The sequence below is a fragment of the Kitasatospora sp. NPDC059577 genome, from assembly GCF_042735475.1.
Classification (GTDB): domain Bacteria; phylum Actinomycetota; class Actinomycetes; order Streptomycetales; family Streptomycetaceae; genus Kitasatospora.
On the sequence record NZ_JBHWBZ010000026.1, the window covers coordinates 1 to 55,860 of the forward strand.

Consider the following 55,860-nt stretch of genomic DNA (forward strand, 5'->3'; position numbering starts at 1 on the left):
TTTGGCACGCTGTTGAGTTCTCAAGGAACGGACGCTTCCTTCGGACTGCCTTCCAGCAGGCCCTCCGGGCTTCGTTCTTTCGTGTTTCCAGCTTACCAGATGTTTTCCGCTCCGTTTTCCGGAGTTTCATTCATCCGATTCCCGCTGGCGGGATTTCCTGCAAACTTCGTCCCGAAGCCTATCAAAGCTTCAGTGCGCTGGTTTCGCAGGATTTGCTTCGTCGGAGGGCGCGCATTTCGTGAAACGCGCTCGCCTCGATTCGGCGGTGTCGTAGACACTAACGCCCGGGCCCGACCGTTGTCCAGTCAGTCCCAACCGTTCAAACCTACTAGTCCGCCCTCACCACGTCAATGGTTTGGCCGGGATGCGAGAAGACTAGCAGGTCAGAGGAGTGTCGATCGCATCGCCTCAGCCCGCGACGGGTTGCAGGTCAGCTCGGTCGGCCGCGTCCAGGTCACCGAACTCGCCGTCCTCCGCGGCCTTTCGGCCCAGCACCAGGGCGTAGAGGAGGAAGGCCACCTCGGCCGACACGCCGATGCCGATGCGCGCCCACGTGGGCAGTCCCGACGGGGTCACGAAGGCTTCGAGGACGCCGGAGACCGCCAGCACCGTCGCCAGGCCCATGGACATTCCGATGATCGAGCGTCCCTGTTCGGCCAGCGCGACGCCGCGCGTGCGCGGACCGGGGGCGATGACGGTCCAGCCGAGGCGCAGGCCGAGGCCGCCGGCCACGAAGACCGCGGTCAGCTCCAGCAGGCCGTGCGGGATGAGGAGGCCGAGGAAGACGTCGAGGCGGCCGGCGGAGGCCATCAGCCCGATGCCGACGCCGAGGTTCACCACGTTGGTCCACATCACATAGACCACGGGGATGCCCAGCGCGATCCCGTACAGCAGGCACTGCACCGCGATCCAGGCGTTGTTCGTCCAGACCTGCGCCGCGAAGGAGCTGGCCGGCCGGTCCGAGTAGTACGCCTCGTACTGTCCGCCGGGGCGGGTCATCTCCCGCAGTTGGTCGGGCGTGATGAGGCTGTTGCGGACCTCCGGGTGGGTGGCCATCCACCACGCGAGCAGCGTGGTGAGGATCAGCGAGAGGACGGCGACCGGCACCCACCAGTGGCGGGCACGGTAGAGCGCGGCCGGGAAGCTCACCGTGTAGTAGCGGGCGACGTCCTGCCAGCCGTTGGTGCGGGCTCCGGTCACGGCGCTGCGGGCGCGTGAGACCAGGCTGGTCAGGCGGCTCACCAGGGCCGGGTCGGGCGCGGCGGCCTGCACCTTGGCCAGGTGGCCGGTGGTCCGCTGGTAGAGGGTGACCAGTTCGTCCGCCTCCTCGCCGTTGAGCCGCCGCCGGCGGGCGAGGGCGTCCAGCCGGGCCCACTCCCCCTGGTGGGTGGCGACGAAGACGTCCAGGTCCATTCGGCGGCTCCATGATCGGCGGTGGGCGCGGACGGGCGTGCGCGGGCGGGCAGGTGCGTACGGGCACGTGCGGCCCAGCATGCCAGCAGGGGCCCTGGGCGCGGCCCCCGGGATCTCACTTCCCGTGCGCCCGCCGGGCCCCGTATGTTGGCGGCTGCGGATCAGACTGCGGAGAGCGGGGCACGGGGGGCCGATCCGGGCCGTTTCCCTCCCCGGCGCTGCCGCCCCCGGTGGTCCCGGATCCCATGGGCGAGCCGGACGGGCTCCAAGAGCGTGAACGGACAGGTGTCTTGAGCGACCTGGTGACGGGTGAGGCGGTCGTCCTCGGCCTGCAGACGGCGAAGCTTCCGAGCCGGGCACTGGCGATCGTGCTCGACCTGCTCGTGGAGTTCGCCGCCCTGCTGGTGGTCACGCTGCTGCTGAGCGTCGCGCTGGTCGGCCTCGACGGCGCGGCGCTGGCGGCCACCATGATCGGCCTGATGGTGTTCTTCCTGGTGGCGGTCCCGGTGATGGTCGAGACCTTCACCAACGGGCGTTCGCTCGGCAAGGCCGCGCTCGGTCTGCGGGTGGTGCGCACCGACGGTGGCCCGGTGCGGTTCCGGCATTCGCTGGTCCGCGGGCTCGTCGGGTTCTTCGAGCTGATCGCGTTGTCCGGCTCCCCCGCGATGATCACCTCGGCGGTGAATCCGGACGGCAAGCGGCTCGGCGACATCTTCGCCGGGACGGTGGTCGTCCGCGAGCGCACACCGGGTGCGAGTGGCTCCGCCGCCCCGCTGCCGCCGGTGCACCCGCATCTGCTGCAGTCGATGGGCCGCGAGCTGGTCGCGATGGACTTCTCCGCGGTGCCGGAGCCGCTCTGGCTCGCCATTCGCCAACTGCTCGGCAGGGTAGGGCAGTTGGACCCGGCGGTGATGAACCGGATGACCGCTCGGCTGGCCGAGGACCTGTCCGCCCGGATCAGCCACCCGATGCCCCCGGGGCTGCACCCGGCGGCTTACCTGGGCGCGGTGCTCACCGAACGCCAACGGCGGGAGTGGATCCGCGCCCAGGAGCGGCTGCGGGCGGCCGGCCCGGTGCCCGTACAGGTTCCCGCGCCCCGTCCGGCCTCCGGTCCGGTGCCCACCACGGCCGACGGCCGGCCCCTGCGGGTCCTCGGCGTCCCGGCCGATCCGGCACAGGTCGCACCGGTCGCACCCGTCGCACCTGTCCTGCCCGTCGCACCGCTCGCACCGCCCGCCGCCGTACCGGCCGCCCCGACCGCGCCACCGGCGCCGTCCTTCGACAAGCCCGCCGCCGGCACCGGCTTCGCCCCGCCGTCCTGACACCCGGGCGCCCCGACAACGCGGCGCCCCGACAACGCAGCGCCCTGGCGCCCCGACGCCTGGCGCCCCGACGCCCGGCGCCCTAGTCCTCGTCGTCTCCGCCGTCCCCCACCCGCCAGGCGTTCGGCGGTGACTCCAGCTCCTCCAGCTCGATCCCGCCCGCCGCCAGCACCACGTCCCCCGCCAGGTGCACGACCTGCTGCTCCCCCGTCTCCAGGTCCGCGACCTGGTACCGCTCGACCAGCAGCGGCCCCGAGTCCGTCTCGTGCGTCTCGACGCCCTCCAGCAGCCACCCCTGGTCGAGGGTGCGCGGCGCCAGCACCGGTTCGGTGAACGCCACCAGCCGCACCCGCGCGCTCGCCCCCTGCCGCAGTCGCAGCAGCCGGGCAGTGGCGACCAGGAAGCCCGGCGAGCTGCCGGTGAAGGCGTGTGCCCGGTCGTGTCCCTCCACCGCGTGTTCGCCACGGGGGTCGGCCGCGTCGGTCCGGACCCAGGCCACGCCGTCCACGGCCCCGCCGCGCACCTGCCAGCCTCCGGCCCGCAGTTCCATCCGCAGCGGCCGGGCCCGCGAGTCCAGCGTGAGGTCGACGCTGCCGATCACCCGGCCGTCGGGTGCGTAGGTCTTGGAGACGTACCGCCACCCGGCCGCCCCGGGGGCGCAGCTGAAGCGCTCCTCGCCGAGCAGGACGTGGTCGTGCGTGTCGTGGAGCGAGTAACGGCCATTGGGCATGCCCGGAAGCCTACGTGTGCGTTTCGCATGCAACGTTCTCCGGGCGCCCGCGCATTAGGGGTGTGGACGGCGCCGGACCGGTGCCGCCGCCACGACGAGAGGGGGTGCGGATGGCAAAGCAGACGCGCGACGAGGAGTTCACGGAGTACGTGGCCTCCAGGAGCGGCTGGCTGCGGAAGGTCGCCTATCTGCTGTGCGGGGACTGGCACCGGGCCGACGACCTGGTGCAGGAGACGATCACCAAGCTGTACGTGAACTGGGCGAGGGTGGCGCGGATGGAGAACCGGGACGGCTACGCCCGGCGGATCCTGGTGAACACCTTCCTGGCCGAGCAGCGCTCCCCGTGGTGGCGGCGCACCGTCCGTGCGGGGGCCGAGCCGGACACGGTGGCGGGCGGCGTCGACCTGGACGCCTCGCTCGACCTGCGCCGGGCCCTCTCCGCCCTCCCGCCCCGCCAGCGGGCCACGGTGGTGCTCCGCTACTACTGCGACCTGTCCATCGAGCAGGCCGCCGAGGCCCTGGGGTGTTCTTCAGGCAACGTCAAGAGCCAGAGCTCTCGCGCGCTGGACGCCCTGCGCGGCAGCCTCACCGCCCGTCCCGCCGTCGCCGAGAGGATGTCATGACCACCTCCGATTCCCACGACCTGGCCACCCGGCTGACGGACCTGGCCGACGAACCGGCGCCGCCTGCGGGCTTCGACGCCGGCCGCTCCATGGCCGAGGGCGCGGCCCGGCTGCGCCGTCGCAAGCTGGCCGTGATCGGCGCCGTCGCGGCCGCGACGGCCGCGGTGTTGACCGGCGGCACGCTCCTGCTCCCGGGCAACGGCACCGCCGCGCCCCTACAGCCGGCCGCGCCCGCGGTGGCCACCACCGCGGCCCCGACGGTCACGCCCACCCCGACCGCAGCACCGGACCGGACCGGGGCCGACCCGCTGACCCCCGAGCTCCGGTTCGGCCGGCTGCCGGAGTGGGCCGGCGGCGAGAACGGCGTCAGCTACCAGACCGGCTTCCACGGCGTCGACTCGCTGGCGAGCGGCCGGGGCGAGAACGCCCCGAGCCTGCGGCTCTCGCAGCTCCCGGCCGGGTCCCAGCCCCCGATGACCGGGCCACCCGGCAGCAACGTCCGCACGGAGGCGGCCGAGCCGGTCGGCGGCCGGACCGCCTACTGGGTGGTCTCCGACGCGCCGCCGTACGACAAGCCCACCCTGCGGTGGCTGACGCCCTCGGGCGGCTGGGCGGAGCTCTCGGGCTCCGGCGGCCGGCCGGCGGACATCTCGCGGGAGGTCCTGCACGACGTGGCCGCCGGGGTCGGGTACGGCGCGTGGGACGTCCCGCTGCCGGTCCGGTTCAGCGGACTGCCCGAGGCCTTCGAGGCCACCAACGTCCAGCTGAGCCGTCCGGGTTCGGACGGCAAGGGCGCGTGGAGCATGTGGCTGATGCTCCAGGCGGAGAGCAAGACCGTCTGGTTCACCGTGAAGCCGGCCGCCCCGGGAGCGCCGGCATCACCGACCGGCAAGGACGGGTCGCCGCTGACCGGCCCGAACGCGCCGCTGTGCTCCGTGGGCAACGGGGTGCAGGTGTGCGTCGGGGCCGGGGCCGACCTGCCGCCCTCGCTGGAGCGGCTCGGCGGACTGCCGTGGATGCTCGCCCACACCACGGCGCTCGGCGTGGACGCGAGCACCTGGACGACCGACGTCATGCGCTGACACCGGCCGGACGCGCCGGTGGCCGGCACCCCGAGCGGGGTGCCGGCCACCGGCGTCAGTACCTCAGCGGCACCGCATCAGTAGCGGTACTGCTCCGGCTTGTACGGGCCCTCGACCGGAACGCCGATGTAGTCGGCCTGGTCCTGGGTCAGGGTGGTCAGCTTCACGCCCAGCGCGTCGAGGTGCAGGCGCGCGACCTTCTCGTCCAGGTGCTTCGGCAGCACGTAGACGCCGATCGGGTACTGCTCGGTCTTCGTGAACAGCTCGATCTGGGCGATCGTCTGGTTGGCGAAGGAGTTGGACATCACGAAGGACGGGTGGCCGGTCGCGTTGCCCAGGTTCAGCAGGCGGCCCTCAGAGAGGACGATGATGGTGCGGCCGTCGGCCTTGCGCCACTCGTGGACCTGCGGCTTGACCTCGGTCTTCACGACGCCCGGCAGCTGCGCCAGGCCGGCCATGTCGATCTCGTTGTCGAAGTGGCCGATGTTGCCGACGATGGCCTGGTGCTTCATCCGCGCCATGTGGGAGGCCAGGATGATGTCCTTGTTGCCGGTGGTGGTGATGAAGATGTCGGCAGTCTCGACGACGTCCTCCAGGGTGGCGACCTGGTAGCCGTCCATCGCCGCCTGGAGCGCGCAGATCGGGTCGATCTCGGTGACGATGACGCGGGCGCCCTGGCCGCGCAGCGACTCGGCGCAGCCCTTGCCGACGTCGCCGTAGCCGCAGACGACCGCGACCTTGCCGCCGATCAGGACGTCGGTGGCGCGGTTGATGCCGTCGATGAGCGAGTGGCGGCAGCCGTACTTGTTGTCGAACTTCGACTTGGTGACCGAGTCGTTGACGTTGATGGCCGGGAACAGCAGCTGGCCGTCACGGTGCATCTCGTACAGGCGGTGGACACCGGTGGTGGTCTCCTCGGTCACGCCCTTGATGGTGGCGGCGACCTCGGTCCACTTGTTCGGGGTGTCCTTCAGGGTGCGGTTGAGCAGCTCCAGGATGATCCGGAACTCGTCGTTGTCCGCGGTGGACGGGTCCGGCGCGCTGCCGGCCTTCTCGAACTCGACACCCTTGTGGATCAGCAGGGTGGCGTCGCCGCCGTCGTCCAGGATCATGTTCGGGGTCTTGCCGTCAGGCCAGGTCAGCGCCTGCTCGGTGCACCACCAGTACTCCTCCAGGGTCTCGCCCTTCCAGGCGAAGACCGGGATGCCCTGCGGGTTCTCCGGGGTGCCCTCCGGGCCGACGGCGATGGCCGCGGCCGCGTGGTCCTGGGTGGAGAAGATGTTGCAGGAGCACCAGCGGACCTCGGCACCGAGCGCCGTCAGGGTCTCGATCAGCACGGCGGTCTGGATCGTCATGTGCAGCGAGCCGGTGATGCGGGCGCCGGCCAGCGGCTTCGACTCGGCGTACTCGGCGCGGATGGACATGAGGCCGGGCATCTCGTGCTCGGCCAGCTGGATCTCCTTGCGGCCGAACGGCGCCAGGGAAAGGTCGGCGACCTTGAAGTCACCGGTGGTGTCGCTGGACATGCGTCTGCTCCTCGCTGATGGGGTGGGGCCGAAGGTCCGGTCGTGTGTCGCGCGCGGCAGGCCGTACGGGTGCACGGCTACGCCCGGGCCGCCGGATCCCCGCGGTGGCGGACCGGCTCCCTGTTGCGCAGCACAAACCGTCGGAGGACCTCTCTCCCTCGACCGGCGCACACCCTACGGGCGCGGACCGCCGATCGACCGCCATCAGCAGCGACGTTCTGGCTCTGGTGACGAATCTACACCGACGGCCCCACCGGCCGTCTGCCGATGACCGATTTCGGCCCCCGGCCCGACCGGGGCTCCAGTGCGGCTCCGCCGCCCGCTCGGGGCGGGACGGAGGGGCGTCACTGCGCGGCTTCCGGGCCCGGCCCGCCGGGCGTGGCGGCCGGGTCCTCGCCCGCCGCGGCCTTCTCCGCGCTGTAGACGTCGGGCTCCAGGTAGATGGCCCGCGCGATCGGGACGGCGGCCCGGACCCGCTCCTCGGCCGCGTCGATGGCCTCCGCCACCAGGGCGGCACTGTCCTCGGCGTTGACGCCGATCTTGGCGGCGACCAGCAGCTCCTCCGGGCCGAGGTGCATGGTCCGCATGTGGATCACCCGGGTCACGGAGCGGCCGTCCACCAGCGCCTCGCGGATCCGGCGCACCGCGTCCTTGTCGGCGGACTCGCCGAGCAGCAGCGACTTGGTCTCCATGGCGAGCACCACGGCGATCACCACCAGCAGGACACCGATGCACAGGGTGCCGATGCCGTCCCAGACGCCGTCACCGGTGATCACGGTGAGCGAGACGCCGAACAGTGCGAGCAGCAGGCCGATCAGCGCACCGGTGTCCTCCAGCAGCACGACGGGCAGCTCCGGCGCCTTGGCGGTGCGGATGAACTGCACCCAGCCCCGGTTGCCCTTGAGCTTCGCCGACTCCCGCACGGCGGTGAGGAAGGACCAGCCCTCCATCGCGATGGCGAAGACCAGCACGCCGACCGCCCAGACCCAGGAGTCCAGCGCCTCGGGGTGGTTGACCTTGTGCCAGCCCTCGTAGATCGCGAACAGGCCACCGACGCTGAACAGCACGATGGCCACCAGGAAGGCGTACACGTAGCGCTCGCGGCCGTACCCGAACGGGTGCTCCTCGTCCGCCTCCCGGCGGGCCCGCTTGCCGCCGACCAGCAGCAGCACCTGGTTGCCGGAGTCGGCCACCGAGTGCACGCCCTCGGCCAGCATCGAGGACGAGCCGGTGAAGCCGAAGGCGGCGAACTTGGCCGCCGCGATCGCCAGGTTCGCGGACAGCGCCGCCACCAGTGCCTTGGTGCCGCCTTCGGTGCTCATGCCTGGGTGTCCTCACGGGGTCGGTCAGCGTCGTCGACCGCTTACCGTACCGGCCGCGCGGCCCGGCCCGTTCGACCGTCTCAGGACTGCGCGGCAGCGAGGCCCAGGTAGACGGCGGCGAAGTCGGTCAGCGCGACCAGGTCGACCAGGGCGTGCAGCACGTCCGGCCGGGCGCTCGCGTACTCGGTCAGCCGGACGTCGTGCGCGGCGGCCAGCCGGTGTGCCCGGGTCACCCCGAAGCTGCGCGGGCCCGTGTCCTCCTCCGGCACCTCGGCCGGCCCGTTCTGCTCGTCCGACGCTCCGCCGGCCGGGCCCGGGGCGTGCCTCAGCAGCAGGACCTGCAGGTGCAGCGGGTCCGGCTCCTCGACCCGGTCACGGAAGAAGTCGTCCGGGTCGGCGCCCGCGCCCAGCTGCCCGGTGAACATGCCGCGGTGGGCGGTGAGCACCTGCGGCAGTTCCCCGGCCAGCGCCGGCCGTCCGGCCCGGTCGGCCAGCTGGGCGGCGAAGCGGTCGGCGGCGGCGCCGGCGATCGGGCCCTCGGCCCACAGCAGCGGAACCGTCCCGGCCAGCCGAGCGGCCAGTCCCTTCGCCGGGTTGGTGTACGCGGCGGCGTCGGGGCGGCAACGCACGGCGGTGGCGTCCAGCAGGTCGGCGACGCCCGGCAGCGCGTCGTACGGCAGCTGGGTGAGGCCGATCTTCTGGGCGAGCGCCAGCAGCGGGGCGAGGTGGGACCAGAGCGCGGCCGGGTCCTCGGGCGGCAGGTCGGGCTCGGCGGCCGCGACGGCGGGCCGCCCGTCCTCGGGCAGCACCGAGGTCACGTACGGCAGGGGCAGCGCGCGCACCTGCAGGGCGGCCTCGGCCAGCGCGCTGCCCGCCGGGGCGGTGACGACGACCGCGCAGCCGCGCGCGTAGGCCTGCTCGGCGAGGCCGACCAGGCCCTGCTCGCCGCCGGCGGCGGAGCTGATCACCAGCAGGTCGAGCGGGCCGGCCCAGCCGGGCAGCTGCCAGCCGAGCCCGGTGGTGAAGGCGGGCGGGGCGCCGGCCCGGTCGGCGCGCGGGGCGGCCGCCTCGGCCGGCGGCAGCGGCACGACCAGGCTCGCGGTGCCGGCCAGCGCGGCCAGCATCCCGGCCGCGGTGAGCGCGCTGCCGTGTCCGGCGACCAGGACGGCGCGCGGGCGGCCGTCCGGGCGCAGCCGGTCGAGGCCGGCCGCGTCGGCCTGCCGCAGCGCGGTGCGGACCCGGGCACCGGCGCCGGCCAGGGCCAGCAGGGCACCGTCCCGGTCCGCGCGCTGGAGGGCGGCCGGGTCGTCGAGCAGGGTGTCGTCGAGCATGCGGCGGGCCTCCGGCTGCGGTCCTGGGCGGCTGGCGGGGTGGGGCTTCGCCCCAAGGATCAGGCCGGGCGGCGGGCCTCGTCCACCAGGAGGACCGGAATGCCGTCGCGGACGGGGTACGCGAGGCCGCAGTCCGCGCCGGTGCAGACCAGCTCGGGCTGCTCCTCGGTGCCGCCCTCGGCGAGAGCGGCCCGGCACTGCGGGCAGACCAGGATCTCCAGCAGGAAGGATTCGAGCTTCATGGGGCTCTCCATAGTTCGGTGGTGGCACGGAGGTGCCCCGGCCGATAGGCAACCCTACCGGCCGGGGCACGAGCGCCTCGGGTGAGGCGCGCTTCGCTCAGTCGCCGAGCTCAGGCTCGGAGCGCAGCTGCGGAGCTCAGCCGCGGACGAGGGCGAGCACGCCGTCGCGCAGTTCGGCCATCTTCGCCGGGTCCTTGGCCTCGACGTTCAGGCGCAGCAGCGGCTCGGTGTTGGAGGCGCGCAGGTTGAACCACCAGTCCGGGCCGGCCACGGTCAGGCCGTCCAGCTCGTCCACGGTGGTGCCCTCCGCGTTCGCGTAGGCGGCGCGGACGGCGGCGGTACTGGCGGCCTGGTCGTCGACGGTGCTGTTGATCTCGCCGGAGGCCGCGTAGCGGTCGTACTCGGCGGTGAGCTCGGACAGCGTGCCCGGCTGCCCGCCGAGCGCGGCCAGCACGTGCAGCGCGGCCAGCATGCCGGTGTCGGCGCGCCAGAAGTCGCGGAAGTAGTAGTGGGCGGAGTGCTCGCCGCCGAAGACGGCGTCGGTGACGGCCATCTCCTGCTTGATGAAGGAGTGGCCGACCCGGGTGCGCACGGGCTTGGCACCCAGCTCGCGGACCACCTCGGGGACGGTCCAGGAGGTGATCAGGTTGTGGATGATCGTCGGCTCGGCCTCGCCCGCGGCCTGGGCACGGGCGATCTCGCGGGCGGCGACCAGGGCGGTGATCGCGGACGGGGAGACCGGCTCGCCGCGCTCGTCCACGACGAAGCAGCGGTCGGCGTCGCCGTCGAAGGCCAGGCCCACGTCGGCGCCGACCTCGCGGACCTTGGCCTGCAGGTCGACCAGGTTCTTCGGGTCGAGCGGGTTGGCCTCGTGGTTGGGGAAGGTGCCGTCCAGCTCGAAGTACATCGGGACGAGGTCGATCGGCAGGCCGTCGAAGACGGTCGGCACGGTGTGGCCGCCCATGCCGTTGCCGGCGTCGACCGCGACCTTGAGCGGGCGGATCGCGGTGAGGTCGACCAGGCCCAGCAGGTGGTCGGCGTAGCCGCGCAGGGTCTCCTGCTCGGAGAGCGCGCCGGGCTTCACGTCCCTGGCCGGGACCGTGACGGTGTCGTCGGCGGCGGTCCAGGACTCGACCAGCTCGCGGATCTCGGCCAGGCCGGTGTCCTGACCGACCGGGGCGGCGCCGGCCCGGCACAGCTTGATGCCGTTGTACTGGGCCGGGTTGTGGCTGGCGGTGAACATCGCGCCGGGCAGGTCGAGCTTGCCGCTGGCGTAGTAGAGCTGGTCGGTCGAGCAGAGCCCGATCCGCACCACGTCGGCGCCGTAGGCCGCGGCGCCCTCGGCGAAGGCCAGGCTGAGCGACGGGGAGGAGGGGCGCATGTCGTGGCCGACCACGATCGCGGACGCGCCGGTGACCTGGACGAACGCGGCACCGAAGGCCCGGGACAGGCTCTCGTCCCACTGGTCCGGGACGACGCCTCGGACGTCGTACGCCTTCACGAGCTGCTTGAGGTCGCGCACTGCGGCTCCACCCTGGTCTCTGTACTGGTCGGTCGGGATACGTCGGGGCCCACCGCCCGTCCGGTCGACGGACGCAGTGGCGGTAGACGGGCAGCGTACCCGGGCCGGACGAACGCCCCGTGCGGGAGAGTCGTCAGTTGTCGGGCGAGCGCAGGACCCGGAGGTGGCCGCGGCGGCTGCCCTCGGTGGAATCGCCCTCGGGCGCGCGGCCCTGACGGGGGGTCTGCGGGCGGGCGGCCTCGCGCACGGCGTTGGCGAGGGCCTCCAGGTCGTCGCTGCTGCGGCGCAGCGGCCCGGCCTCGGCGGCGAGCCGGACGACCTCCCAGCCGCGCGGGGCGGTGAGGCGCTCGGCGTGCTCGGCGCACAGGTCGTAGCAGTGCGGCTCGGCGTAGGTCGCGAGGGGGCCCAGGACGGCGGTGGAATCCGCGTAGACGTACGTCAGCGTCGCGACGGCCGGCCGGCCGCACGCGGTCCGCGAACAACGACGTACAGAGCTCACGAGGGTGGACGGTACCGCACTCCCCGCCGGGGAGCGAAGACCGCCTGCCCGGAGGGTGTGCCGTGTCGCCCTCCGGGCGCCGGGGCCGCGTATCGGCCGCCCCGGGCGTTTCCCCGTCGGAGTGGTCCACTTCCGACCGTCCAAGGACTACTCTCGGCAGTGATATGGACAGCTCCGCACCGCAGTCATCGACAGGCCCAGCGCGCCGCCCCCGGCACCGCGACCGGCACGGCAGGGGGCTGCGCGGCCCGCTGGCGCCCCCGCAGGTGCCGATCTCGCTCACCCGCTCCGAACTGTTCGACGACTACGTGCGCGAGTCGGTGGAACGACTGGAACGGCGTTGGCCGCAGCTGATCGAGGTGGAGTTCGCCGTCCAGGAGGTGCCGCTGCACGAGCCGGACGGCGCCGACGCCGAGGACGGCGTGCCGCTGGGGCGGGTGTCCCCGGGCACGCAGGGGCGCAAGAGTCAGATCGTGGTGTACCGGCGGCCGGTGGAGATCCGGGCGAAGACCCGGGAGGACCGCGCGGCGCTGGTGCACGAGATCCTGATCGAGCAGGTCGCCGAGTTGCTGGGCCTCTCGCCGGACGCCATCGACCCGCGCTACGACGAGGACTGAGCCGGGGCCGGTTCGGCCGGGGTCCGGGGCGGCACCACGCGGTGCCGCCCCTTCGGCTTGCTCAGCGCAGGACGACGCCCGGGTCCTGGGCGGCCTGCGGGACCTTGACGGTGCTGTGGTCGTCGCGCAGCGCCTGGACGGTGAACATCGGCACGTCCTTGGCGGGGATGGAGAGCATCCGGGCGGCGACCACGGGGCCGCCGGAGACGGTCTCCACGGTGAGCGCGAAGACCCCGTTCAGCCCGGCGGGCTCGGGCGCCGGGAGGGCGACGGTGCCGCCGGCCGGGATCTGGACCTCCTTGGTGGCCGGGGTGCCGCCGCCGCTGCCGGCCGAGGCGGTGACCCGGACGGTGGCGGCGTCGCCGGCGGAGGTCAGGTAGAGCGTGGAGGCGCCGGTCCGGTTGTCGGCGACGGTGGCGCGGGCGCCGACCGGGTTGCTGCCGGTGAGCCAGGCCGCGTCGGACTTGCCGTTGGCCGCCGCCCGGTCGACCCGCAGCCCGGCCACGACGGGGGTGGGGTGCTTGGGGTCACTGGGCGACAGCCGCAGGCCGGCGACCTCGTCACGGGTGACCTTGCCGAGGTCGACGGCGGCCACCATGCCCGCCTTGACGTGGATCGACTCGTTGCCGGCCGGGGTGAACCAGCCGTTCTTGCCGGAGAGCTGGATCTTCAGGTCGGCGTCGTCCTCCGGCGGCGCCCAGACCACCAGGCGGGCCGAGGCGGTGTCCGCCGGCAGGCCGGGCAGCACCTGGGTGTCGGCCGGGGCGGCCGAGGCGGGGATCCAGTCGGCGCCCTTGTTGCCGTCGGCGGCGTGCAGGGCGGCGCCGATCCGGCCGGAGCGGACCACCACGTGCACGGCGAGGTCGGCGACGGCGCCCTTGGTGAGGGTCGACAGCAGGACGGCCTGGGAGCTGCCCGGGGCGACGGTCAGGCCGTTGGCGGCGTCGTTCTCGATCAGGCCCTTGTCGCCGTACAGCTTGATGTCGACCACCGCGGCGGAGGACTCGGTGTTGACCAGGCTCAGGTAGTCGACGCGGTCGCCGGCCGTGCTGGCCCCGGCGAACCAGAAGCCGGTGCCGGCCGGGGTGCAGGTGAGGCCGGACAGGCCGAGGCCGCGTTGCTCGGTGACCACGGTGGTCTGGGTGACGGTGAAGCCGGGGGCGAGGGCGCCGGTGGCGACCGCTCCGGTGCCGGACGCGGTGTCCCCGTTGGCCGCCGGGCCGGTCGCGGGCGTGCCGGGCTTGGTCAGGGTCAGCCGGGCGTCCGCGGGTGCGGCGTTCTTGTCCTGGGCCGGGGCGGTGGTCGGCGCGCCCGAGCCGGTCGGGGCCGGCGTGGTGGCCGTCGGGGTGGCCGGGGCCGAGGGGGTGCCGGAGGGCTGGGCGGCGGGCACGGCGGGCGCGGCCGCGTCCGACAGCCAGCCGGAGCCGCCGGTGGCGGAGCCGCTCCCGGGCGGGGTGTAGGCGGAGAGCGTGGTCGAGCCGGTCAGGCCCTGCAGGGGCTGCGGGCAGACCGCGCCGGTCCGCTCGACCTGCGCGGTGCTGGGGGCCGCTCCCCCGTCCGCCGAGGCCGGGGCGGCCGGCGGGCGCACCTGGGCGATCCCGAACACCGCCGCGAGCACCACGGCCGCGGCGAGCAAGGACGGGGTCGTCCTCGTCCCGCCGGCCTTGCCGGCGAACCGGCCGGGCGCGCCGGCCGGGTCGAGCGCGGACGACTCCGGCGCGGGGGCGGTGCCGACCGGCTCGGGGGCCTCGTCGGCGCCGGGCTTCTTCCTGAATGCGGGCTTCTTCATCGCGGGTCAGCTCCCCGATCCGGGCTGGTGCGGGTACCGGCCGGTCCCGTTGGGGTCGTTCGGGTCGTAGTACGGCTCGGCCTGCGGCTGCCCCGGCAGCCAGGGCTGCTGGTGCTCGGGCTGCTGGTACCCGTCGTAGCCGTACTGCGGCTGCTCCGACGGGTACGGCTGCTCGTAGCCCTGCTGGGGGTAGGCCTGTCCGCCGTCGTAGCCCTGTCCGTCGTACCCCTGGGTCTCGTAGCCCTGGGTCTCGTAGCCCTGGCCGCCGTAGGGCGCGGCCACCGGCTGCTGGGCCGCGTACTGGTCGTAGCTGTACGGGTCGGCCTGCTGGTACGTCTGGTACGGGTCGCTGTACGGCTCGGCCTCCTGGACGGCGGCGGCCGCCTGGACCGCCTCGGTCACCGGTTCGCCGGCCGGCTGCGCCGGGACCGCGCCCGGCCGGCCCTCGTACACCCCGGCCTCGTCGGCGCCGGGCTCGCCGCCCTCGCCGCGCTCGGCCATCCGGCGGGCCCGGCGGCTGCCGGGGGCGGGGGCCTGTGCCTGGGCGGCGGCGGCCAGCGCGGCGGCGGCCACCACCTCCTCGGGCAGGTCGTCGTCGTTGTGGTTGCGGCGGCCGGGCAGGGCCAGCACCAGGATGGTCAGGCCGAGCAGCACCTGGCCCCAGATCCAGCCGGTGTGGGCGAGGCTGCCCTCCCGGGTGACGGTCAGCTTGCCGCCGCCGGCCGGGAGCTTGAAGCCCTGCGCCCAGCCGTCGACCGTGGTGGGCTCCAGCGCGGTGCCGTCCACGGTGGCCTTCCACTCGGGCGCGGCCGACTCGGCGAGCCGCAGCACGCGGCCGTCCGGACCGGCCGGGACGGTGGCCGCGAGGTCGCGGGCACCGGACGGGACGACCACCGGGGTGGTGCCCGGGCCGGTGATCACCGCGCGGACGGCGGGGGCACCGCTGACCTGCCACAGCGCGGTGCCGTTGTCCTGGTTGGTCTTGACCAGGCCGGGCGTGGTGTCCAGGACGTCCCGGAAGACGTCGATCACCGGCTGCTCGACCAGCACGTAGGCGATGCCGTAGCCGGCCAGGGCGTTGGCCTGGTCGGCGCCGGAGCCGGCCAGCAGGCTGCCGACCATCCGGTTGAGGCCGTCCTGGGTGCCGGTCGCCGGGTCGACGGTGGACTCGGCCTGGCCGAGCGTCAGGCCGGCGCCGCGCACCACGGTGTAGCGGACGGCGCCGCCGCTCTTCTCGCCGGTGACGACGAGGGTGCGGGAACGGTCGGTGGTGCCGGCCTCCTCGGCGATGAAGGCGGGCACCTGACCGCTGTCGGCGCGGTGCAGCGGCTTGCCGGCGCCGGTCAGCGCCCACCACAGGCCGGTGCCCAGCGGGGCCAGCACCGCGGTGGCCACCACCAGGGCGGCGACCGGCTGGCGCCAGCCGAAGGCGATCCCGGCGACGCGGGCGTTGGCGCCGTCGGCGCCGATCGCGGCCGCGGCCAGCAGGGCGATACCGGCGATCAGGGTGGCCGGGCCGGCCCAGGCGGGGACCGCCGGACCGCCGGAGGCCGGGGTGACGGAGGCACCGGCCACCACGACCGAGAAGACCAGGCCCGCGCCGGCCGCGCCCCAGGCGGCGAGCACCGCGCGGCGGCGGTCGGCGCGCAGCAGCGCGGCGAGCGCGGCGAGGACGACGCCCACCGACAGCCAGATCGGCGGCACGCCGGCGCCGCCCGGGTTGACCAGCAACAGGCCGGCCGCGCTCGCACCGGTGCCGTGCAGACCGGGCAGCCCGGCCTCCAGCAGCAGCGACTGCGGGTGCGACAGCACCTTGAGCGACCACGGGGCCAGCACCGCGACCGGGACCGCGAGGATCACCAGGACGCGCAGCCCGAGCAGCCGCAGCGCCGTACCGCCGGAGCCGAAGGCACCGCCGCGCACGACCGCGGCGACGAGCATCGCGAGGCAGAGCGGAACGGCGAGCGCCCAGGTCAGCGGGACGAAGGCGGTGGCCAGACCGAGCAGCAGGACGGCCATCCAGACCGGCCGCCAGCCCGGGCGGGCGCCCTTGGCGGCACTCTCGTCCCGGATGCCGAGACCGGCCGCGATCGCGGCGGCGCGGGCCAGCGGCGGCAGCAGCACGGCGAGGACGGCGGTGCCGATCCGGCCCTGGGCGAGCGCGCCGGTCGCGGCGGGCAGCAGCGCGTAGGTGGCACTGGCCCAGGCGCGGACGAGCTTGGAGTCCAGCAGCGGCCGGGACACCAGGTAGGCGCTGACCGCGGACAGCGGGACGGTGAGCACGACGAGCAGGGTGAGCGCGAGGTCGGCGTGGTCGAACAGCAGCCAGGACAGCACCGCGAGCACACCGAGGTACGGCGGTGCGGCGGCGGTGGAGCCCGTACCGACCGGGTGCCAGGCGTCCGCGTACATCGACCAGAGGCCGCTCGCGCCGTCGGAGGCGGGCAGCAGCGCGCCGCCGAAGAGCTCGCCGCTGCCGAACAGGCCGCGGCAGGCGATCAGGGCGAACACCAGCAGGGCCGCGAAGAGCACCGGCGCGGGGCGCCGGGCGAGCTTCTTGATCAGCGCGAACTGCTCGACGACCAGGTCCTCGGAGTCGTCGTCGCCGCCGGCCTCGGCCGAGCCGTGCCGGCTGCCGGTGTCGTCACTGCCCCCTATCCCGAGCGAGCCGATGACGCCTTCGACGGCCAGCCGGGTGGTGGCGCCGGGCGCCGGGAAGAGCGTGCGGTCGTCCAGGGCGTCCGCCGCCCTGGTCCGGGCGCGGCGTTTGCGCGCGGCCAGCAGCCTCGGGAACCGGACGAGTTCGTGGCCGAGACCGGCGAGCTCGTCGACGGCCTGGCGCGGGTCCTTGCCGAGCAGGTTGGTGACGGCCCGCAGCAGGGTGCCGAGCACCAGTCGCAGCAGGACGTAGGGGAAGAGCGCGCCCCGGCAGTTGGCCAGCAGCGAGTAGACGGCACCGGCCTTGTCCACCCGGTGCGGGTGGGAGGAGGCGCAGTCGATGGCGCGGCGTTCGCGGGCGGAGGCCTCGGCGTGCCGCAGCACCGCGTCGGGGGCGATCACGACGCGGTGGCCGGCGGCGTTGACCCGCCAGCAGAAGTCGGTGTCGTCCCGCATCAGCGGGAGGGCCTTGTCGAAGCCGCCGAGCTCCTCGAAGACGTCCCGGCGCACCAGCATGCCGGCGCTGGAGACGGCGAGCACCGGGCGGACCTGGTCGTGCTGACCCTGGTCCTGCTCGCGGCGGTCGAGGCCGGTCCAGCGCCGCCCGGAGCGGGCGATCGTCACGCCGACCTCAAGGAGCTGCCGGCGGTCGTACCAGCTGCGCAGCTTGGGGCCGACCACGGCGGCACTGGGGGTGGAGTCGGCGACCTGGAGCAGGCGGCGCAGCGCGTCGGTCTGCGGCTCGCAGTCGTCGTGCAGCAGCCAGAGCCACTCGACCGGCTGGGTCTCGCGCGGGCCGCCGCGGCCGAGGTCGTCCTCCTGGGCGAGCGGGTCGCCGAAGTCGTCCCAGCCGCCGGTGACCGGGTCGTAGCCGGAGGGGTCGAGCCGGTAGGGCAGGTCCTCGGGGCGCAGCGGCGGGCTGTTGAAGACGGCCTCGGCGACGGCGGTGCCGAAGCCGGCCCTGCGGCCGAGGACGAGCGGGCCGCTCTCGGGGAGCCAGTCGGCGAGGGTGTCGGCGAGCAGCTGCGGGGAGCTGTCGGTGGAGCCGGTGTCGACCGCGAGGACGCGCTGGACCTGGCGGTCCTGCCCGAGCAGTCCCGCCAGCGCCTGGGGCAGCCAGCGGGCGCCGTCGTGCGAGACGATCACCGCGGTGACCAGGTGGCGCGGGTAGGCGGGTGGCCGGGAAGCGGTGAAGCCGCTCTGGTGGCTGTAGACGGTCATCGAGTGCGCGGGCCCCAGTTCTCGGTGGACACAGCCGGTGAACGGCAACCGGATGGCGCACCACACTAACGGCTCCGGGTGGACGCTTCGTCCGGGAGGCCGGTGCGGGGACGGTGAAGGAGACGGCGGAGGGGACCGCGGAGGCTACGGGGGAGGCGGCGGCGGAGGCCGCGGGGAGGCAGCGGCGGCGGGGAGGCGGGAAGGGGCCGGGAACGCGAAAGCGCCCCACCACCGCGGTGAGGCGCCCGTACAGCTGTGCGGTTGTCCGTCGTTGTCGAAAGGTCAGCGGGGCCGGTGGGCCGGCCCGTCAGACCGCGCTCTTCTTGAGCCGACGGCGCTCGCGCTCGGAGAGACCGCCCCAGATGCCGAAGCGCTCGTCATTGGCGAGGGCGTACTCCAGGCACTCCGAGCGGACCTCGCAGGCGAGGCAGACCTTCTTGGCCTCGCGGGTCGAGCCGCCCTTCTCGGGGAAGAAGGACTCGGGGTCGGTCTGGGCGCACAACGCGCGCTCCTGCCAGCCGAGTTCCTCCTCGTCCTCCGTGATGCCGTCCCCGATCAACAGCTCAAAGAGCTCGCTCATGTGGCGCGCCTCCTCTGCCCCTACTTGGCGTCCCCGTGGTTGCCGTTGCCTCGTGCGGCTGACGACACGAGTGAAATTACAGTTGCGTCACTCTGGCCCAGTCAAGCCGAGCTCTGGTATTGGGGCCAGGATTCACTCCCCGGCACCAAGCCGTTACGAATAGTGTACATATTCGGACACAACGGACCTTCCGCCTCAAGGCCCTGAACTGCGCCGAACCGTCCGCAACCATTCGCCAGGTGACGCCCGGTCACCACCACAGGCCGGTCATCGGCCTGCCTTCCCGGCGATCTTCTCATCGAAACATAGAGAGTGATGAATCACCCCATCAGGGCAAGATCCGGGCCTAACCCCCTCGAATGCCGCATCCATGGGTTTGACACCGGCACCGCGGATGCGGTGTCCTTGCCCCTATGTCAGAGTCCACCAGCCCCCGAAGCGGTTCCACGCTTCGCCGTGCCGTGAACTCTTGTTGTCGCCTCTGTTCCTGCTGTATCTAGGCGCCCGCGTCCCACCGCGCGCCGCCCCAGGAAACACAGAGGCCGCCCGCGATTCCCGCCCCAGGACATCCCGGATCCGGCTGATCCCGACGAACCAGCCGACACCTCCGAGGACGACTCCCGTGCGCATGATCCGCATCCGCAGGCGGAACCGCGACCGCAACAAGCTCGCCCGCCGTGGCCTCACCGCCCACTCCCCGCGCCCCACTGGCGGACAGCGCTGGGCGGACGGGCTCAGCGACGTCTCCATCGCCGGCGACCCGCTCGCCTTCCCGCACCTGGCCCGGACCGACCTGCCGGCCCACCCCACCACCGTCGCCGGGTACGCCCGGCTGGTCCGCGAGATCGCCGCCGACCGCGCCCGCTGGGAGCCGCTGGTCCGCTACGACGCGCTGACCCGCTGGTACGCCCGGCTGGAGACCGGCCCCGGCTACGAGGTCTGGCTGCTCAGCTGGCTGCCCGGCCAGAGCAGCGGCTTCCACGACCACGGCGAGTCCTCCGGCGTGATGACCGTCGTCCGCGGCGAGCTCGTCGAGCGCTCCCTCACGCACGCCGGCGAGACCTCCCGAACCCTGCGGCCCGGCGGGATGGGGGTCCCCCCGGCCGGAGGCTGGGGGAGGGTGTTCTCCTCCGGCTACCTGCACGAGGTGGTCAACGGCGCGCTCGAACCCGCCGTCTCCATCCACCTGTACACCCCGGGCCTCACCGAGATGAACCAGTACGGCGCCCACGTCGTCCCCGAGCAGCACACCGAACAGCACACTGAACAGCACACCGAACAGCACGCGGAGCCGCGGCGGGCGCCGTCCGAGCGGCACTGAGCGCAGGCTGACGGACGGTCGGGCCGTGGCAGGATGAGCCCATGCGCATCGTGGCACTGGCAGGCGGAATCGGCGGAGCGCGCTTCCTGCGCGGGCTCCTCGCGGCGGTCGGACCGCAGGACGAGATCACCGTCATCGGCAACACCGGCGACGACATCCACCTCTACGGCCTCAAGGTCTGTCCCGACCTCGACACCGTGATGTACACCCTCGGCGGTGGCATCCACGAGGAGCAGGGCTGGGGCCGGACCGACGAGACCTGGTCGATCAAGGCCGAGATGAAGGAGTACGGCGTCGGCCCCGAGTGGTTCGGGCTCGGCGACCGCGACTTCGCCACCCACCTCGTCCGCAGCCAGATGCTCACCGCCGGGTACAGCCTCAGCCAGGTGACCGAGGCGCTGTGCGTGCGCTGGAAGCCCGGCGTGCGGCTGCTGCCGATGAGCGACGACCGGGTCGAGACGCACGTGCGGATCACCGACGAGCAGGGCACCCGGGCGGTCCACTTCCAGGAGTACTGGGTCAGGCTGCACGCCGCCGTGGACGCCGAGGCGATCATCCCGGTCGGCGCGGACACCGCGAAGCCCGCGCCCGGCGTGCTGGAGGCGATCGCGGAGGCCGACGTCATCCTCTTCCCGCCGTCCAACCCGGTCGTCTCGATCGGCACCATCCTCGCCGTCCCCGGCATCCGGGAGGCCGTCGCCGCCGCCCCGGCACCGGTCGTCGGGCTCTCCCCGATCATCGGCGGGGCGCCGGTGCGCGGCATGGCCGACAAGGTGCTCGCCGCCGTCGGCGTCGAGGCCACGGCGGAGGCCGTCGCACGGAACTACGGCTCCGACCTGATCGACGGCTGGCTGGTCGACACCGCCGACGAGGCGTCGGTGGCCGCGGTCGAGAACGCCGGGATCGCCTGCCGGGCCGTCCCGCTGCTGATGACCGACGTCGAGGCCACCGCCGCGATGGCACGGGCCGCGCTGGCACTGGCGGACCGGGTCCGCGCGTGACCGGCCCGCTGGAGGTCCTGGGGGTCGAGGGGATCCCGGAGGTCGACGCCGGGGACGACCTGGCCGCGCTCATCTCCAAGGCCGGCACGTACCTGGACGGCGACATCCTGCTGGTCACCTCGAAGGTCGTCAGCAAGGCCGAGGGCCGGCTGCTGCACGCCGCCGACCGCGAGGCCGCGATCGACGCCGAGACCGTCCGGGTCGTCGCCCGGCGCGGACCGGCCCGGATCGTCGAGAACCGCAACGGCTTCGTCATGGCCGCCGCCGGGGTCGACGCCTCCAACACCGCCCCCGGCACCGTGCTGCTGCTGCCCGAGGACCCGGACGCCTCGGCCCGCGCGCTGCGGGCCCGGCTGCAGCAGCTCACCGGCCGCCGCCTGGCCGTCGTCGTCACCGACACCTTCGGGCGGCCGTGGCGCAACGGGCTCACCGACGTCGCGATCGGCGCCGCCGGACTGTCCGTACTGGACGACCACCGCGGACGCACCGACAGCCACGGCAACGAGCTGACGCTCACCGTCACCGCGATCGCCGACGAACTCGCCGCCGCCGCCGACCTGGTGAAGGGCAAGGCGACCGACGTACCGGTGGCGGTCGTGCGCGGACTGAGCCGGCTGGTCACCGTCGAGGACGGCGAGGGCACCCGGCCCCTGGTCCGGCCCGCCGCGGACGACATGTTCCGGCTCGGCACCTCCGAGGCCCTGCGGCAGGCCGTCACCCTGCGGCGCACCGTCCGCTCCTTCACCCCCGAGCCGGTCGACCCCGCCGCCGTCCGCCGCGCGGTCGCGGCCGCCGTCACCGCGCCGGCCCCGCACCACACCACGCCGTGGCGGTTCGTGCTGCTGGAGTCGCCCGACACTCGCACCCGGCTGCTCGACGCGATGCTCGCCGCCTGGCAGCGCGACCTGCGCGAACTCGACGGCTGGGACGACGCCAGGATCGCCCGCCGCACCGCCCGCGGCGACGTCCTGCGGGACGCGCCCTACCTGGTGGTGCCCTGCCTGGTGACGGAGGGCTCGCACGACTACCCGGACGCCCGGCGTGCCGCCGCCGAACGGGAGATGTTCACCGTCGCTGCCGGCGCCGCCGTGCAGAACCTGCTCGTCGCCCTCACCGGCGAGGGCTACGGCTCCGCGTGGGTCTCGTCCACCATGTTCTGCCGCGACACCGTCCGCGCCGCCCTGGACCTGCCGGCCGGCTGGGACCCGATGGGCGCCGTCGCCGTCGGCCGCCCCGCCGAACCCCCGCGCTCCCGCCCGGAACGCGACGCCGCCGCCTTCATCGCGGTCCGGTAGCGGCTGCACCACCCCTCCGGTTCCCGATGGACGCGGCCGCCGGTCAGCGGCGGCGGTGGTCCTCGGGGGCGAGGCGGGGGCCGTAGCGGGGCGCGTGGACGGCCGTGGCCAGGAGGAGGCGGCAGACCCGGTGGCGGTGCGGCCGGTAGGGCTCCAGGAGCGTGAGCATCTGGGCGTCGTCGCTGCGGGGCCGGCCGGCCAGCGCCCAGCCGACCAGGTTCGGCAGGTGGAAGTCGCCGACCGAGACCGCGTCCGGGTCGCCGTTACTGCGCTGCAGGGTCTCCGCCGCCGTCCAGACGCCGATGCCCGGGACGGCGGTGAGGCGGGCGAACGCCTCCTCGTGCCCCATCGCCGACGCCTCCTCCAGGCGCGGCGCCAGCCGCACGGCCCGCATCACGGTCGCGGAGCGCTTCGGGTCCACGCCCGCCCGGTGCCACTCCCAGCTCGGTATGAGCGCCCACTCCCGGGCCGACGGCGCGACCCGCATCCCCTCGGCCGGCCCCGGCGCCGGGGTGCCGAAGTCCCGCAGCAGGGTGCGCCAGGCGCGGTACGCCTCGTCGGTGGTGACCTTCTGCTCCAGGACCGCCGGGACGAGGGACTCCAGCACCAGGCCGGTCCGGGTCAGCCGCACCCCGGTGGTGCGGCGCTGGGCGTCCCGCAGCGGACCGGGCGGCAGCACCAACGCCTCCGGCCGGTCCTCCGCGCCCAGCAGCGCGGGCAGGCGGTCGAGCAGCCAGTCCGCGCCCGGGCCCCAGGCGGTCGCCTCGACCTCACCGGCGGCGGGACGGGACAGCACCCGCAGGGTGCCGACGCCCCCGGGGGTGCGGGAAGCGCGCCAGACGGCGCCGTCCCCGCTGGTCCGGTACGCCGGGTCCGCCGGGCCGCGGCGCAGCGGCAGCAGGGTCCGGGCCGCGTCCAGCGGGAAGCCCGGCCGCCAGCGCCGCACCGCGCCGCCGCCCGTACCGTCCGTCCCGCCCGCCACTGCCGTCGCCTCCTTCGCCCCCGTCGCCGACCATGGGGATATGAACGATACGCGGCTGCCGGAGCTGCCCTCCGGGGACGAGAGCGCGGTGCGGGGGCTGTACCGCCGGGTGCTGGAGGGGTGGAACCAGCGGGACGGCGCGGCCTTCGCCGGGCCGTTCGCGGAGGACGGCGAAGTGATCGAGTTCGACGGGACCCGCTACCGCGGGCGCTCGGCGATCGCCGCCGAGACGGGGCGGGTGTTCGCGGACCACCCGACGCCGGAGTACGTGGCCAAGGTGCGGCGGGTCCGGGCGCTGGGGGCGGACGTGGTGCAGCTGGACGGCGTCGCCGGGATGGTGGCGGACGACGCGGAGGACCTGGACCCGGCGCTCAACGCGGTGCAGACGGTGATCGCGGTGAACGCCGGGTCGGGGTGGCGGATCGCACTGCTGCAGAACACACCGGCGCGCTTCGACCTGCAGCCGGACCGGGCGGAGGCGTTGACGCGGGAGCTGCGGGGGCTGATCGGGCGGGGCCCGGGGCCGGCGCAGGAGCACCCGGTCCGGCCCCAGGGGTCCTGACGGGGTTCAGCGGGTTCAGCGGGTTCAGCGGCCCTGGAGGTGGGCGGCCCAGGAGCGGATGTCGCCGAGCCGGTCGTAGAGGCCGTCGCCGGGGCACTCGGTGGCGAAGGCGTCCCGGTGGCCCGAGACGGTGTCGAAGGAGACGACCGTGCCCTTGGGGTAGCGGCTCTGCGAGGAGCCGGAGGTCAGGTTGGTGTGGCCGGCCGCGTCCTGGCCGGTCAGGCCGAGCTTCCAGGCCGCGATCTTGCTCACGCCGTCCACCAGGTCCTGCGGCGGCCCGTCCGTGGTGAAGGTGCCGAGCGCGGCGACGCCGGCCGAGTCGGTGTTGAAGCCGAGGGTGTGTGCGCCGAGGACGGGCTGGGCGACGCCGCCGGCGCGGCCCTCGTAGATGGTGCCGCAGCGGTCGACCAGGAAGTTGTAGCCGATGTCCCGCCAGCCGTTGCTCTGGACGTGGTACTGGTAGATCGCGCGGATCATCTGCGGTGCGTCACCGCACGCGTAGTCGGTGGTGGTGTCGGTGTGGTGGACGAAGACCGCCTTGACCGTCCCGGTGTAGACGAAGCCCGGGTCGCGCAGCGACTCGTCGGCGCCCCAGCCGGCCCGGGTGACGATGCCCGGGCGCGGCGCCTCGTGGTCCTGCGGCATCCGGGCGGCCGCGGTCTCGGCCGGCAGCGTGCGCGGGGCGGAGGATGCCGCGCCCTTGCCCGGGTCGACCAGTTCGGCGCGGAGCCCGGCGGGCAGTCCGTTCGGCCCGGGGGTGACCTCGATCGTGACGCCGTCGCTGCGGCCGGTCCACAGCGGTGCCGTCGAGCCGCGGATGCCGGACCGGCCGTCCCGCTCGTCGGGGGCGTCCTCGCCCTCGACGGCGAGCTGGTGCCAGTCGGTCCAGGTGCCGGTGGAGGCGCGGTGGGTGCGGACCCGGATCGAGGTGCCGGCGAGGGACTGCCGGGGATCGTCCCAGCTCACCCCGATGAGCGAGAAGGGCTTGGTGGTGCGCTTCGTGACGCTGTGTTCGGCGGAGGTCAGCGACAGGCTCGTCACGGTGCCGCCACCGGCGGAGGTCTGCTCGGCCGGGACCGGCTCGGCGACGGCAGGAACGGCGACGGCTGGGACGGCGGTGGACTGGAGCAGCAGGACGGCGATGCAGCTCGTGGCCGCACCGGCGAGAAGTGAGATACGCATAAAACGGATATTGACGACAAATGACCGATGCCGCCACGCCGCCCCGCGCCCGTTCGGCCGCCCCTCCCGGCCTCCCACTCGAAGGCCGTAGGCTGGGGCGCACCATGACTGCGCCTTTCGCTGCCGATGCCCGCACCCCCGTCGAGCTGCTGCACGCATTCCTGCGCGGCGGCACCCCTTCGGTCGATCCCGCGGCCCCGCTGGTCACCTTCTACGACGACGCCACCGGCGAACGGGTGGAGCTGTCCGCCCGGACCTTCGACAACTGGGTCGCCAAGACCGCCAACCTCCTACAGGACGAGCTGAACGCCGGCCCGGGCGACCGGGCCGCCCTGCTGCTGCCCGCCCACTGGCAGAGCGCCGTCTGGCTGCTCGCCTGCTGGTCGGTGGGGGTGGCGGCGGTGCCGGGCGGCGACCCGGCCACCACGGACCTGGTCGTCAGCGGCCCGGACGGACTCGCGGCCGCCCAGGCCTGCGAGGGCGAGCGGGTGGCGCTCGCCCTGCGTCCGCTCGGCGGCCGCTTCCCGCAGCGCCCGGACGGCTTCCTCGACTACGCCGCCGAGGTGCCCGGCCAGGGCGACCGCTTCGCCCCGTACTCCCCCGTCGCCCCGGAGGGGCAGGCACTGGAGACCCTGGTGGACGGGCTGCCGCTGAAGCTGACGGGCGAACAGACCGTCGCACTGGCCCGGGAAGGCGCGGTCCGCCTCGGCGTGAAGCCCGGCGACCGGGTGCTGTCCACCCTCTCGTACGACGACTGGGCGGGCCTGGAGGCCGGCCTGCTGGCGCCGCTGGCGGCCGGCGCCTCGGTGGTGCTGTGCCGCAACTCGCAGGCGCTGGACGCCGAGCAGTGGGAGAAGCGGATCGACTCCGAACGGGTGACACTGCGCCTCGGGTGACCCCCAGGCCCCGGCCGGGCGGGTAGGGATCCCTGCCATGGCCGAGGACGACACCGAGCACCCCCCGACCGACACTCCCCCGACGGACGGCCCGCCCGCGGACCGTCCCCCCGCGGACGCCTCCCCGGGCGGGGCCGGACGCCCGCGCAGACGCCGGCGGTGGCTGATGATCACCGCCGGCGTCGTCGCGTTCCTGCTGGTCGCCACCGGGGTGCTGCTCTACGTCGCCTACCGCAAGCTGGACGGCAACATCCGGACCGACTCGGCCACCGACCGGCTGCTCGCCAAGCTGGAGGCCGAACGGCCGAGCCGCACCGCCGGCGCGCGGGGCGCCGAGAACATCCTGCTGATCGGCAGCGACGACCGCTCCGGCTCGAACGGCTCCTACGGCGGCGAGGCGGGCACCCAGCGCTCGGACACCACGATCCTGCTGCACCTGGCCGCCGACCGGAAGCACGCGACGGCGGTCTCCGTCCCGCGCGACGTCATGGTCAGCGTGCCCGCCTGCGAGAAGCCGGACGGCACCCGCAGCAAGCCCGCGCTGATGCAGTTCAACTGGGCGTTCGAGACGGGCGGCCCGGCCTGCTCGATCCGCACCGTCGAGCAGCTGAGCGGCATCCGGATCGACCACTACGTGATCGTCGACTTCAGCGGCTTCAAGACGATCGTGGACGCGATCGGCGGGGTCGACGTGTGCGTGCCGCAGCCGATCCACGACAAGGACGCCAGGCTCGACCTGCCCGCCGGGCGGCAGACCCTGCACGGCGAGCAGGCGCTCGGCTACGTCCGGGCCCGGGAGAGCCTGGGGGACGGCAGCGACACCCAGCGGATGGGCCGTCAGCAGCAGTTCCTGGCCTCGCTGATCCGCAAGGTGGAGTCGCAGGGGGTACTGCTGAACCCGGCCCGGCTGTGGCCGGTGCTGGACGCGGCGACCTCCTCGGTCCGGGCGGACGGCGGGCTGTCCTCGCTCGGCGCGCTGTACGACCTCACCCAGGACCTGCGCGGCATCCCCACGCCCAACGTGGTCTTCCTGACCGCGCCGCGCCGCCCGTACCGCTACGACTCGGACCGGGACGAGTTCGTGCAGCCACAGACCGGCCAGCTGTTCACGGCGCTGCGGGACGACCGGCCGGTCTCCGTCCGGCCGCCCGGGTCGACGCCGTCCACGGGCGCGGACGCGGGCGCCGGGGCGAGCCCGGGTGCGACCCCCGGCGCCGGCTCCGCCGAGGCGGCGACGGCGGCGTCGCCCTCGGCCACCGCCTCGCCCACCTTCGAGGGGCGCACCGCCGACGTGGACGCCTGCGCGCAGCACTGACCGGGCCGCGCGGCCGTCCGGAACCCGGCCGCGCGGAGCCGCCGGTCGGCGCGGGTACGTCCGGCGAATGCCCTGCAAATGTCCGGCGGCGAACGGAATTTACCTCCACTTTGTTCAAACATGATGCAGATCACAGCAGGAACCATTCCCCCGTTCGACTCGTCTACTGTGTTCCGGATCGGCCCGTCAGAACGGGCGGGCCGGAGCCGTGACCGGTCGAACGTAGGGAACCCCCGTGCACGAGGAGCAACCGGAAACCGGCCGGTACCGCGTGGACCCGGCCCCCGGTGTCCCCCGGCAGCGCCGCCGGAACGCCGGAACGCCCGAGGCGCCGGCCGGCGAGGGCCGCCGGGACAGCCGGCGGCGGGCCGCCGCCCTCGCCAAGCGGCAGCGGCGGCGCCGGGCGCTCAAGTGGACCGCCGGCGCCGGCGCCCTGGTGATGGTCGCGGGCTGCGGCGGGGCGTACTACCTGTACCGGCACTTCAACAGCAATCTGACCTCCGTCAAGGTCCAGCTGGGCGACGAGGCGGAGCGCCCCAAGGCCGCCGGGGAGGCGCTGAACGTCCTGGTGATCGGCACCGACAGCCGGGCCGGCCTCGGCCGCGAGTACGGCGACGAGGGCAGCACCGGACACGCCGACACCACCCTGCTGTTCCACATCTCCAAGGACCGCTCCAACGCGACGGTGGTCAGCTTCCCGCGCGACCTCATGGTGCCGATCCCGGAGTGCCAGACCCCCCAGGGCAAGAAGATCCCGGGCTCGGCGCGGGACATGTTCAACAACAGCCTCGGCCAGGGCGGGCGCGACGCCGGCTGCACCTGGAAGACCATCGAGAAGAACACCGGGATCCGGGTCGACCACTTCATCCAGGTCAACTTCGAGGCGGTGAAGACGCTCTCCACCGCGGTCGGCGGGGTCGAGGTGTGCGCCGCCAAGGACATCAACGACTCGGACTCCCACCTCAAGATGGCCAAGGGCCGGCACGTCGTCCAGGGCGAGGAGGCGCTGGCCTTCGTCCGCACCCGGCACGCCGTCGGCTTCGGCGGTGACCTCAGCCGGATCCCGCTGCAGCAGCAGTTCATCAGCTCGATGATCCGCAAGATCAAGAGCGACGACACCCTGACCAGCCCGACCAAGCTCTACAAGCTCGCGGACGCCGCCACCAAGGCGCTCACCGTGGACGACGGCATCGGCAGCGTGGAGAAGCTCAAGAACCTCGCGCAGGACATCAGCAAGGTGGACACCAAGAACATCACCTTCGCCACCGCGCCCGTCCTGGAGGACCCCAAGGACAAGGACCGGGTCATCTTCAAGCAGCCGGACGCCCAACAGGTGTTCGCGATGGTCGCCGGCGACCGCTCGCTGACCGAGACCGCCGCCCCGCCCGCCCCCGACGGCGCCGCCTCCGCCGCGCCGGCGGCACCGACCGCCACCGCCCCGGCGGTGGACACCAAGGACGTCCAGGTCACGGTCCGCAACGGCAGCGGGAAGCGCGGGCTGTCCGGGCCGACCGTCGACAAGCTCCGGACGAAGGGCTTCGCCAAGGCCGCGGTCGGCACCGACGCCCCGGTCGCGGCGGGCACCACGGTCTCCTACCAGGCCGGCCAGGAGGCCGCGGCCGGAGCCCTGGCCGCCGCCCTCGGCCTGCCGGCCGACGCCGTCCGGCCGGCCGCGAAGGCGGACCCGAAGGCCGGGCTGCAGCTGGTGCTCGGCAAGGACGCCCTGACCGCTTCCTCCACCGCGGAGGGGGCGCCGACCGAGGCGCCCGAGGACCTCCAGCGGGTGCAGGCGGACGACACCGACCTCTGCGCCAAGTAGCCCCCGGCCGGGGAGCGGGAACGCTACGCCCGCACGCGGACGGCCGCGGCCGGTAGTGGCCGCCGCGCGGGCGGCGGGGGCCGACGGCGGCCGGTGCACCGGCAGCTGGTCCCGCGGCCCGACGAGGCCCGGCCCGCCCGGCCGTCGACGCCCGCGCCCGGCTCGGCCCTCCACACGGCTCCGCCGCCCCCGCGAGCGGCGGAGACGGCGGAGACGGCGGTCGCGACGGGGCGTCAGCCGGTCTTGGAGAGCACGTCCTCGGCGGACGGGCCGACGCTGGCGATCACCCGGCGCGCCAGCGAACGCGGCGAGGTGAGGAAGCCGAAGCCCCAGCTGAGATGCATGGTCGCGAACGCCACCGGGAGCATCGCCCTGGCCTTGGCGGACAGGCCGCGGCCCTCGGTCACGGCGCCGCCGACGATGCCCAGCAGGTAGGCGCCGGGCACCGCGAGGAAGGCCGGGTGGACGGCGGCGCCGAGCACCAGCCCGAGGGTGACCGCCAGCAGCGCGGACGGCGGGGCGAGGTAGCGCAGGTTGACCGAGCCGCGGTGGTAGCGGGTGACGACCCGGCGCCAGCGACCGTAGTCCTTGTACTGCTTGGCCAGCGCCCGCACCGAGGGCCGGGGGCGGTAGGTCACCTTGAGCTGCGGGGTGAACCAGACCAGGCCGCCGTCCTGGCGGATGCGGTAGTTCAGCTCCCAGTCCTGGGCGCGGATGAACTCCTCGTTGTACCCGCCGAGCTTCTCCAGCACCTCGCGCCGGAACACCCCGAGGTAGACGGTGTCCGCCGGGCCGGCCAGGCCTCCGGTGTGGAAGGCGGCGTTGCCGACGCCGAGCTTGGAGGTCATCGCGGCGGCGACCGCGTTCTCCCACTCGGTCTCGCCCTCGGCGTGCATGATGCCGCCGACGTTCGCGGCCTCCATCTCGCCGAGCAGCCGGACCGCGGTCGCGATGTAGCCGGGGGTGAGCAGGCCGTGGCCGTCCACGCGCACCACTATCGGATGGCGGGAGCCCCGGATCGCGGCGTTCAGCCCGGCGGGCGTCCGGCCGGTGGGGTTCGCCACCGTCCGCACCCGCGGGTCCTCGGCGACCAGCTCGGCGGCGATCTCGTCGGTGCGGTCGCGGGACGGGCCGAGCGCGATCACCACCTCCATCGGCCCCGGGTACTCCTGGTCCAGGATGCGCCGGACGGCCGTGCGCAGGTGACGTTCCTCGTTGAGCACCGGCATGATCACGGAGACAGCCGGCAGCTCCTCAGCAGCCTTGGTGTTCATCGGGGCCCACCGTACCGGTGCGGACGCGTCCTCGTCTCGTCCCGGTCCGGGCCGCCGCGCGCCCCTCGCGCCCCCGCGCCGGGACTGTGATCAAGAACACGTGCCCGCCCGGCGGCGCGGGCCCGGACGGGGTGGTTCCGGCGCCCCTGCGACACGGGTCCGGTACGGGTTCAGAGTGCGTAGTGGGCCACGGTGAACACCGCGTAGCCGACCAGCGAGAGCCGGTTCACCAGGTGCTGCGGGCCGCCCAGCCGGTCCGGCAGGACGCGGTCCGGGCGCAGGTCGGGCCGGTGGGCGGCGGTGGCCACCGTCCGGGCGAGCGCCACCGGGTCGTACCGGTCGCCGAAGTGGCCGGCCAGCCAGACCGCGGGGCGGCTGGCGACGGAGAACTCCCTGCCGTCGCGCAGCCGGATGGTGAGCAGGTTCCGGTGGACCGCGGCCGCGTTGATCTCCGCCCAGCGGAAGCTGCGGGTGCGCAGCGCGGTGGCGACCCGCAGGCCGTGGCGGTCGGCCACCATCTGCCAGGACAGCGTCTGGGCGCAGGCGAGGATCGCCGTCGAACCGATCCACAGCGGGCGGACCAGGTTCTCCCACCAGCCGTCGTCGTCGAGCAGCACCACGGCGGCGGCGACCAGCAGCGCCGCCACCGGCCCGGCGGCCGCCCGCAGCGGCGTCGGCATCTCCCAGCGGCGGGCGGCCACCGGCGCGGTGCCCGGGCCGGCCGCGGGGGCGGCGGCCACCGTCTCGGCGGTCAACGCGGCGACGGCGAGTTCGCGCTCGCGGTAGCGCTCGGTGCGGCGGCTGAGCCGCGGGGCCCGGGCGGCGGGGGCGACCACGGCCGCCACCCAGTGCGGGTCTCCGTGCAACAGGCCGGGGCGGACGAGGAGTTGGTGGTCGATGCCGTCGGGGCCGCGGTACAGCACGGCGGGCACGCTGCGGCCGGCCCGGGCCAGCAGCGCGGCGGCCTCGGCGGGGGTCGCGCGGTCGAAGACCTCGTCGTCGTCCGCGTCGTCCTCGTAGTCGTCGTAGTCGTCGTAGTCGTCTTCGTCCTCCGCCCTGTCGTCCTCGTGGCCGCGCAGCAGGTCGGGGTAGTCGGCTTCCTCGCCGGCGGTCTTGTGGAACTCCGGCACCCAGGCCGGTCCCGCCTCGTCCGGGGCGCCTGCGGCGGCCCAGCGGTAGCGGTCGCGCTCGACCAGGCGCCACAGCCCCGGCCCGTCCGGCGGGCCGTCCAGCGGCTGGACCAGCAGGTCGCCGCGGGCGTCGGCGCGGACCCGGACGGCGAGCGCGGGGGCGGACCCCTCGAAGGCCGGTCGGGCGCGGCGGGCGCGGCCGACGGCGGCCGTGCCGAGCAGCACCAGGCCGGGCAGGGCGATCAGACCGCCGGCGCTCAGTTGGCCGGAGACGTCGTAGTCGTCGCCGAGGGCGCGGACGGAGTCGCCGTCCACCAGCAGCGGGACGGTCTCGCCGGGCTGCGGCTGCCGCTGCCACCAGACGTCCAGGGCGGCGGTGCGCTCGGGGCCGCCGCCGGGCGGCTGGAAGCGGACGGTCAGCACGTCGTCCCGGTCGGTCGTGCCCGCGGTGCCGGTCACCCGGACGGACCGGTCGGCGGCCGCGTCCGCCCGGGCCTGCGCCCAGAACCCGTACAGCGGGAAGGCCGCGGCGACGACGAGCAGCAGGACGCCGAGGGTGCGGCTCAGCGCGGGCGGGGTGTCGCGGTGGACGGGCGGGTGCGTGCCGGCGGCCGTCCAGGGGAAGGGGACGGGCGAGGGCCCTCCCGCGGCCGTCCACGGGAAGGGGACGGGCGGGGCCATCAGTTCGTCCAGCTGCTGGCGGGCGCGGCGGCGGCCCGCCTCGGCGCTCAGCAGGACGACGGTGAGCAGCACGTGGAGCAGTACCGCCGACCAGCGGGCGAGCGGGGTGACCAGGCCCTCCGGCAGGTACCAGAGCAGGGCCAGGACCACGGGCGGGACCAGCGCCCGGATCCGGATCCTGGTGGCCAGCAGGACCACCTCGGCCAGGACCGACCAACCGGCCAGCGCCGATCCCCAGGTGTCCCGGCAGACCCCCTGGACGTTGCAGCGGGCGGCGGCGGGCTCCACCGCGGTGGCCAGCACCGCGAACGCGACCGGCAGCAGGGCGAGCCAGCGGCCGTCCAGCCGCCAGGCCGTGCGGGCGACGCGCCAGCGGGCGGCGGCCGCGACGGTGAGGGGCGCGGCGCTGGGCAGTGGCGGGGCGTCCGAGGGGAACATCGGACGATCATCTCAGCCGCCCTGGGGCTGAACGCGCGTCAGGGGCAGCGGGGGCGGTGCCCCGGCGGGCCCGGACGGAGCGGCCCCGCAGAGGGGCCCGGCACGGCACGCGGCAGGGGCCGGGTGCGGTGTGCACCCGGCCCCTGCCCGGTCCCGGTCCGGCGCCCCCCGGCGCCGGATCAGTCCGTCGCGATGGCGGCGAGGACGTTCATCCGTCCGGCCCGGAAGGCCGGGACGAGGGCCGCGACCAGGCCGATCACCACCGAGGAGACCAGGGTGATCGCGATCGTGGTGGTGGGGACGGAGAGCGTCGCGAGGCCCTGGTCCCGCAGGACCCCCTGCACGGCGACGCCCCAGGCGAGGCCCAGCCCGGTGCCGAGGACGGCGCCGAACACCGCGATCACCACGGACTCCAGCCGGATCATCCGGCGCAGCTGGCGGCGGGAGAGCCCGATCGCCCGCAGCAGGCCGATCTCCCGGGTCCGCTCGACCACCGACAGCGCCAGGGTGTTGACGACGCCGAGCACCGCGACCGTGATCGAGAGGGCGACCAGCCCGTAGATCAGGTAGAGCAGGGTGTTGACCTGGGACTGCACCAGTTCCTTGTAGCCGGCCTGGTCCTTGACGGTCAGCTGCGGGTACTCCTTGAGCCCGTCCTGCAGGGCGGTCAGCGTCCTGGCGACGTCCGCACCGGAGGAGGCCTTGGCGAAGAAGGTCCACACCGGCGGCTGTTCGGCGGCCGGGACCACCTCGGCCATGGTGTCCATGGCGACGAAGGAACCGTCGCCGAACAGCTCGCCCTTGGCGAAGACCGCGCCGACCGGCAGCTCCTGGGTGCGGCCCTTGCCGTAGTCGACGGTCACCCGGTCGCCGACCTTCAGGCCGTGCGCCTTGGCGAAGGCCTCGCCGATGCCCAGCGAGCCGCGCCCGATCGAGTCCACCGCGCCGGACTTGACGGTCGGCCGGAAGTCGGTGGCGAAGAAGGCGGGCGGTACGGCGGTCAGGTCGGTCTTCGCCTTCTGCCCGTCGGACAGCTGGACCTTGGCGGCCTGGAAGCCCTTCTGGGTGGTGACGTGGTCGATGCCCGGGGTCCGGCGCACGATGTCCAGCATCTCCGGGGTGACCTCGGTGCGGCCGCCGGCGATGATGTAGTCCACGCCGACCGACTTGTCGATCTGCGCACTGGCCGAGGTGACCGCCGAGGAGCTGAACACCGCGGAGGCGATCACCAGCGCCAGGCCGATCATCAGCGCGGCGGCGGTGGCACCGGTACGGCGCGGGTTGCGCATCGCGTTGCGCTGGGCCAGCTTGCCGGACGGCCCGAACACGGCCGGCAGCACCGCGCCGAGCACCCGGACGATGGCCGAGGCCAGCAGCGGGCCGAGCACCACGAAGCCGACCAGGGTGAGCACCACGCCCAGGCCCAGGTACTGCCCGCCGGTGGCCGCCTTCTCCGACCGCGCGCCGAGCACCAGCAGCGCGCCGCCGCCCGCCGTCAGCAGCAGGCCGACCGCCGTGCGGACCGCGTTGGCGCGGCCCTCGGCCGGGGTGCCGTGGTCGCGCAGGGCGGCCATCGGCGAGATCCGGCTGGCCCGGCGGGCCGGGAACCAGGCCGCGACCAGGGTGACCACGATGCCGAGCGCGTAGCCGGCGACGAACACGTCCGGCCCGATCTGCAGGTCGGCCGCCTTGAGGTCCATGCCGATCGCGTTCATCAGCTTGATCAGGCCGACCGCGACCCCCAGGCCGGCCGCGACCCCGAGGGTCGAGCCGAGCACGCCCAGGATCAGCGCCTCGACCAGCACCGAGCGGTTGACCTGCCGGCGGCTGCCGCCGACGGCGCGCAGCAGCCCGATCTCCCGGGTGCGCTGGGCGACCAGCATCGAGAAGGTGTTGATGATCAGGAACCCGCCGACGATCGCCGAGACGAAGGCGAAGCCGAGCATCGCGTACTTCATGAAGTCGAGGCCGCTGCCGACCTGCTTGGCGTTCTCGTCCTTCTGCTCGGCCGCGGTCTTGACCTGGTAGTCGCCGCCGATCTTGGCCGCCGCCGCAGCCTTGAGCTGGTCGTTGCTGCGGCTGCCGTCGCCGAAGGCCTCGACGGAGGTGTAGGCCGGCTCGCCGAGCAGCAGCTGCTGGGCGGTCGGGGTGTCCAGGAAGCCGAGCGCCGCGCCCGGGTTGGTGGCGGTGAAGGTGGCGATGCCGACGACGGTGAAGTCGTGCTTGCCGCCGGAGTTCTCGACCCGGACCTTGGCGCCGAGGCCGAGCTTGGCCTTCTTCGCGGTGTCCGCGTCCAGCACCAGCTCGCCGGAGTTCTGCGGCGCGTGGCCGGAGGTGATGGTGAGCGGGTTGCGCGGGGTGTCGGTCCAGTTGCCGAGCAGGGTGGGCGCGCCGCTGGTCGGGCCGACCAGCTTGTTGGTGGCCGGGTCGACCAGGATCGCGTTCCCGACCATGACCTGGCCGACGGCCTTCTTCACGCCGGGCACCGCGGCGACCTGGTCGGCGAGCGCGACCGGGACCGTCGGCGGCTTGACGGCGGCCTGCTGGTCGTCGTCCTCGGCCGGCTTGGGCGGCTGGACCGAGACGTCGGAGGCGGTCGCGGCGAAGAGCTTGTCGAAGGTGCTGGTGGCGGTGTTGGAGAACACCAGGGTGCCGGAGACGAAGGCCACCGACAGCACGACGGCGATGAGCGAGAGCGCCATCCGGCCCTTGTGGGCGAAGAAGCTCCGCAGTGAGGTCTTGAGCAGCATGGTCGTCGTCCCGCCGCTCAGCTGGTGCGCTTGCCGTCGAAACGGCGCATGCGTTCGAGGACGGAGTCGGCGGTGGGCGCGTGCATCTCGTCGACGAGCACGCCGTCGGCGAGGAAGAGCACGCGGTCCGCATAGCCGGCGGCGACCGGGTCGTGGGTGACCATCACCATGGTCTGGCCCAGCTCGTCCACCGAGCGGCGCAGGAAGGTCAGCACCTCGGCGCCGGCCCGGGAGTCCAGGTTCCCGGTGGGCTCGTCACCGAAGATGATCTCGGGGCGGGCGGCCAGCGCCCGGGCCACTGCGACGCGCTGCTGCTGGCCGCCGGAGAGCTGGGTCGGACGGTGCTTCAGCCGGCCGGCCAGGCCGACGGTCTCCACCACCTGGTCCAGCCAGGCCTGGTCGGGCTTGCGGCCCGCGATGTCCATCGGCAGCGTGATGTTCTCCAGCGCGTTCAGGGTCGGCAGCAGGTTGAACGCCTGGAAGATGAAGCCGATCTTGTCCCGGCGCAGTCTGGTCAGCTGCTTGTCCTTGAGGCCGGTGATCTCGGTGTCGCCGATCCAGATCCGCCCGCCGCTGACCGTGTCGAGCCCGGCCAGGCAGTGCATCAGGGTCGACTTGCCGGAGCCCGACGGGCCCATGATCGCGGTGAAGCGGCCGCGCTGGATGTCGACGTCGACCGCGTCGAGCGCGGTCACCTTGGTCTCGCCCGAGCCGTACGCCTTGGTGACCTGACGGGCCGAAGCGGCGACGGCGGGGGCTCCGCCGGGAAGCTGGGGGTCGTACACGGCTGCTGCTGCCGTCGTCACTGGAGTCTCCTAAGAAGATGCGCTCACCCGTTGCCCCAGCCTCACGGGTCCGCCCGCCTGGCGACATGGTGCCAGCGGTAGTCCTCGACCGGGAGTCAGCCCCACCCTCCCGGTGGACCGGGCTGCCGGACCCGACCGGATCGGGCCGCTTCCTGGCGGGCGGGGATGTGTGAACCACGTTAGGAGCGGACGGCGGACGGCTCGTCATCCGACGGAATGAAGCGGCTCAACCAAGGTTCTACGGGGCGCGGCGCGCCTCCCCCTAGGGGTCGCCACGGCCCGTATCGGGGACGCCCCGTACGGGCCGCGGCGCTGGTCACCGACCGGTCACCGACCGGTCGGCGCCGACCGGCGGCCGGTCAGCAGCCGCTCAGCGCCGGAGCGGACAGCCGCTCCAGGGCCGTGGCGAAGCCCTCGACGACCGGGGTCAGCAGGCTCTCGGTCTCGCGCTCCAGCAGGGTCGTGCCGTCCTCCCGGGCGGTGACGTGGCGGTCGAGCACGAACCAGCCCTGCGTGATGTGGCCGGCACCCATCGAGCTGAGCACCGGACGCAGCGCGTAGTCCACCGCGAGGACGTGCGCGGACGAGCCGCCGGTGGCCAGCGGCAGGACGGTCTTGCCCGCGAGCGCGTACTGCGGGAGCACGTCCAGCAGGGCTTTCAGCAGGCCCGAGTAGGCGGCCTTGTAGACGGGGGTGCCGATGACGACGCCGTCGGCACGGGCGAACAGCTCGGTGACGGCGACGATCTCGGGGTGGTCGAAGTCACCCGACAGCAGGGCGTGCGCGGGCAGGCTGCGGGCCTCGAAGGGGACGACGTGGTGGCCGCGGTCCGCCAGCCGCGCGTCGACGTGGCGCAGCAGGCGGGTGGTGCGGGAGGTGGCGGACGGGGAGCCGGAAACGGACAGGACGACGGCCATGGGTTCACCTCTGGCTGGAAGCGGGGCGGCGCTGCGCAGCGGGGGAAGGCGCTGCGGCGGGGTCACCGGGGTGGGGCCGGTGCCGGGGGCGCTACGTCGGTGGACGTGCGGGTTTCGACGGGCGCGCGTCAGCCGCGACAGAGCGAACAGGCCACACCGCGCCGCAGGTCGACGTACCGCCGACGCGTGAGTGCAGGCTGATCCATGTCCGAAATGCAAACACGCCGTGTTCGAGCCGGTCAAGAAACGTTTCAGCCTCCGGAACGCCGGGTGTCCGAACGTTACGGAGGGCCGCGCGGGCTCTGCGGAGGGCCGCGCGGGCTCTGCCGAGGGCCGCGCGGGCTCTGCCGAGGGCCGTGTGGGCTTTGCCGAGGGGCTCTGCGGACCTTGCGGCGGAACGATCCGGTGCGTGCATCAAAACGGCTACAAGAGGCCCGGTGGGCCCCCCGGGGGGAGTCAGCCCCACCGGGGTCGGGCATCCTCGACGGCATGAACACGTGGCAGGAGGGCCGCCCGGGGGGCGGCGGGAACCCGTACGGCGGCACCGGGGGCGGCGGCTCGGCGGCCGAGCCGCCGCTGCCGGCCTCGCTGAACCCGCGCGGCCCGGGGTCGTCCGCGCCCGCGCAGCCGGCGCAGCCGGGGCCGTCCCGGCTCGGCGGCGTCCCGCAGCAGGGGACCGGCGCGCCGGGCACCCGGCCCGGCGGCCCGACCGGTCCCGGGCACCCGGACGGGCCGAGTGGTCCCGGCGGCCCCGGAGGCCCCGGTGGCCCGGGCGGGCCCGGCAGTGCCCGGCCGGCCGGTGCGCGGGCCGGGCGCTGGCCGCGGCGGCGGATCGTCAAGTGGTCGGTGTTCGGTCTGCTGATCGCCGTCATGGTGACCGCCGTCTCGACCTGGTTCTGGGCCGACTCCAAGCTCAACCACGAGAACGTGCTCGCCGACTACCCGGGCCGCCCGGCCGCGGGCAAGGGCACCAACTGGCTGATCGTCGGCTCCGACAGCCGCCAGGGCCTCACCGACTCCGAGCAGGACGACCTGCACACCGGGCACGACACCGAGGGCAAGCGCAGCGACTCGATGATGATCCTGCACGTCGGGGACAACGGGAACACCCTGATGAGCATCCCGCGCGACTCCTGGGTGCCGATCCCCGAGCACGCGGGCAGCAACGGCAAGCCGGTCAAGGGCACCTCCGCGAAGATCAACTCGGCCTTCGGTGCCGGGGGCGGCCGCCTGCTCGTCCAGACCGTCGAGCAGAACACCGGCATCCGCATCGACCACTACGCGGAGATCGGCTTCGCCGGCTTCGTCGGCGTCGTCGACTCGATCGGCGGCGTCGAGATGAAGATCGACCAGCCCGTCAAGGACAAGGACTCCGGCCTCGACCTGCAGGCCGGCGACCAGACCCTCACCGGCAAGCAGGCCCTGGCCTTCGTCCGCCAGCGCCACCAGATGGCCGACCAGGACCTCGGCCGGATGCGCAACCAGCAGAAGTTCCTCGGCGCCCTCGCCCACCAGGCCGCCTCCCCGGGCAACCTGCTCGACCCGTTCACCTTCTACCCGCTGGTCGACTCGGCGCTCGGCACCCTGATCGTCGACGACGACTGCGGACTGACCGACCTCGGCTCGCTCTTCCTCGCCATGAAGGACGTCAACGGCGGCAGCGGCAAGAGCATCACCGTGCCGATCGGCAACCCGGACTACCGGACCAAGACCGGCGAGTCCGCCGTGCTGTGGGACGCCAACAAGTCCAAGCAGGTCTTCGACGCCTTCAAGAACGACACCGCGGTGCCGGACGTCAAGTGAGCCACGGCCCGGTGGGCCGACGCCGCCGCCTTCCGGACCACTCGGTCCGGGAGGCGCTCACGTTCCGGCCGCCGTCGGATCGCCGTCGGGCCGCCCCCGGCCGTCTCCCGGATCGGGCCGTCTCCCGGCCGGCGCGGGCCCGGGACTATCCCGGCTCGGACCGGCTGGCGTACGGCAGCAGGCCCGTGCCGCACTCCGGGAAGCGGACCAGCCACTCCCCCTCGCCGCCCGCGGCCTCGGTCGCGCCCGAGTAGCCGTAGTGGATCGGCTGCCCGTCGCCGCCCAGCCAGCGGGCGTGCGCCAGCTGCACCGACAGGGCGGCCGGGCGGTGCGGCGCGGCCTGTTCCAGCACCAGGACGTGCTCGGTCTCACCGGGCCTGAAGATCACCGCGGTCTCCGTGCTCGGCCGGCGGGAGAAGACGCGCGCGCCGTCCGTCCAGTACGCGGCGACCGTCACGGCGAGCGTGCCGTCCAGGCTGCCGGTGTCCGGCCGGACGTACTCCTCGTCGGCGACCCAGCGCGCGTGGTGGCGGGTCTCCTCCTCGTCCCGGCGCTCGTCCCAGCGCACCCAGTAGCCCGCGACCCGTTTGACGGTCATGCCCTCGCGGACGACCCGGACCGCGAACCGGGCCGGGCCGACCGCTTCGAAGGAGGCCGCCGGTTCGCCGGAAACCGGTTCGCAGGAGGCCAGGGAGACCACCGTCACCTGCTCGTACGTCACCTCGCCGTCGTCGGCGCTCTGCTCGATCATCGGTGAACCACCTTGCCGGAAAGTCGAGTTCGGTCGCGGCACGACCCGCTTGCGAGGAGCGTAGGACGACGGCGACGACGGCCGGTGGATTGACCGGTTCCGCCCCCGCACGGTCGCGCGCCCGGCTACCCTGCCCCTCCCGCGTCCCGGCCCGACCACCCGCCCGTCCACGACCTCGCCCGCACCCGCGCCGGTCCGGTCCGGCTCGGCTCGGCTCGGCTCGGCCTCAGCCTCAGCCTGGCAGCCGGTCGAGCGCGATGCCGAAGTGCTCCCGGTAGGCGGTCAGCGTCTCGGAGGCCGTGAGCTGCCGCTCGGAGCGGGTGCCGTCGGGCGCGGTGCGGATGAGCCGGGTGGCGCTGAGCGTGGTCCGGCCGCCGTCCTCGGTGAGGACGGAGCAGGTGGTCGAGCGGGTGAAGTGCGAGTCCGGCGAGGTGCTCTGCCACCAGCAGGTCGGGGCGAAGTCCGCGAGCGGGTACGGCCGCGGGTCCAGGCGGTACTGCGGGGCGCCGTCCATCCGAACGTCCAGCTCGCCGTGGGCGCCGTACGGGACCACGGTGAACGTGCCGTGCGGGTCGGACTGCGGGCCCCGCTCGTCGAGGCGCAGCGGGAGCCGGCTGAACCGGCCGAACCCGACGTCCGCCAGCCAGGGCTCGTCCAGGTCGACCCGCAGCGCGAGGTGGTCGAACGGGGGGCCGGGGCGTTCCCCGTCGAAGACCCGGCCGGCCAGCAGGCTCACCCGGTAGCCCAGGGAGCGCAGCAACTCGGCGAACGCACCGTTCAGTTCGTAGCAGAACCCGCCGCGCCGCCGGTCCACCAGCTTGGCCACCAGGGCCGCCGGGTCCAGGACGACGGGCTCGCCGAGGTGGATGCTCAGGTTCTCGAAGGGGACGGCTCGGAGGTGGGCCTGCTGCAGCCGCGCCAGTTCCCGCGCCGAGGGCTCCCCGGGGTCCGGCACGCCGATCCGCTCCAGGTAGGCCGTCCGCGCCGCGGGCGCCAGTTCCTCGTACGCCTTGTCGTGGTCCATCCGCCCATTCCAGCCGGGCCGGGGGCACCGGGCCAATCGGTCCTTGGGCTTAGGTCCCGTCACCCCGGGCGGGCGGGCGGCCGGAAGCGCCACCGCCCCGGAGTGGGAAGTCGGCGGATCCGACGTCCCACTCCGGGGCGGTACGCGTGCCGGGGGCAGCGTTGACTACTTGACCTCGCCGGACTTGGCGATCTTGATCGTGGCCGAGGTGCGGCCGCTCTGCGAGCCGAGCGACTCGATCTTCTTCACCAGGTCAATGCCCTCGACGACCTCGCCGAAGACGACGTGCTTGCCGTCCAGCCAGTCGGTCACGATGGTGGTGATGAAGAACTGCGAGCCGTTGGTGTTGCGGCCGGCGTTGGCCATCGACAGCAGGCCCGGGCGGTCGTGCTTCAGCTGGAAGTTCTCGTCCGCGAACTTCTCGCCGTAGATGCTCTTGCCGCCGGTGCCGTTGTGGTTGGTGAAGTCACCGCCCTGCAGCATGAAGGACGGGATCACGCGGTGGAAGCCGGAGCCCTCGTAGCCGAAGCCGTTCTGGCCGGTGGCCAGCTCGCGGAAGTTCTGGGCCGTCTTCGGGACGACCTCGTCGAACAGCTTGAAAACGATACGGCCGGCCGGCTCGTCGTTGATGGTGATGTCGAAGAAAACGTTGGAACTCATGCAGGGATCATGGCACGAGCGGCCCGCTCCCGCGCGGTACCCCCGGAAAGGAGCGGGCCGGGGACGCCGTGTTATCCGGCCCGCCGGCCCGCCAGCGCCGGGTAGTCGGTGTACCCCTCGACTCCCCCGGTGTACATCAGCCCGTCACGGAGCGGATTGAGCGGCGCACCCGTGCGCAGGCGCTCGACCAGGTCGGGGTTGGCGAGGAAACCGCGGCCGAAGGAGATCAGGTCCGCGCCCGCCGCCAGCAGCCGCCCGGCCGCGGCCAGGCCGCCGTCCTCGGGCAGCGGCCCGCCCCAGCCGAGCGCCGGGTTGGCGATCAGGGTCCCCGGCCAGGCCTTGCGGAGCTCCCGGAAGACGGCGTCCTGCGGGTCGGCGAAGACCACGTGCAGGTAGGCGAGGCCGTCGTCGGCGAGCTCGCCGGTCAGTGCCCGGTAGATCTCCGCGGTGTCCCCCTCCTCCATGCCCTGGCCGGTGAAGCCGGGCGAGACCCGCAGGCCCACCCGCTCGGGCCCGATCTCGGCCGCGACCGCCCGGACCACCTCGACCACGAAGCGGATCCGGTTGGCCACCGGGCCGCCGTACGCGTCGGTGCGCCGGTTGGTGTTCCGGGCGAGGAACTGGTGCAGCAGGTAGCCGTTGGCGCCGTGCACCTCGACCCCGGCGAAGCCCGCCTCGACGGCGTTGCGGGCGGCGGACGCGAAGTCGGCCACGGTCTGCCGGATCTCCGCCGCGGTGAGCTCCCTCGGGACGACGGCCTCCCGGTGCCCGCTCGGCGTGTGGACGGTCCCGGGCAGGGCGACCGGGGAGGGCGCGACCGGGTGCAGGCCGCTGTTCTCCGGGTGGCCGATCCGGCCGCCGTGCTGGAGCTGCAGGAACATCCGGCCGCCGGCCGCGGCGACCGCACCGGTCACGGTGCGCCAGCCGGCCACGTGCTCGGGGGCGTGGACGGCGGGGATGTCGGCGTACGTCCGGCCGACCCGGTTGGGGGTGGTGGCCTCGGCGACGATCAGCCCCGCACCGGCGCGCTGCGCGTAGTACTCGGCCATGACCGGCTGCGGAACACCGTCGGCGCCGGCCCGGGTGCGGGTCATCGGGGCCATCACCAGGCGGTTGGGGAGGCGCAGCGGGCCCAGGTCGGCGGGCTGGAAGAGGCCGGCGGTCTCGGTGTTCGTCGTCATGCCGGAACCGTAGAAGCTAACATCGATGTCAGGTTCAAGGCCCTGCGAGGCGACGCCCCTCCGGGGCAGGACCCCCTCGGGCCACGGAACGTCGCGGCTCGGATCGGATGACGGGGTGGACGGCATGCGGATCGGCGAACTGGCCCGGCGGACGGGCGTGAGCGAGCGCTCGCTGCGCTACTACGAACAGCAGGGCCTGCTGGTCGCCCGGCGCACCGCCGGCGGCCACCGGGAGTACCCGGAGGCGGCCGTCGACCGGGTGGTGCACATCCAGGAACTGTTCGCGGCCGGGCTGCACAGCCGCACCATCTACAAGATCCTCCCCTGCATGCGGGACTCCGACGGCGGCCCGAGCGAGACCGCCACCCCCCTGCTGGTCGAGGAACTCGCCGCCGAGCGCGAACGGATCGACCGGACGATCGACGACCTGCTGCGCTCGCGCGAGGTGCTGGACGAGGTGATCGCGACCGCCTCCGGGCAGCCGTCCACCGAGGCCGCTTAGGTCAGGCCTGGGGCCCGGGTCCGGACAGGGCCTGGGTCCGGGTCCGGACGGCGGCTACGGGCGCCGGGCTACCGACCGCCGGGCTTGCGGGCCAGCAGGTAGGCCTGCCTGCTCTTCTCCTCGCCGTCCGGCTCGCGAACCGTACGGGAGGTGACCGGCAGGCCCGCCCCGCGGGCCAGCTCCTCGACGTGCTCCGGCCGCAGCCGACGGAAGTCCAACGACACCGGGTGGCCGAAGGGCCGCTCCAGGTGCAGGGGCTCGTCGCCGACCTGGAAGGCCAGCAGCAGCCGGCCGCCGGGGGCGAGCACCCGGGCGAACTCGGCGAACACCTCCGGGAGGCGCTCCGCCGGTGTGTGGATGATCGAGTACCAGGCCACCGCACCGGTCAACTCGCCGTCCCGGAACGGCAGGTCGAACAGCGAGCCGACCTCGAACGGCACCTCCGGGTAGGCCGCCCTGGCCAGCTCGACCATCCGCGGCGAGAGGTCGATCCCGCGCACGTCCAGGCCCAGTTCGTGCAGGTGGTGGGTCACCCGGCCCGGGCCGCAACCGAGTTCGGCCGTCCGGCCGTCCGGGCGCTCGGCGCGGACCAGCTCGGCGAAGAGCGCCAGCACGGCCCGGTCCGTCGGCATGGTGTCCATCGCGTCCCGGAAGCGGTCGGCGTAGTCGGCGGCGATCGCGTCGTAGAACGCCCTGGTCGTGGTGAGGAAGTCCGGCTCGGTCACGGTCCGGGACCCTACCCGCCGCCCCCTGGACGTAACATCGCCATCGCCAACCAGCGGGAGGGGAACGGACGATGAGCACGATCGGGGTCTACCTGGCGCATCCGCGGCCGGGCAGTTTCAACCACGCGCTGTACCGGGCCGTGGTGGACGAACTGCGGGAGCGCGGCTGCGAGGTACGGGCCCACGACCTCTACGCGGACGGCTTCGCGCCGCTGCTGACCGCCGAGGAGACCGGCACGGTGGACTCTGCGGAGGAGACCACCGACCACCGGCTCGCCCTGCATCGCGCCGAAGTGGCCACCCTGGACGCGCTGGTGCTGATCCACCCCAACTGGTGGGGCATGCCGCCCGCCGTCCTGGCCGGCTGGGTGCAGCGGGTGCTGGCCCCCGGCGTCGCGTACAAGCTCGGCACGGCCGACGGCGAACCGGCCGGGCTGCTGCGGGCCGGACGGGCCCTGGTGCTCAACACCTCGGACACGCCCGAGGCCCGCGAACGCGACGAGTTCGGCGACCCGCTGGAGCGGATCTGGGCGGCCTGCGTGCTGCCGTACGTCGGGGTCACGGACGTACGGCGGACGGTGTTCCGCACCGTCACCGAGTCCTCCGACGCCCTGCGGGCCGAGTGGCTGCGGCAGGCGCGGGAGCAGGCGGCGGCGCTGCTCGACTGAGGCCGACGGCGGAACGGCCCGGCCGCAGACCGGGCCGGCGGGCGGGCCGTACCGGCGGGTGGGCGGCGGTGAGCGAACGGCGGTGAGCAGGCGGCGGTGAGCGAACGGCGGCGGACCTAGAGGTCCAGCTCCGCCACCGTCTGGTCACCGCTCAGCTCACCGGTCGGCCGGAACCCGAGGCGGGCGTAGAACTCCGCCGGGCCGTTCGGGCCGGGCACGTACGTGACGGTGGCGCGGGTGCCGCCGCGGCGGCGGATCTCCGCGCACACCTGCTCGACGGCGAAGCGGCCGTAGCCGCCGCGCTGCGCGTCGGCGTCGACCAGCAGGCGCCACAGGCCGGAGCGGGGGCGGTCGTCGGGCCGCTCCGGGTGGAAGCGGACGTCGAAGAAGGCCATCACGAAGCCGACCGGCCTGCCGTCGTCCAGGACCAGCCGGGGCCAGGCCGTCTCCCCGTACGCGTACGCCTCGGCCAGCGACTTCACCACCGGCGCGACCAGGTCCTCCTGCCCGGGGCGTACCCGCAGGGCGAGGGCGGCGTCGATGTTCCCGGGGGTGATGGGGGCCAGGCTCAGCGTGGAGGACATGGCGGGCAGCCTACGGAGCGGGCCGCCCGCCGTCGCACGGTTTTCCCCGGCCACGGGCCCTCAGGCCCGGGCCGGGGAGGGCTCCGTCGGCGCGACCGCGGCCGGCACGGGCCCCGCCGCCGTCGTGACCGTCACTCGCCGGCCGGGAAGTCGGTGTCGCGTCCGACCGCCGCCCAGGCCTCGGCCTCCTGCCGCGCGCCGTCCAGGTTGCCGAGGACGGCGTCCACGGCGTCACTGCCGAGCGCGAGCCGCAGCGGGGTCCGCTCGGCGTCCAGGGCGGCCAGGATCGCCGCGGCCGCCCTCGCCGGGTCGCCGGGCTGCTTGCCGTCGGAGTCCGGCAGGCCGGTGCGGACCGGGCCGACCACCGGCTCGTACGCGGCGATCGGGGTGGTGTGGGCGAGTGCGCCGCCCCCCGCGAAGCCGGTCCGGAACGCGCCCGGTTCGACGACCAGCACCTTGATCCCGAACCCGGCGACCTCCTGGGCGAGCGCCTCGGACAGCCCCTCCAGTGCGAACTTGGTGGCCGAGTAGGCGCCCACGCCCGGGAACGAGAAGCGGCCGCCCATGCTGCTCATCTGCACCACCGCGCCCGAGCCCTGGTTGCGCATGTGCGGCAGCACGGCCCGGGTGAGCGCGGCCGGGCCGAAGAAGTGCAGTTCCATCAGGTCCCGCAGTTCGCGGTCGGTGTACTCCTCGACGGCGCCGATCAGGCCGCGCCCGGCGTTGTTCACCAGGACGTCGATCCGTCCGTGCCGCCGCACGGCCTCCGCGACGACGGCGGGGATCCGCTCCTGGTCGGTGACGTCCAGCCGGACCGGGACCAGCCGGTCCGGGTGGGCGGCGGCCAGCTCGGCCAGCGTCTCGGGGCGCCGGGCGGCCGCGACGACGGTGTCACCGGCCGCCAGGGCGGCCTCCGCGATCGCCTGCCCGAAGCCCGAGTTGGCGCCGGTGACCAGCCAGACCTTGCCGGCGGGGTGCTGCTCGGAGGTGTCGCCCATGATCCGTGATCTCCCGCGATCGTCGTGCGCTGCCTGTCAGTTGACGATCATTTATGACACCGGACGGGGGGATCCGTCCAGGACGGTTCGACGCCGGACGAACGACGGCCCCCGACCGCGGACGGGCGATCGGGGGCCGTGCAGAGCACCTGGACCGCGTGCCGCGGCCGGGCCGGGTTACGGGAGGTTGCGGGCCATCACGATCCGCTGGACCTGGTTGGTGCCCTCGTAGATCTGCGTGATCTTCGCGTCCCGCATCATCCGCTCCACCGGGTAGTCACGGGTGTACCCGTACCCGCCCAGCAACTGCACCGCGTCCGTCGTGATCTCCATCGCCGCGTCCGACGCGTAGCACTTCGCCGCCGCACCGAAGAACGTCAGGTCCCCGTCCCCGCGCTGCGACTTCGCCGCCGCCGCGTACGTCAGCTGCCGCGCCGCCTCCAGCTTCATCGCCATGTCCGCCAGCATGAACTGCACACCCTGGAACTCCGCGATCGCCTTCCCGAACTGCCGGCGCTCCTGCACGTACCCCTTCGCGTAGTCCAGCGCACCCTGCGCGATCCCGATCGCCTGCGCCGCGATCGTCACCCGCGTGTGGTCCAGCGTCCGCATCGCCGTCGCGAAACCCGTACCCTCCGCACCGATCATCCGGTCCGCCGGAATCCGCACGTTGTCGAAGTACACCTCACGCGTCGGCGACCCCTTGATCCCCAGCTTCTTCTCCGGAGCACCGAACGACACACCCTCGTCGCCCTTCTCCACCACGAACGCCGAGATCCCCTTCGACCGCAGCTCCGGATCCGTCACCGCCATCACCGTGTAGAACTCCGACACACCCGCGTTCGTGATCCAGCGCTTCACACCGTTCAGCACCCAGAAATCACCGTCACGCACCGCCCGCGTCTTCATCCCCGCCGCGTCCGAACCCGCCTCCGGCTCCGACAGGCAGTACGAGAACATCCCCTCGCCCCGCGCCAGCGCACCCAGGTACTTCGCCTTCAGCTCCTCCGAACCCGACAGCTGCACCGGCAACGACCCCAGCTTGTTCACCGCCGGGATCAACGACGACGACGCGCACACCCGCGCGACCTCCTCGATCACGATCACCGTCGCCAGCGCGTCCGCACCCGCACCCCCGTACTCCTCCGGCACGTGCACCGCATGCAGGTCATTGCCCTGCAACGCGTCCAGCGCCTCCTGCGGGAACCGCCCCTGCTCGTCCACCTCCGCCGCGAACGGAGCGATCTTCGCCTCGGACAGCGAACGCACCGCCTCACGAAGCATCTCGTGCTCCTCGGAGATGCGGAAGAGATCGAAGTCAGCCGCCCCTGCGCTGCCAGCCATGATGCCTGCCTCGTCGTCCAGTGGCCGGAGCCCAGTGACCGAAGTCGGATCCGGTCCGTTCGAACCGGTCCGATCGACGTCGAATCCGGGGTTAACTACCGTTCAGTAGAGATCCTAGGGCTCCCACCTGCGGCTGCCTAGCGCCCCGGGCGCACGGGCGATCCCTGCACGCCCGGGCGGGGCGGATAGCATCGGGGGCGTCCGCGCCGGTCCGAGTCCACATCCGGACCGGTCGAGTCCGCACCCAGGGAGAACCCGTGACCCTCCGCATCTCCGTGATCGGCACCGGCTACCTCGGCGCCACGCACGCCGCCGCGATGGCCGAGTTCGGCTTCGAGGTGCTGGGCCTGGACATCGACCCCGACAAGATCGCCATGCTCACCGCCGGCCGCGTCCCGATGTACGAGCCGGGCCTGTCCGAGCTGCTGCTCAAGCACGTGGCCGGGCACGAAGGATCGACCGGGCGGCTGCGCTTCACCACCTCCGTCCAGGAGGTCGCCGAGTTCGGCGACGTGCACTTCGTCTGCGTCAACACCCCGCAGCGCAAGGGCGAGTTCGCCGCCGACATGTCGTACGTCGACACCGTGATCGACGAGCTGGCGCCGCACCTGACCCGCCCGGCCCTGGTCGTCGGCAAGTCCACCGTCCCGGTCGGCTCGGCGGCCCGGCTGGCCGAGCGGCTGACCGCGCTGGCCCCGGTCGGCGAGGGCGCCGAACTCGCCTGGAACCCGGAGTTCCTGCGCGAGGGCTTCGCCGTCCAGGACACCCTGCGGCCGGACCGGATCGTGGTCGGCGCCCAGAGCGAGCGGGCCGAGCGGCTGCTGCGCGAGGTGTACGCGGAGCCGATCGCGGCCGGGGTGCCGTTCCTGGTCACCGACTACGCGACCGCCGAGCTGGTCAAGGCGGCCGCCAACTCCTTCCTGGCCACCAAGATCTCCTTCATCAACGCGATGGCCGAGGTCTGCGAGGCGGCCGGTGCGGACGTCACCCTGCTCTCCGCCGCACTCGGCCACGACGAGCGGATCGGCCGCAAGTTCCTCAACTCCGGCCTCGGCTTCGGCGGCGGCTGCCTGCCCAAGGACATCCGCGCCTTCATGGCCCGGGCCGGCGAACTCGGCGCCGACCAGGCGCTGACCTTCCTGCGCGAGGTCGACTCGATCAACATGCGGCGCCGCTCCCGGATGGTCGAGCTGGCCCGCGAGCAGTGCGGCGGCGGCTTCCTGGGCCGCCGGATCGCCGTCCTCGGCGCCGCGTTCAAGCCCAACTCGGACGACATCCGGGACTCCCCCGCCCTCAACGTGGCCGCCCAGATCCAGCTCCAGGGCGCCCAGGTCACCGTCTACGACCCGAAGGCCGTGGACAACGCCCGCAAGATGTTCCCCTCCCTGGCCTACGCCGGCTCCGCCCTGGAGGCCGCCGAGGGCGCCCACGTCGTCCTCCACCTCACCGAGTGGGCGGAGTTCCGCGAGCTGGACCCGGCCGAGCTGGGCGCCGTGGTCGCCGAGCGCCGCCTCCTCGACGGCCGCAACGTCCTCGACGCCGAGGCCTGGCGTGCCGCCGGCTGGACCTACCGCGCCCTGGGCCGCCCCAGCTGACCCTCCGCCCACAACGCGCCCGCCCCTGGAGATCCGGGGGCGGGCGCGTTCGGTTACCGTCCTTCGTTGCACAGTTCCGGCCCCCGTTCGACCGACCTGGAGCGCGCGATGACGACAGCGGAGTTCTACCTGCGGGATCCGGCGCCCCGAACCGCCTGGCGGCAGGCCATCCTGATGGGCCGAAACAGCCGCACGTACAAATTCGCCCTGGGCGCCGCCCTGTTGGAATGCGCCGCCGCCGGGCGCACCGAGGTGCCACTGGCCGAACTGGCGGAGCCGTACGCGATGGCCCTGGCCTCACGACTGCGCGACGCGCCGCAGGCCCCGGCAGTGGGCGGGGACGACGACTTCCTCTCCGTCGCCGCCAGGGAGGCCGAGCAGTCCCTGGCCGCCGGGCGGCCCACCGAACGGCTCGTCGACGCCGCCCGCCGGTCGATGCCGGGCATGGTCATGGACCGCTTCCACAACCTCACGGGCGGCTCCGAAGTCCGGCACCGCTTCTACAACGAGACCGGGAAGGGTCGGAATCGCCTCGTCCTGCTCACTCCCGCCCTCCGGCAGATCGCCGTCCCGGAGCAGGCCGCCGGGCTGCGGGCCGAGTTGGCGGCGCGCTGGAGCATCGTGGAGTCCGCCTTCGCCTCGGGCGTCAGCCGCGGTCTGCTCGCCGACGACCTCGATGTGGACGTGGAGCGGTGGCTCCTGCTGGACCGGCGTCGCCGCCGACCCGTCACCGGGGTCGCCGACGCCCTGGTCGGCTTCCAGCACGGCCGCTGCCTGATCTGCGACGAGCCGATCACGCCCGGGGACAAGGTCGCGGTGGACCACGTCTTCCCGTTCGCGCTGATGAAGCGCTTCGACGTCGTGCCGGGCGGTCCGCAGCCGGACCTGGACCGCCCCTGGAACCTCGCCCCGGCCCACGAGGCCTGCAACGGCACCAAGAGCGACCGCATGCCGACCCCCGCCGAACTCGACCGGCTGGCCGGGCGCAACGAGGCCGTCATGGACTCCCCGGTACGGCTGAAGGACAGCCTGCGGGCGAGCCTGAACCACGCGAAGCTCGGCGCCCGACCGCCGGGCAATCGCTGGCCCGCCTTCCTCCGGCAGGTGCAGGACCACTTCAGCTGACCCCCGGGCAATATTGAACACGTTCAGATCGCGTGCGAGGATTGCGGCACGTTCCGCGTCGACCAGGGGATCCTCCATGCGCGCACGGCTCACGTGGCTGATCGGCTCCGCGGCCGCCGCCCTCGTCTCGCCTTTCGCCTACGCGGGGTGGGCTCTGGGCAACTGGGACGGGAGCCCCGGCGCGGCCGACTGCTCCGAGGTCATGGCCTTCGCGGACGGCGAGCTGCCCGCCCGGGCCACCGAGGCCCGCTGCACCGACAACGGCGGCTGGCAGGACCGCGGCTACCTCGCCGAGTTCCGGATGCCCCGCGAGGAACTGGCCCAGCGGTTGACGGCGGCCTTCCCTCGCGTACGGCTGACCGGCGACACGGCGCGCGGCCTGGACTTCGGCAACGCGCTCGGACCGCACGCGACGCCCCCGGGCGGGCAGGCCTCGACCGTCAGCCTGAAGGCCGTCTACGACGGCGACGGGACGGCCCGCGTCACCCTTGAAGCCTTCGACGCCTGAGCCGGGAATGCCCCTCCGGGGCACCCCGTTGGTACCGGCATGACGAGCTACGGCGACGACGCGACGGTCCGCGAGATCCTCACCGGCACCGGGGACACCTGGGCCGTGGTCGGCCTCTCCACCAACACCGCCCGGGCGGCGTACGGGGTGGCCCGGGTCCTCCAGAAGTACGGCAAGCGGATCGTGCCGGTGCACCCGAAGGCCGAGACGGTCCTCGGCGAGCAGGGCTACGCCTCGCTCGCCGAGATCCCGTTCCCGGTTGACGTGGTGGACGTGTTCGTGAACAGCGCGCTGGCCGGTGAGGTGGCCGACCAGGCGGTGGCGGTCGGTGCGAAGGCGGTCTGGTTCCAGCTCGGTGTGGTCGATGCGGCCGCGTACGAGCGGACCCGGGCCGCGGGGCTCTCGATGGTGATGGACAAGTGCCCGGCCATCGAGATCCCGCTGCTCGCCTAGCCGGGGCCGGCTCAGGAACCGGCGCCGTCCAGCTGGGCGATGGTGGCGATGGACGGGCGGCGGCTCGCCCGGAGTCCGGCGGCGGCCGACTCGGCGTCGCGCAGCACGCGGACGGCGTTGTGCCAGGTGAGCTTGGCGAGGTCGGCCTCCGACCAGTGCCGGCGCAGGAGTTCGGCGACCAGGTTGGGGTAGCCGGCCACCGAGTCCAGGCCGTCCGGCAGGAAGGCGGTGCCGTCGAAGTCGCCGCCGATGCCGATGTGGTCGATGCCGGCGACCTCGCGCATGTGGTCGAGGTGGTCGGCGACGGTGGCGGGGGTGGCGATCGGGCGCGGGTGCGCGGCTTCGAAGGCGCGCTGGTGGTCCATGCCTGCCGGGGTGGTGTCCAGCGGGTGGAAGCCGTGGGCGCGCATGTTCTCGTCGGCGGCCAGGGTCCACTCGATGGCGGCGGGCAGGATGAACTTGGGCACGAAGGTGGCCATCGCCACGCCGCCGTTGGCGGGCAGCTGGGCGAGCACGTCGTCCGGGACGTTGCGCGGGTGGTCGCAGACCGCGCGGGCGGAGGAGTGCGAGAAGACCACCGGCGCCTCGGTGACCCGCAGGGCGTCGCGCATGGTGTCGGCGGAGACGTGCGAGAGGTCGACCAGCATGCCGAGCCGGTTCATCTCCCGGACGACCTCCTCGCCGAAGCGGGTCAGTCCGCCGGCCACCGGCTTGTCGGTCGCGGAGTCGGCCCAGGGCACGTTGTCGTTGTGGGTGAGCGTCAGGTAGCGCACGCCCAGCTCGTACAGGGCCCTCAGGGTGGCGAGCGAGCAGTCGATGGAGTGGCCGCCCTCGGCGCCCATCAGGGAGGCGATCCGGCCCTCGGCGCGGGCGGCCTCGACGTCGTCGGCGGTCCGGGCGAGGCGGAGCCGGTCGGGGTAGCGCTCGACCAGGGCGTGGACGAAGTCGATCTGCTCCAGGGTGGCGCTCACCGCGTGGTCACCGGCCAGCGAGGCCGGGACGTAGACGGACCAGAACTGCGCGCCGACCCCGCCCTCCGCGAGGCGGGCGAGGTCGGTGTGCAGGCGGTCGCTCTGGTCGGCGGCGAGGTCGAGCGCGCCGAGGTCGTACCCGGCCTGCTCGCGCATCGCCCAGGGGAGGTCGTTGTGGCCGTCCACGACGGGGGCGGTGCGCAGCAGGGCTCGGGCGCGGTCCAGCGCGGCGGGGTTGTCCAGCTCAGAGGTCATGCGAGCTGTTCTACCCCACCGCCGTGACCGTGATTACTTGCCGAAGCCGAAGGAGGACGAACCGGCCACCTTGGCGCGGAGCTTCTTGCCCTTGTCGGTGGCCTGGTTGTTCAGCTCGGCCTGGAACTCGGTCATCCGCTCGGTGAGCTCGGGGTCGAAGGCGGCGAGCATCCGGACCGCGAGCAGGCCCGCGTTGCGCGCGCCGGCGACCGAGACGGTCGCGACCGGGACGCCGGCCGGCATCTGGACGATCGACAGCAGGCTGTCCATGCCGTCCAGGTAGCGCAGCGGCACCGGCACGCCGATGACCGGCAGCGGGGTGACGGAGGCCAGCATGCCCGGCAGGTGGGCCGCGCCGCCGGCGCCCGCGATGATCGCCTTCAGGCCGCGCTTGTGGGCGTTCTCGCCGTAGGCGACCATCTCGCGCGGCATCCGGTGGGCGGAGACGACGTCCACCTCGTACGGGATCTCGAACTCGTCGAGGGCCTGGGCGGCGGCCTCCATGACGGGCCAGTCGGAGTCCGAGCCCATGACGATGCCCACGACGGGCTGGGAGGCGGAGGCGCTCATTCGGTGATCGTTCCTCGCAGGTAGGCGGCCGCGTGGCGGGCGCGCTCGCGGACGTCTTCGAGGTCGTCCCCGAAGACGTTGACGTGGCCGACCTTGCGGCCGGGCTTCACGTCCTTCCCGTACATGTGGATCCGCAGCCCGGGGTCGCGGGCCATGCAGTGCAGGAAGGCGTGGTACATGTCCGGGTAGTCGCCGCCGAGGACGTTGACCATGACGGTCCACTTGGCGCGCGGCCGGGGGTCGCCGAGCGGGAGGTCGAGGACGGCCCGCAGGTGGTTCTCGAACTGGGAGGTGACGGCGCCGTCCTGGGTCCAGTGCCCGGAGTTGTGCGGGCGCATGGCGAGCTCGTTGACCAGGATCCGGCCGTCGCGGGTCTGGAACAGTTCGACGGCGAGGTGGCCGGTGATGCCGAGTTCGCCGGCGATCCGCAGGGCGAGCTGCTGGGCCTCGTCGGACAGGGCGGGGTCGAGGTCCGGCGCGGGGGCGGTGACCTCGGCGCAGACGCCGTTCTCCTGGACGCTCTCCACGACCGGGTAGGCGACGGCCTGACCGCTGGGCGAGCGGACGACGTTGGCGGCCAGCTCGCGGACGAAGTCGACCTTCTCCTCGGCCAGCACGGGGACTCCGGCCAGGAACGGGGCCTGCGCCTCCTCCTCGCCGTCGACGACCCAGACGCCCTTGCCGTCGTAGCCGCCGCGGACGGTCTTCAGGACGACGGGGTAGCCGTCGCCCTCGTTCGCGAACGCGGTGACGTCGGCCGGGTCGGCGACGATCCGGTGCCGGGGGCAGGGCACCCCGATGGAGTCCAGCTTGGCCCGCATCACGCCCTTGTCCTGGGCGTTGACGAGCGCCTCCGGGCCGGGGCGGACGGCGATGCCGTCGGCCTCCAGGGCCCGCAGGTGCTCGGTGGGGACGTGCTCGTGGTCGAAGGTGACCACGTCGCAGCCGGCGGCGAAGCGGCGCAGGGTGTCGAGGTCGCGGTAGTCACCGAGGACGACGTCGGAGACCACCTGCGCGGCGGAGTCCTGGGGCGTGTCGGCGAGGAGTTTGAACCTGACCCCGAGCGGGATGCCCGCCTGGTGTGCCATGCGGGCCAGCTGCCCGCCGCCGATCATGCCCACCACTGGAAAATTCACATTGCCCGGGGAAGTCACCTCGCCAGGATATCCGGGCCGGTGGGGGGCGGTGGAGCCGCTGGTGGGCCCTCGGAAGCGGACGCGCGTAGATGCGGACCCGGCCCCCTCGGGGCTGAGCCGTTCGGCGGAAGCGGGTAGCCTGGACGGCCAGGTCCTGGTCTACGCGGTCCGATCATGTGCGTGCACGCAGGGCTCAAGGGGCGACCGCGCCGCCGCGATCGGCCCTCTCGACCCGCAGGTACATGGAGGCAGTCCGGCATGGCGACGACCGCAGCTTCGAAATCGTCGCTCGCGCAGAAACTGCGTGGGCTCAAGGGCGAAGTCGTGAAGTTCGGGATCGTCGGCCTGAGCGGCGTGGTGGTCAACTTCGCCGTCTTCTGGGTCTGCATCAACGGCCTGGGCCTCGCCTCGGTGCGCTCCAACATCGCCGCGACGGTGATCGCGATCGCCACCAACTACCTCGGCTACCGCTACTGGCTGTACCGGGACCGCGACGCCGCCTCCCGCAAGCGCGAGATCACGCTCTTCCTGGTCTACAGCGGCATCGGCATGCTGATCGAGACCGGCGTGCTCGGCTTCTCGGTGTACGTGCTGAAGCTGGACTCGCACTACGAGCAGCTGGGCGCCAAGGTGATCGGCCTCGCGGTGGCCACCGTGTTCCGCTTCGTCTCGTACCGCACCTGGGTGTTCAAGTCCGTGCCGGAGCCGGTCGAACTGCCGGCCCAGCAGCCTGCGGGCGCCGCCGGCGGCCAGGAGCTGGCCGCCCAGGCCGAGCTGATGCTGGCCGCCGAGCAGATCCGCTACGCCAAGGCCGAGTAGGCCCCGCGAACCTCCCGCGCAGACCGCACGCAGCCCCGGCAGGCCGACCAGGCCGCCGGGGTTCGTCGTTCCCGCAGCGCGGCCGGCCGGGCCCCGGTCCTCCCGAGCGCAGGCCGGGCCCCGGCCCTCGTGGCTCAGTCCTCGTGGCCTCGGTCGGCGTGGCCTCAGTCGGCGTGGCTGCGCCCGAGGAAGAGCGCGAACACCGGGGGCTTCAGCGAGAGCAGTTCGAGCCGCCCGCCGTCCGCCTCCGCGAGGTCGCGGGCGACGGCGAGGCCGATGCCGGTGGAGTTGCGGCCGCTGACCGCGCGCTCGAACACCCGGTTGCCGAGGTCCGGCGGCACCCCCGCGCCCTGGTCCTGCACCTCGACCACCACCGAGGTGCCGGACGGCCGGACCCGCAGGGTGATCGTCCCGGCGCCGTGCATCAGGGAGTTCTCGATCAGGGTGGCCAGTACCTGGGCGACCGTTCCCGGAGTGCCGACCGCGGTGATCCCGTGCAGGCCCTCCAGGGACAGCACCCGGTTCTTCTCGCGCAGCGTCGGGCCCCACTCCTCCACCTGCTGCTTGATGACCTCGTCCAGGTCGAAGGCGACGGCGGTGGGGCTGCGCGGGTCGCGCTGGGTGGTGAGCAGTCGCTGGACGACGTCGGTGAGCCGCTCGACCTGCTGGAGGGCGATGGTCGCCTCCTCCTTGACCGTCTCCGGGTCCTCGGCGAGGGCGGTGATCTCCTCCAGCCGCATGGAGAGGGCGGTGAGCGGGGTGCGCAGCTGGTGCGAGGCGTCGGCGGCGAGCCGGCGTTCGGCGGTGAGCATCCGGGCGATCCGCTCGGCGCTGGTGTCCAGCACCTCGGCGACCCGGTCGAGCTCGGGCACCCCGTAGCGGCGGTCGCGCGGGCGCGGGTCGCCGGAGCCGAGCCGTTCGGCGGTCTCGGCGAGGTCGGTGAGCGGGCGGGCGAGCCGCTTGGCCTGCCAGACCGCGAGCGCCACGGCGGCCTGGACGGCGAGCAGCGCGACGACGCCGAGCAGCAGCAGGTTGTTGGCGATCTCGTGGTCGACGTCCGCGCGGGACTGCTCGACGGTGACGGTCTCGCCGCTGTTGCCGCGTTCGACGGCCTTCAGCAGGTGGTCCCCGGCCGGGCGGGCGCCGGCGGAGACCACCTGCTGGCCGGGGACCTGTACCTCGACGTAGCTGCCCTCGGTGACCTGGCTCTCGAAGGCCCGCGCCTCGGTGACCGACTCGCCCGCCGCGATCCGGCTCTCGACCAGGGCGAGCACCCGGACGGCGGCGGCGTCGACCCGGTCCTGGGCCGAGCTGACGATGGTGCGCTTCTCGACCAGGGCGA

General features: G+C 73.8%; 50 protein-coding genes (1 of these 50 only partly in view). 20 read left to right on the forward strand and 30 right to left on the reverse strand.

Going from position 1 to position 55,860, the window contains the following annotated elements; translation table 11 throughout:
• Window positions 1–242: hypothetical protein (locus ACFV0O_RS21005; protein ID WP_380343834.1), on the forward strand; the 242-nt coding region annotated here is incomplete at its 5' end.
• Between the two features lie 166 nt (window positions 243–408).
• On the opposite strand, the gene ACFV0O_RS21010 is transcribed toward ACFV0O_RS21005, so the two are convergent.
• Entirely contained in the window at window positions 409–1,413 is a 1,005-nt protein-coding gene (locus ACFV0O_RS21010) for a stage II sporulation protein M (protein ID WP_380343837.1), read from the reverse strand.
• A 290-nt stretch (window positions 1,414–1,703) separates the two neighbouring features.
• Between ACFV0O_RS21010 and ACFV0O_RS21015 the strand changes: the two genes are divergently transcribed.
• A complete protein-coding gene (locus tag ACFV0O_RS21015) occupies window positions 1,704–2,735 on the forward strand; it encodes an RDD family protein (protein ID WP_380343839.1) in 1,032 nt (343 codons plus the stop codon).
• 82 nt (window positions 2,736–2,817) lie between these two features.
• Here the strand turns inward: ACFV0O_RS21015 and ACFV0O_RS21020 are convergent, their stop codons facing one another.
• Complete coding sequence (locus ACFV0O_RS21020; RefSeq protein WP_360266247.1) at window positions 2,818–3,465, reverse strand: hypothetical protein; 648 nt, start codon at window positions 3,463–3,465, stop codon at window positions 2,818–2,820.
• 110 nt (window positions 3,466–3,575) lie between these two features.
• Between ACFV0O_RS21020 and ACFV0O_RS21025 the strand changes: the two genes are divergently transcribed.
• Both ACFV0O_RS21025 and ACFV0O_RS21030 read left to right on the forward strand, forming a co-directional pair.
• Window positions 3,576–4,088, forward strand: a complete 513-nt coding sequence (locus ACFV0O_RS21025) for a SigE family RNA polymerase sigma factor (protein ID WP_380343842.1) — start codon at window positions 3,576–3,578, stop codon at window positions 4,086–4,088.
• The gene (locus ACFV0O_RS21030; RefSeq protein WP_380343845.1) at window positions 4,085–5,170 is read left to right on the forward strand and encodes a hypothetical protein; all 1,086 of its coding nucleotides are present in this window, start codon (window positions 4,085–4,087) and stop codon (window positions 5,168–5,170) included. Before ACFV0O_RS21025 ends, ACFV0O_RS21030 begins: the two co-directional genes overlap by 4 nt.
• Before the next feature lie 77 nt (window positions 5,171–5,247).
• Here the strand turns inward: ACFV0O_RS21030 and ahcY are convergent, their stop codons facing one another.
• From ahcY to ACFV0O_RS21060, 6 genes are all read right to left on the reverse strand, one after another.
• Window positions 5,248–6,696, reverse strand: a complete 1,449-nt coding sequence (ahcY, locus tag ACFV0O_RS21035; RefSeq protein ID WP_360266240.1) for an adenosylhomocysteinase — start codon at window positions 6,694–6,696, stop codon at window positions 5,248–5,250.
• A 344-nt stretch (window positions 6,697–7,040) separates the two neighbouring features.
• Entirely contained in the window at window positions 7,041–8,018 is a 978-nt protein-coding gene (locus tag ACFV0O_RS21040; RefSeq protein ID WP_380343848.1) for a cation diffusion facilitator family transporter, read from the reverse strand.
• A gap of 80 nt (window positions 8,019–8,098) precedes the next feature.
• A complete protein-coding gene (locus ACFV0O_RS21045) occupies window positions 8,099–9,349 on the reverse strand; it encodes an SIS domain-containing protein (RefSeq protein ID WP_380343851.1) in 1,251 nt (416 codons plus the stop codon).
• A gap of 59 nt (window positions 9,350–9,408) precedes the next feature.
• Window positions 9,409–9,591 carry a Trm112 family protein gene (locus tag ACFV0O_RS21050; protein WP_097237660.1) on the reverse strand — a complete coding sequence of 61 codons (183 nt, stop codon included), beginning with the start codon at window positions 9,589–9,591 and terminating at the stop codon, window positions 9,409–9,411.
• 136 nt (window positions 9,592–9,727) lie between these two features.
• Window positions 9,728–11,113: a phosphomannomutase/phosphoglucomutase gene (locus ACFV0O_RS21055; protein ID WP_380343854.1), complete on the reverse strand. Its 1,386-nt coding sequence runs from the start codon at window positions 11,111–11,113 to the stop codon at window positions 9,728–9,730.
• A 133-nt stretch (window positions 11,114–11,246) separates the two neighbouring features.
• A complete protein-coding gene (locus ACFV0O_RS21060) occupies window positions 11,247–11,612 on the reverse strand; it encodes a DUF3499 domain-containing protein (RefSeq protein WP_360266228.1) in 366 nt (121 codons plus the stop codon).
• A gap of 164 nt (window positions 11,613–11,776) precedes the next feature.
• On the opposite strand from ACFV0O_RS21060, the gene ACFV0O_RS21065 reads away from it, so the two are divergent.
• A complete protein-coding gene (locus tag ACFV0O_RS21065; RefSeq protein WP_360266225.1) occupies window positions 11,777–12,229 on the forward strand; it encodes a metallopeptidase family protein in 453 nt (150 codons plus the stop codon).
• 61 nt (window positions 12,230–12,290) lie between these two features.
• Here the strand turns inward: ACFV0O_RS21065 and ACFV0O_RS21070 are convergent, their stop codons facing one another.
• From ACFV0O_RS21070 to ACFV0O_RS21080, 3 genes are all read right to left on the reverse strand, one after another.
• Window positions 12,291–14,018: a DUF5719 family protein gene (locus ACFV0O_RS21070; RefSeq protein WP_380343858.1), complete on the reverse strand. Its 1,728-nt coding sequence runs from the start codon at window positions 14,016–14,018 to the stop codon at window positions 12,291–12,293.
• A gap of 6 nt (window positions 14,019–14,024) precedes the next feature.
• Complete coding sequence (locus tag ACFV0O_RS21075) at window positions 14,025–17,897, reverse strand: glycosyltransferase (protein WP_380343860.1); 3,873 nt, start codon at window positions 17,895–17,897, stop codon at window positions 14,025–14,027.
• Between the two features lie 307 nt (window positions 17,898–18,204).
• Window positions 18,205–18,477, reverse strand: coding sequence for a WhiB family transcriptional regulator (locus tag ACFV0O_RS21080; RefSeq protein ID WP_188299667.1), 273 nt, complete (start codon window positions 18,475–18,477; stop codon window positions 18,205–18,207).
• Between the two features lie 622 nt (window positions 18,478–19,099).
• On the opposite strand from ACFV0O_RS21080, the gene ACFV0O_RS21085 reads away from it, so the two are divergent.
• The 3 genes from ACFV0O_RS21085 to ACFV0O_RS21095 are packed head-to-tail and all read left to right on the forward strand — an operon-like array spanning window position 19,100 to window position 22,094.
• Window positions 19,100–19,798 carry a cysteine dioxygenase gene (locus ACFV0O_RS21085; protein WP_380343864.1) on the forward strand — a complete coding sequence of 233 codons (699 nt, stop codon included), beginning with the start codon at window positions 19,100–19,102 and terminating at the stop codon, window positions 19,796–19,798.
• 41 nt (window positions 19,799–19,839) lie between these two features.
• On the forward strand, window positions 19,840–20,799 hold the full coding sequence (cofD, locus tag ACFV0O_RS21090; protein ID WP_360266214.1) for a 2-phospho-L-lactate transferase: 960 nt from the start codon (window positions 19,840–19,842) through the stop codon (window positions 20,797–20,799).
• Complete coding sequence (locus ACFV0O_RS21095) at window positions 20,796–22,094, forward strand: coenzyme F420-0:L-glutamate ligase (protein ID WP_380343868.1); 1,299 nt, start codon at window positions 20,796–20,798, stop codon at window positions 22,092–22,094. The genes cofD and ACFV0O_RS21095 overlap by 4 nt, the downstream gene beginning before the upstream one ends.
• Before the next feature lie 43 nt (window positions 22,095–22,137).
• Here the strand turns inward: ACFV0O_RS21095 and ACFV0O_RS21100 are convergent, their stop codons facing one another.
• Window positions 22,138–23,076: a DNA-3-methyladenine glycosylase family protein gene (locus ACFV0O_RS21100; RefSeq protein WP_380343871.1), complete on the reverse strand. Its 939-nt coding sequence runs from the start codon at window positions 23,074–23,076 to the stop codon at window positions 22,138–22,140.
• Window positions 23,077–23,116: 40 nt separating this feature from the next.
• Here ACFV0O_RS21100 and ACFV0O_RS21105 point away from each other — a divergent pair, with 40 nt between their 5' ends.
• On the forward strand, window positions 23,117–23,638 hold the full coding sequence (locus ACFV0O_RS21105; protein WP_380343874.1) for an SgcJ/EcaC family oxidoreductase: 522 nt from the start codon (window positions 23,117–23,119) through the stop codon (window positions 23,636–23,638).
• A 24-nt stretch (window positions 23,639–23,662) separates the two neighbouring features.
• Here ACFV0O_RS21105 and ACFV0O_RS21110 read toward each other — a convergent pair whose 3' ends face one another.
• Window positions 23,663–24,820 carry a peptidoglycan recognition protein gene (locus ACFV0O_RS21110; protein WP_380343877.1) on the reverse strand — a complete coding sequence of 386 codons (1,158 nt, stop codon included), beginning with the start codon at window positions 24,818–24,820 and terminating at the stop codon, window positions 23,663–23,665.
• 104 nt (window positions 24,821–24,924) lie between these two features.
• On the opposite strand from ACFV0O_RS21110, the gene ACFV0O_RS21115 reads away from it, so the two are divergent.
• The 3 genes from ACFV0O_RS21115 to ACFV0O_RS21125 all read left to right on the forward strand — a co-directional run bounded on the left by ACFV0O_RS21115 (window position 24,925) and on the right by ACFV0O_RS21125 (window position 28,850).
• Complete coding sequence (locus ACFV0O_RS21115; RefSeq protein ID WP_380343880.1) at window positions 24,925–25,716, forward strand: TIGR03089 family protein; 792 nt, start codon at window positions 24,925–24,927, stop codon at window positions 25,714–25,716.
• Between the two features lie 37 nt (window positions 25,717–25,753).
• A complete protein-coding gene (locus ACFV0O_RS21120) occupies window positions 25,754–27,031 on the forward strand; it encodes an LCP family protein (protein ID WP_380343883.1) in 1,278 nt (425 codons plus the stop codon).
• 235 nt (window positions 27,032–27,266) lie between these two features.
• Window positions 27,267–28,850 carry an LCP family protein gene (locus tag ACFV0O_RS21125; protein ID WP_380343886.1) on the forward strand — a complete coding sequence of 528 codons (1,584 nt, stop codon included), beginning with the start codon at window positions 27,267–27,269 and terminating at the stop codon, window positions 28,848–28,850.
• 233 nt (window positions 28,851–29,083) lie between these two features.
• Here ACFV0O_RS21125 and ACFV0O_RS21130 read toward each other — a convergent pair whose 3' ends face one another.
• The 5 genes from ACFV0O_RS21130 to ssuE form a co-directional block, all read right to left on the reverse strand.
• The gene (locus ACFV0O_RS21130; protein ID WP_360266193.1) at window positions 29,084–30,124 is read right to left on the reverse strand and encodes a glycosyltransferase family 2 protein; all 1,041 of its coding nucleotides are present in this window, start codon (window positions 30,122–30,124) and stop codon (window positions 29,084–29,086) included.
• Window positions 30,125–30,294: 170 nt separating this feature from the next.
• Entirely contained in the window at window positions 30,295–32,373 is a 2,079-nt protein-coding gene (locus ACFV0O_RS21135; protein WP_380343889.1) for a hypothetical protein, read from the reverse strand.
• A 179-nt stretch (window positions 32,374–32,552) separates the two neighbouring features.
• Window positions 32,553–35,123 (reverse strand): ABC transporter permease, encoded by a 2,571-nt coding sequence (locus ACFV0O_RS21140; protein ID WP_380343891.1) that lies wholly within the window; start codon window positions 35,121–35,123, stop codon window positions 32,553–32,555.
• A gap of 17 nt (window positions 35,124–35,140) precedes the next feature.
• Window positions 35,141–35,929, reverse strand: coding sequence for an ABC transporter ATP-binding protein (locus ACFV0O_RS21145; RefSeq protein ID WP_380343894.1), 789 nt, complete (start codon window positions 35,927–35,929; stop codon window positions 35,141–35,143).
• Window positions 35,930–36,288: 359 nt separating this feature from the next.
• Complete coding sequence (gene ssuE / locus ACFV0O_RS21150; protein WP_360266184.1) at window positions 36,289–36,846, reverse strand: NADPH-dependent FMN reductase; 558 nt, start codon at window positions 36,844–36,846, stop codon at window positions 36,289–36,291.
• Window positions 36,847–37,335: 489 nt separating this feature from the next.
• On the opposite strand from ssuE, the gene ACFV0O_RS21155 reads away from it, so the two are divergent.
• A complete protein-coding gene (locus tag ACFV0O_RS21155) occupies window positions 37,336–38,649 on the forward strand; it encodes an LCP family protein (protein WP_380343897.1) in 1,314 nt (437 codons plus the stop codon).
• Between the two features lie 145 nt (window positions 38,650–38,794).
• Here ACFV0O_RS21155 and ACFV0O_RS21160 read toward each other — a convergent pair whose 3' ends face one another.
• The 4 genes from ACFV0O_RS21160 to ACFV0O_RS21175 all read right to left on the reverse strand — a co-directional run bounded on the left by ACFV0O_RS21160 (window position 38,795) and on the right by ACFV0O_RS21175 (window position 42,265).
• Window positions 38,795–39,400, reverse strand: coding sequence for a hypothetical protein (locus tag ACFV0O_RS21160; RefSeq protein ID WP_380343900.1), 606 nt, complete (start codon window positions 39,398–39,400; stop codon window positions 38,795–38,797).
• A 232-nt stretch (window positions 39,401–39,632) separates the two neighbouring features.
• Window positions 39,633–40,424, reverse strand: a complete 792-nt coding sequence (locus ACFV0O_RS21165; protein WP_380343903.1) for an arylamine N-acetyltransferase — start codon at window positions 40,422–40,424, stop codon at window positions 39,633–39,635.
• Between the two features lie 165 nt (window positions 40,425–40,589).
• Complete coding sequence (locus ACFV0O_RS21170) at window positions 40,590–41,084, reverse strand: peptidylprolyl isomerase (protein ID WP_380343906.1); 495 nt, start codon at window positions 41,082–41,084, stop codon at window positions 40,590–40,592.
• Window positions 41,085–41,155: 71 nt separating this feature from the next.
• Entirely contained in the window at window positions 41,156–42,265 is a 1,110-nt protein-coding gene (locus ACFV0O_RS21175; RefSeq protein ID WP_380343908.1) for an alkene reductase, read from the reverse strand.
• A gap of 124 nt (window positions 42,266–42,389) precedes the next feature.
• On the opposite strand from ACFV0O_RS21175, the gene ACFV0O_RS21180 reads away from it, so the two are divergent.
• Entirely contained in the window at window positions 42,390–42,767 is a 378-nt protein-coding gene (locus ACFV0O_RS21180; RefSeq protein ID WP_380344029.1) for a MerR family transcriptional regulator, read from the forward strand.
• Window positions 42,768–42,835: 68 nt separating this feature from the next.
• Here ACFV0O_RS21180 and ACFV0O_RS21185 read toward each other — a convergent pair whose 3' ends face one another.
• Window positions 42,836–43,492 (reverse strand): class I SAM-dependent methyltransferase, encoded by a 657-nt coding sequence (locus ACFV0O_RS21185; RefSeq protein ID WP_360266168.1) that lies wholly within the window; start codon window positions 43,490–43,492, stop codon window positions 42,836–42,838.
• Between the two features lie 71 nt (window positions 43,493–43,563).
• Here ACFV0O_RS21185 and ACFV0O_RS21190 point away from each other — a divergent pair, with 71 nt between their 5' ends.
• Window positions 43,564–44,160 (forward strand): NAD(P)H-dependent oxidoreductase, encoded by a 597-nt coding sequence (locus tag ACFV0O_RS21190; RefSeq protein WP_380343911.1) that lies wholly within the window; start codon window positions 43,564–43,566, stop codon window positions 44,158–44,160.
• Between the two features lie 116 nt (window positions 44,161–44,276).
• Here ACFV0O_RS21190 and ACFV0O_RS21195 read toward each other — a convergent pair whose 3' ends face one another.
• From ACFV0O_RS21195 to ACFV0O_RS21205, 3 genes are all read right to left on the reverse strand, one after another.
• Window positions 44,277–44,744, reverse strand: coding sequence for a GNAT family N-acetyltransferase (locus ACFV0O_RS21195; RefSeq protein ID WP_380343914.1), 468 nt, complete (start codon window positions 44,742–44,744; stop codon window positions 44,277–44,279).
• 131 nt (window positions 44,745–44,875) lie between these two features.
• Window positions 44,876–45,742 (reverse strand): oxidoreductase, encoded by an 867-nt coding sequence (locus tag ACFV0O_RS21200; RefSeq protein ID WP_380343917.1) that lies wholly within the window; start codon window positions 45,740–45,742, stop codon window positions 44,876–44,878.
• Between the two features lie 177 nt (window positions 45,743–45,919).
• Window positions 45,920–47,086, reverse strand: coding sequence for an acyl-CoA dehydrogenase family protein (locus ACFV0O_RS21205; protein WP_380343919.1), 1,167 nt, complete (start codon window positions 47,084–47,086; stop codon window positions 45,920–45,922).
• 257 nt (window positions 47,087–47,343) lie between these two features.
• Here ACFV0O_RS21205 and ACFV0O_RS21210 point away from each other — a divergent pair, with 257 nt between their 5' ends.
• The 4 genes from ACFV0O_RS21210 (at window position 47,344) to ACFV0O_RS21225 (ending at window position 50,767) form a co-directional block, all read left to right on the forward strand.
• Complete coding sequence (locus tag ACFV0O_RS21210) at window positions 47,344–48,681, forward strand: UDP-glucose/GDP-mannose dehydrogenase family protein (protein ID WP_360265235.1); 1,338 nt, start codon at window positions 47,344–47,346, stop codon at window positions 48,679–48,681.
• Between the two features lie 66 nt (window positions 48,682–48,747).
• Entirely contained in the window at window positions 48,748–49,806 is a 1,059-nt protein-coding gene (locus ACFV0O_RS21215) for an HNH endonuclease (RefSeq protein WP_380343922.1), read from the forward strand.
• 76 nt (window positions 49,807–49,882) lie between these two features.
• Window positions 49,883–50,314, forward strand: coding sequence for a hypothetical protein (locus ACFV0O_RS21220; RefSeq protein WP_380343925.1), 432 nt, complete (start codon window positions 49,883–49,885; stop codon window positions 50,312–50,314).
• Window positions 50,315–50,353: 39 nt separating this feature from the next.
• Entirely contained in the window at window positions 50,354–50,767 is a 414-nt protein-coding gene (locus ACFV0O_RS21225) for a CoA-binding protein (protein ID WP_380343927.1), read from the forward strand.
• An 11-nt stretch (window positions 50,768–50,778) separates the two neighbouring features.
• On the opposite strand, the gene ACFV0O_RS21230 is transcribed toward ACFV0O_RS21225, so the two are convergent.
• From ACFV0O_RS21230 to ACFV0O_RS21240, 3 genes are read right to left on the reverse strand one after another with little or no spacing between them, the layout of a single operon-like run.
• The gene (locus ACFV0O_RS21230) at window positions 50,779–51,993 is read right to left on the reverse strand and encodes a dipeptidase (RefSeq protein ID WP_380343930.1); all 1,215 of its coding nucleotides are present in this window, start codon (window positions 51,991–51,993) and stop codon (window positions 50,779–50,781) included.
• Between the two features lie 33 nt (window positions 51,994–52,026).
• Window positions 52,027–52,563 (reverse strand): 5-(carboxyamino)imidazole ribonucleotide mutase, encoded by a 537-nt coding sequence (purE, locus tag ACFV0O_RS21235; protein ID WP_380343933.1) that lies wholly within the window; start codon window positions 52,561–52,563, stop codon window positions 52,027–52,029.
• Window positions 52,560–53,699 (reverse strand): 5-(carboxyamino)imidazole ribonucleotide synthase, encoded by a 1,140-nt coding sequence (locus ACFV0O_RS21240; RefSeq protein ID WP_380343936.1) that lies wholly within the window; start codon window positions 53,697–53,699, stop codon window positions 52,560–52,562. The genes purE and ACFV0O_RS21240 overlap by 4 nt, the downstream gene beginning before the upstream one ends.
• A gap of 324 nt (window positions 53,700–54,023) precedes the next feature.
• Between ACFV0O_RS21240 and ACFV0O_RS21245 the strand changes: the two genes are divergently transcribed.
• Window positions 54,024–54,518, forward strand: a complete 495-nt coding sequence (locus ACFV0O_RS21245) for a GtrA family protein (RefSeq protein WP_380343939.1) — start codon at window positions 54,024–54,026, stop codon at window positions 54,516–54,518.
• Window positions 54,519–54,682: 164 nt separating this feature from the next.
• Here the strand turns inward: ACFV0O_RS21245 and ACFV0O_RS21250 are convergent, their stop codons facing one another.
• Window positions 54,683–55,860, reverse strand: partial view of an ATP-binding protein gene (locus ACFV0O_RS21250; RefSeq protein ID WP_380343942.1) — the 3' portion only. Its footprint extends 70 nt past the window's final position; the window shows 1,178 of its 1,248 coding nt (coding positions 71–1,248); its start codon lies beyond the right edge, outside the window; its stop codon occupies window positions 54,683–54,685.

What these genes read in the sequence shown, in the direction of transcription:
- ACFV0O_RS21225 (WP_380343927.1), top strand. Translation starts at nt 50,354, where the DNA reads ATGACGAGCTACGGCGACGACGCGACGGTCCGCGAGATCCTCACCGGC.
- ACFV0O_RS21195 (WP_380343914.1), bottom strand. Translation starts at nt 44,744, where the DNA reads ATGTCCTCCACGCTGAGCCTGGCCCCCATCACCCCCGGGAACATCGAC.
- ACFV0O_RS21065 (WP_360266225.1), top strand. Translation starts at nt 11,777, where the DNA reads ATGGACAGCTCCGCACCGCAGTCATCGACAGGCCCAGCGCGCCGCCCC.
- ACFV0O_RS21180 (WP_380344029.1), top strand. Translation starts at nt 42,390, where the DNA reads ATGCGGATCGGCGAACTGGCCCGGCGGACGGGCGTGAGCGAGCGCTCG.
- ACFV0O_RS21110 (WP_380343877.1), bottom strand. Translation starts at nt 24,820, where the DNA reads ATGCGTATCTCACTTCTCGCCGGTGCGGCCACGAGCTGCATCGCCGTC.
- ACFV0O_RS21070 (WP_380343858.1), bottom strand. Translation starts at nt 14,018, where the DNA reads ATGAAGAAGCCCGCATTCAGGAAGAAGCCCGGCGCCGACGAGGCCCCC.
- ACFV0O_RS21050 (WP_097237660.1), bottom strand. Translation starts at nt 9,591, where the DNA reads ATGAAGCTCGAATCCTTCCTGCTGGAGATCCTGGTCTGCCCGCAGTGC.
- ACFV0O_RS21115 (WP_380343880.1), top strand. Translation starts at nt 24,925, where the DNA reads ATGACTGCGCCTTTCGCTGCCGATGCCCGCACCCCCGTCGAGCTGCTG.
- ACFV0O_RS21025 (WP_380343842.1), top strand. Translation starts at nt 3,576, where the DNA reads ATGGCAAAGCAGACGCGCGACGAGGAGTTCACGGAGTACGTGGCCTCC.
- ACFV0O_RS21010 (WP_380343837.1), bottom strand. Translation starts at nt 1,413, where the DNA reads ATGGACCTGGACGTCTTCGTCGCCACCCACCAGGGGGAGTGGGCCCGG.
- ACFV0O_RS21080 (WP_188299667.1), bottom strand. Translation starts at nt 18,477, where the DNA reads ATGAGCGAGCTCTTTGAGCTGTTGATCGGGGACGGCATCACGGAGGAC.
- ACFV0O_RS21205 (WP_380343919.1), bottom strand. Translation starts at nt 47,086, where the DNA reads ATGGCTGGCAGCGCAGGGGCGGCTGACTTCGATCTCTTCCGCATCTCC.
- purE (WP_380343933.1), bottom strand. Translation starts at nt 52,563, where the DNA reads ATGAGCGCCTCCGCCTCCCAGCCCGTCGTGGGCATCGTCATGGGCTCG.
- ACFV0O_RS21165 (WP_380343903.1), bottom strand. Translation starts at nt 40,424, where the DNA reads ATGGACCACGACAAGGCGTACGAGGAACTGGCGCCCGCGGCGCGGACG.
- ACFV0O_RS21175 (WP_380343908.1), bottom strand. Translation starts at nt 42,265, where the DNA reads ATGACGACGAACACCGAGACCGCCGGCCTCTTCCAGCCCGCCGACCTG.
- ACFV0O_RS21075 (WP_380343860.1), bottom strand. Translation starts at nt 17,897, where the DNA reads ATGACCGTCTACAGCCACCAGAGCGGCTTCACCGCTTCCCGGCCACCC.
- ACFV0O_RS21120 (WP_380343883.1), top strand. Translation starts at nt 25,754, where the DNA reads ATGGCCGAGGACGACACCGAGCACCCCCCGACCGACACTCCCCCGACG.
- ACFV0O_RS21230 (WP_380343930.1), bottom strand. Translation starts at nt 51,993, where the DNA reads ATGACCTCTGAGCTGGACAACCCCGCCGCGCTGGACCGCGCCCGAGCC.
- ACFV0O_RS21135 (WP_380343889.1), bottom strand. Translation starts at nt 32,373, where the DNA reads ATGTTCCCCTCGGACGCCCCGCCACTGCCCAGCGCCGCGCCCCTCACC.
- ACFV0O_RS21105 (WP_380343874.1), top strand. Translation starts at nt 23,117, where the DNA reads ATGAACGATACGCGGCTGCCGGAGCTGCCCTCCGGGGACGAGAGCGCG.
- ACFV0O_RS21140 (WP_380343891.1), bottom strand. Translation starts at nt 35,123, where the DNA reads ATGCTGCTCAAGACCTCACTGCGGAGCTTCTTCGCCCACAAGGGCCGG.
- ACFV0O_RS21170 (WP_380343906.1), bottom strand. Translation starts at nt 41,084, where the DNA reads ATGAGTTCCAACGTTTTCTTCGACATCACCATCAACGACGAGCCGGCC.
- ACFV0O_RS21030 (WP_380343845.1), top strand. Translation starts at nt 4,085, where the DNA reads ATGACCACCTCCGATTCCCACGACCTGGCCACCCGGCTGACGGACCTG.
- ahcY (WP_360266240.1), bottom strand. Translation starts at nt 6,696, where the DNA reads ATGTCCAGCGACACCACCGGTGACTTCAAGGTCGCCGACCTTTCCCTG.
- ACFV0O_RS21200 (WP_380343917.1), bottom strand. Translation starts at nt 45,742, where the DNA reads ATGGGCGACACCTCCGAGCAGCACCCCGCCGGCAAGGTCTGGCTGGTC.
- ACFV0O_RS21155 (WP_380343897.1), top strand. Translation starts at nt 37,336, where the DNA reads ATGAACACGTGGCAGGAGGGCCGCCCGGGGGGCGGCGGGAACCCGTAC.
- ACFV0O_RS21190 (WP_380343911.1), top strand. Translation starts at nt 43,564, where the DNA reads ATGAGCACGATCGGGGTCTACCTGGCGCATCCGCGGCCGGGCAGTTTC.
- ACFV0O_RS21160 (WP_380343900.1), bottom strand. Translation starts at nt 39,400, where the DNA reads ATGATCGAGCAGAGCGCCGACGACGGCGAGGTGACGTACGAGCAGGTG.
- ssuE (WP_360266184.1), bottom strand. Translation starts at nt 36,846, where the DNA reads ATGGCCGTCGTCCTGTCCGTTTCCGGCTCCCCGTCCGCCACCTCCCGC.
- ACFV0O_RS21045 (WP_380343851.1), bottom strand. Translation starts at nt 9,349, where the DNA reads ATGCTCGACGACACCCTGCTCGACGACCCGGCCGCCCTCCAGCGCGCG.
- ACFV0O_RS21220 (WP_380343925.1), top strand. Translation starts at nt 49,883, where the DNA reads ATGCGCGCACGGCTCACGTGGCTGATCGGCTCCGCGGCCGCCGCCCTC.
- ACFV0O_RS21130 (WP_360266193.1), bottom strand. Translation starts at nt 30,124, where the DNA reads ATGAACACCAAGGCTGCTGAGGAGCTGCCGGCTGTCTCCGTGATCATG.
- ACFV0O_RS21020 (WP_360266247.1), bottom strand. Translation starts at nt 3,465, where the DNA reads ATGCCCAATGGCCGTTACTCGCTCCACGACACGCACGACCACGTCCTG.
- ACFV0O_RS21040 (WP_380343848.1), bottom strand. Translation starts at nt 8,018, where the DNA reads ATGAGCACCGAAGGCGGCACCAAGGCACTGGTGGCGGCGCTGTCCGCG.
- cofD (WP_360266214.1), top strand. Translation starts at nt 19,840, where the DNA reads ATGCGCATCGTGGCACTGGCAGGCGGAATCGGCGGAGCGCGCTTCCTG.